Source organism: Marinomonas sp. HM11-D, assembly GCF_057626615.1.
This window is the reverse complement of the sequence record NZ_JBMMKT010000002.1, coordinates 57,672-115,342: the sequence shown is the minus strand read 5'-3', so window position 1 is coordinate 115,342 and position 57,671 is coordinate 57,672. Positions and strand designations below refer to the sequence as shown.

General features: G+C 47.6%; 54 protein-coding genes and 1 other RNA gene (2 of these 55 cut by a window edge). 9 read left to right on the top strand and 46 right to left on the bottom strand.

From position 1 onward, the window contains the following. The 6 genes from pheT to thrS form a co-directional block, all read right to left on the bottom strand. Positions 1 to 1,831: the 5' portion of a phenylalanine--tRNA ligase subunit beta gene (pheT, locus tag ACOSVP_RS02925; protein WP_487346014.1), read on the bottom strand. It extends 554 nt beyond the left edge of the window; 1,831 of the gene's 2,385 nt are visible here — the first part of the coding sequence; it begins with the start codon at positions 1,829 to 1,831; its stop codon lies off the left edge, out of view. Positions 1,832 to 1,846: 15 nt separating this feature from the next. Further along, entirely contained in the window at positions 1,847 to 2,842 is a 996-nt protein-coding gene (pheS, locus tag ACOSVP_RS02920; protein ID WP_487346013.1) for a phenylalanine--tRNA ligase subunit alpha, read from the bottom strand. A gap of 110 nt (positions 2,843 to 2,952) precedes the next feature. After that, complete coding sequence (gene rplT, locus ACOSVP_RS02915) at positions 2,953 to 3,309, bottom strand: 50S ribosomal protein L20 (protein ID WP_115898707.1); 357 nt, start codon at positions 3,307 to 3,309, stop codon at positions 2,953 to 2,955. 41 nt (positions 3,310 to 3,350) lie between these two features. Further along, complete coding sequence (gene rpmI / locus ACOSVP_RS02910; protein WP_487346012.1) at positions 3,351 to 3,545, bottom strand: 50S ribosomal protein L35; 195 nt, start codon at positions 3,543 to 3,545, stop codon at positions 3,351 to 3,353. Between the two features lie 67 nt (positions 3,546 to 3,612). Next, entirely contained in the window at positions 3,613 to 4,149 is a 537-nt protein-coding gene (gene infC / locus ACOSVP_RS02905; RefSeq protein WP_487346011.1) for a translation initiation factor IF-3, read from the bottom strand. Between the two features lie 29 nt (positions 4,150 to 4,178). After that, positions 4,179 to 6,095: a threonine--tRNA ligase gene (gene thrS / locus ACOSVP_RS02900; protein ID WP_487346010.1), complete on the bottom strand. Its 1,917-nt coding sequence runs from the start codon at positions 6,093 to 6,095 to the stop codon at positions 4,179 to 4,181. Positions 6,096 to 6,340: 245 nt separating this feature from the next. On the opposite strand from thrS, the gene ACOSVP_RS02895 reads away from it, so the two are divergent. Both ACOSVP_RS02895 and ACOSVP_RS02890 read left to right on the top strand, forming a co-directional pair. Further along, entirely contained in the window at positions 6,341 to 6,967 is a 627-nt protein-coding gene (locus ACOSVP_RS02895) for an O-methyltransferase (protein WP_487346009.1), read from the top strand. A gap of 96 nt (positions 6,968 to 7,063) precedes the next feature. Further along, positions 7,064 to 7,822: a GIY-YIG nuclease family protein gene (locus ACOSVP_RS02890; RefSeq protein WP_487346008.1), complete on the top strand. Its 759-nt coding sequence runs from the start codon at positions 7,064 to 7,066 to the stop codon at positions 7,820 to 7,822. Positions 7,823 to 7,899: 77 nt separating this feature from the next. Here ACOSVP_RS02890 and ACOSVP_RS02885 read toward each other — a convergent pair whose 3' ends face one another. From ACOSVP_RS02885 to ppiC, 4 genes are all read right to left on the bottom strand, one after another. After that, entirely contained in the window at positions 7,900 to 9,249 is a 1,350-nt protein-coding gene (locus tag ACOSVP_RS02885; RefSeq protein ID WP_487346007.1) for a class II 3-deoxy-7-phosphoheptulonate synthase, read from the bottom strand. A gap of 32 nt (positions 9,250 to 9,281) precedes the next feature. Continuing rightward, on the bottom strand, positions 9,282 to 9,893 hold the full coding sequence (locus ACOSVP_RS02880) for a helix-turn-helix domain-containing protein (protein WP_487346304.1): 612 nt from the start codon (positions 9,891 to 9,893) through the stop codon (positions 9,282 to 9,284). A 132-nt stretch (positions 9,894 to 10,025) separates the two neighbouring features. Next, on the bottom strand, positions 10,026 to 10,451 hold the full coding sequence (locus ACOSVP_RS02875) for a protein tyrosine phosphatase family protein (RefSeq protein WP_487346006.1): 426 nt from the start codon (positions 10,449 to 10,451) through the stop codon (positions 10,026 to 10,028). Positions 10,452 to 10,466: 15 nt separating this feature from the next. Then, entirely contained in the window at positions 10,467 to 10,745 is a 279-nt protein-coding gene (gene ppiC / locus ACOSVP_RS02870) for a peptidylprolyl isomerase PpiC (protein ID WP_487346005.1), read from the bottom strand. Between the two features lie 92 nt (positions 10,746 to 10,837). On the opposite strand from ppiC, the gene ACOSVP_RS02865 reads away from it, so the two are divergent. Then, positions 10,838 to 11,635 (top strand): response regulator transcription factor, encoded by a 798-nt coding sequence (locus ACOSVP_RS02865; protein ID WP_487346004.1) that lies wholly within the window; start codon positions 10,838 to 10,840, stop codon positions 11,633 to 11,635. A gap of 46 nt (positions 11,636 to 11,681) precedes the next feature. Here the strand turns inward: ACOSVP_RS02865 and mutT are convergent, their stop codons facing one another. From mutT to ACOSVP_RS02740, 25 genes are all read right to left on the bottom strand, one after another. Next, a complete protein-coding gene (gene mutT / locus ACOSVP_RS02860) occupies positions 11,682 to 12,065 on the bottom strand; it encodes an 8-oxo-dGTP diphosphatase MutT (protein WP_487346003.1) in 384 nt (127 codons plus the stop codon). Then, positions 12,065 to 13,285, bottom strand: coding sequence for a bifunctional glutamate N-acetyltransferase/amino-acid acetyltransferase ArgJ (gene argJ / locus ACOSVP_RS02855; protein ID WP_487346002.1), 1,221 nt, complete (start codon positions 13,283 to 13,285; stop codon positions 12,065 to 12,067). Before argJ ends, mutT begins: the two co-directional genes overlap by 1 nt. Positions 13,286 to 13,312: 27 nt before the next feature. Further along, the gene (gene secA / locus ACOSVP_RS02850; protein ID WP_487346001.1) at positions 13,313 to 16,003 is read right to left on the bottom strand and encodes a preprotein translocase subunit SecA; all 2,691 of its coding nucleotides are present in this window, start codon (positions 16,001 to 16,003) and stop codon (positions 13,313 to 13,315) included. Between the two features lie 131 nt (positions 16,004 to 16,134). Continuing rightward, entirely contained in the window at positions 16,135 to 17,049 is a 915-nt protein-coding gene (lpxC, locus tag ACOSVP_RS02845) for a UDP-3-O-acyl-N-acetylglucosamine deacetylase (RefSeq protein ID WP_055464277.1), read from the bottom strand. A gap of 111 nt (positions 17,050 to 17,160) precedes the next feature. Then, complete coding sequence (gene ftsZ, locus ACOSVP_RS02840; RefSeq protein WP_487346303.1) at positions 17,161 to 18,393, bottom strand: cell division protein FtsZ; 1,233 nt, start codon at positions 18,391 to 18,393, stop codon at positions 17,161 to 17,163. Positions 18,394 to 18,437: 44 nt separating this feature from the next. Next, positions 18,438 to 19,712, bottom strand: coding sequence for a cell division protein FtsA (gene ftsA, locus ACOSVP_RS02835; protein ID WP_487346000.1), 1,275 nt, complete (start codon positions 19,710 to 19,712; stop codon positions 18,438 to 18,440). Between the two features lie 63 nt (positions 19,713 to 19,775). After that, positions 19,776 to 20,468 carry a cell division protein FtsQ/DivIB gene (locus ACOSVP_RS02830; RefSeq protein ID WP_487345999.1) on the bottom strand — a complete coding sequence of 231 codons (693 nt, stop codon included), beginning with the start codon at positions 20,466 to 20,468 and terminating at the stop codon, positions 19,776 to 19,778. 4 nt (positions 20,469 to 20,472) lie between these two features. Further along, a complete protein-coding gene (locus ACOSVP_RS02825) occupies positions 20,473 to 21,426 on the bottom strand; it encodes a D-alanine--D-alanine ligase (RefSeq protein ID WP_487345998.1) in 954 nt (317 codons plus the stop codon). Position 21,427: 1 nt separating this feature from the next. Beyond that, complete coding sequence (murC, locus tag ACOSVP_RS02820) at positions 21,428 to 22,849, bottom strand: UDP-N-acetylmuramate--L-alanine ligase (RefSeq protein ID WP_487345997.1); 1,422 nt, start codon at positions 22,847 to 22,849, stop codon at positions 21,428 to 21,430. Continuing rightward, positions 22,846 to 23,919 (bottom strand): undecaprenyldiphospho-muramoylpentapeptide beta-N-acetylglucosaminyltransferase, encoded by a 1,074-nt coding sequence (gene murG, locus ACOSVP_RS02815; protein ID WP_487345996.1) that lies wholly within the window; start codon positions 23,917 to 23,919, stop codon positions 22,846 to 22,848. Before murG ends, murC begins: the two co-directional genes overlap by 4 nt. Position 23,920: 1 nt before the next feature. After that, complete coding sequence (gene ftsW / locus ACOSVP_RS02810) at positions 23,921 to 25,138, bottom strand: putative lipid II flippase FtsW (RefSeq protein WP_487345995.1); 1,218 nt, start codon at positions 25,136 to 25,138, stop codon at positions 23,921 to 23,923. Beyond that, complete coding sequence (gene murD / locus ACOSVP_RS02805; protein ID WP_487345994.1) at positions 25,135 to 26,484, bottom strand: UDP-N-acetylmuramoyl-L-alanine--D-glutamate ligase; 1,350 nt, start codon at positions 26,482 to 26,484, stop codon at positions 25,135 to 25,137. Before murD ends, ftsW begins: the two co-directional genes overlap by 4 nt. Positions 26,485 to 26,490: 6 nt before the next feature. Beyond that, entirely contained in the window at positions 26,491 to 27,573 is a 1,083-nt protein-coding gene (mraY, locus tag ACOSVP_RS02800; RefSeq protein ID WP_487345993.1) for a phospho-N-acetylmuramoyl-pentapeptide-transferase, read from the bottom strand. A gap of 14 nt (positions 27,574 to 27,587) precedes the next feature. After that, the gene (locus ACOSVP_RS02795; RefSeq protein WP_487345992.1) at positions 27,588 to 28,949 is read right to left on the bottom strand and encodes a UDP-N-acetylmuramoyl-tripeptide--D-alanyl-D-alanine ligase; all 1,362 of its coding nucleotides are present in this window, start codon (positions 28,947 to 28,949) and stop codon (positions 27,588 to 27,590) included. Continuing rightward, positions 28,933 to 30,402, bottom strand: a complete 1,470-nt coding sequence (locus tag ACOSVP_RS02790) for a UDP-N-acetylmuramoyl-L-alanyl-D-glutamate--2,6-diaminopimelate ligase (protein ID WP_487345991.1) — start codon at positions 30,400 to 30,402, stop codon at positions 28,933 to 28,935. The genes ACOSVP_RS02795 and ACOSVP_RS02790 overlap by 17 nt, the downstream gene beginning before the upstream one ends. 1 nt (position 30,403) lies before the next feature. After that, complete coding sequence (locus ACOSVP_RS02785) at positions 30,404 to 32,191, bottom strand: peptidoglycan D,D-transpeptidase FtsI family protein (RefSeq protein WP_487345990.1); 1,788 nt, start codon at positions 32,189 to 32,191, stop codon at positions 30,404 to 30,406. Beyond that, on the bottom strand, positions 32,188 to 32,466 hold the full coding sequence (ftsL, locus tag ACOSVP_RS02780) for a cell division protein FtsL (protein ID WP_487345989.1): 279 nt from the start codon (positions 32,464 to 32,466) through the stop codon (positions 32,188 to 32,190). Before ftsL ends, ACOSVP_RS02785 begins: the two co-directional genes overlap by 4 nt. Then, the gene (gene rsmH / locus ACOSVP_RS02775; protein WP_487345988.1) at positions 32,459 to 33,397 is read right to left on the bottom strand and encodes a 16S rRNA (cytosine(1402)-N(4))-methyltransferase RsmH; all 939 of its coding nucleotides are present in this window, start codon (positions 33,395 to 33,397) and stop codon (positions 32,459 to 32,461) included. Before rsmH ends, ftsL begins: the two co-directional genes overlap by 8 nt. Further along, positions 33,394 to 33,849 (bottom strand): division/cell wall cluster transcriptional repressor MraZ, encoded by a 456-nt coding sequence (mraZ, locus tag ACOSVP_RS02770; protein WP_487345987.1) that lies wholly within the window; start codon positions 33,847 to 33,849, stop codon positions 33,394 to 33,396. Before mraZ ends, rsmH begins: the two co-directional genes overlap by 4 nt. Positions 33,850 to 34,012: 163 nt before the next feature. Next, an RNA gene (gene rnpB / locus ACOSVP_RS02765) (RNase P RNA component class A) lies at positions 34,013 to 34,364 on the bottom strand. 62 nt (positions 34,365 to 34,426) lie between these two features. Continuing rightward, the gene (locus ACOSVP_RS02760) at positions 34,427 to 35,749 is read right to left on the bottom strand and encodes a sensor histidine kinase (RefSeq protein ID WP_487345986.1); all 1,323 of its coding nucleotides are present in this window, start codon (positions 35,747 to 35,749) and stop codon (positions 34,427 to 34,429) included. 26 nt (positions 35,750 to 35,775) lie between these two features. After that, positions 35,776 to 36,471 (bottom strand): response regulator transcription factor, encoded by a 696-nt coding sequence (locus tag ACOSVP_RS02755; RefSeq protein WP_487345985.1) that lies wholly within the window; start codon positions 36,469 to 36,471, stop codon positions 35,776 to 35,778. Positions 36,472 to 36,651: 180 nt separating this feature from the next. Next, positions 36,652 to 38,169, bottom strand: coding sequence for a fumarate hydratase (locus tag ACOSVP_RS02750; RefSeq protein ID WP_487345984.1), 1,518 nt, complete (start codon positions 38,167 to 38,169; stop codon positions 36,652 to 36,654). Between the two features lie 183 nt (positions 38,170 to 38,352). After that, positions 38,353 to 40,092, bottom strand: coding sequence for a DUF2786 domain-containing protein (locus ACOSVP_RS02745; RefSeq protein WP_487345983.1), 1,740 nt, complete (start codon positions 40,090 to 40,092; stop codon positions 38,353 to 38,355). Between the two features lie 94 nt (positions 40,093 to 40,186). Next, positions 40,187 to 40,612, bottom strand: coding sequence for an HIT domain-containing protein (locus ACOSVP_RS02740; RefSeq protein ID WP_487345982.1), 426 nt, complete (start codon positions 40,610 to 40,612; stop codon positions 40,187 to 40,189). Between the two features lie 85 nt (positions 40,613 to 40,697). On the opposite strand from ACOSVP_RS02740, the gene ACOSVP_RS02735 reads away from it, so the two are divergent. The 5 genes from ACOSVP_RS02735 to ACOSVP_RS02715 all read left to right on the top strand — a co-directional run bounded on the left by ACOSVP_RS02735 (position 40,698) and on the right by ACOSVP_RS02715 (position 44,893). Continuing rightward, on the top strand, positions 40,698 to 41,567 hold the full coding sequence (locus ACOSVP_RS02735; protein ID WP_487345981.1) for an SMP-30/gluconolactonase/LRE family protein: 870 nt from the start codon (positions 40,698 to 40,700) through the stop codon (positions 41,565 to 41,567). 33 nt (positions 41,568 to 41,600) lie between these two features. Beyond that, positions 41,601 to 43,328, top strand: a complete 1,728-nt coding sequence (locus tag ACOSVP_RS02730; protein ID WP_487345980.1) for a proline--tRNA ligase — start codon at positions 41,601 to 41,603, stop codon at positions 43,326 to 43,328. 113 nt (positions 43,329 to 43,441) lie between these two features. Continuing rightward, positions 43,442 to 43,786, top strand: a complete 345-nt coding sequence (arsC, locus tag ACOSVP_RS02725) for an arsenate reductase (glutaredoxin) (protein ID WP_487345979.1) — start codon at positions 43,442 to 43,444, stop codon at positions 43,784 to 43,786. Continuing rightward, positions 43,786 to 44,388, top strand: a complete 603-nt coding sequence (wrbA, locus tag ACOSVP_RS02720; RefSeq protein WP_487345978.1) for an NAD(P)H:quinone oxidoreductase — start codon at positions 43,786 to 43,788, stop codon at positions 44,386 to 44,388. Before arsC ends, wrbA begins: the two co-directional genes overlap by 1 nt. A gap of 100 nt (positions 44,389 to 44,488) precedes the next feature. Further along, positions 44,489 to 44,893 carry a DUF2069 domain-containing protein gene (locus ACOSVP_RS02715; protein ID WP_487345977.1) on the top strand — a complete coding sequence of 135 codons (405 nt, stop codon included), beginning with the start codon at positions 44,489 to 44,491 and terminating at the stop codon, positions 44,891 to 44,893. 17 nt (positions 44,894 to 44,910) lie between these two features. Here the strand turns inward: ACOSVP_RS02715 and yegD are convergent, their stop codons facing one another. After that, positions 44,911 to 46,272, bottom strand: a complete 1,362-nt coding sequence (gene yegD, locus ACOSVP_RS02710; protein WP_487345976.1) for a molecular chaperone — start codon at positions 46,270 to 46,272, stop codon at positions 44,911 to 44,913. A gap of 165 nt (positions 46,273 to 46,437) precedes the next feature. Here yegD and ACOSVP_RS02705 point away from each other — a divergent pair, with 165 nt between their 5' ends. After that, positions 46,438 to 47,433, top strand: a complete 996-nt coding sequence (locus tag ACOSVP_RS02705) for a GGDEF domain-containing protein (protein WP_487345975.1) — start codon at positions 46,438 to 46,440, stop codon at positions 47,431 to 47,433. A gap of 94 nt (positions 47,434 to 47,527) precedes the next feature. On the opposite strand, the gene ACOSVP_RS02700 is transcribed toward ACOSVP_RS02705, so the two are convergent. From ACOSVP_RS02700 to ACOSVP_RS02655, 10 genes are all read right to left on the bottom strand, one after another. Further along, the gene (locus tag ACOSVP_RS02700; protein ID WP_487345974.1) at positions 47,528 to 48,826 is read right to left on the bottom strand and encodes an adenylosuccinate synthase; all 1,299 of its coding nucleotides are present in this window, start codon (positions 48,824 to 48,826) and stop codon (positions 47,528 to 47,530) included. A 40-nt stretch (positions 48,827 to 48,866) separates the two neighbouring features. Continuing rightward, positions 48,867 to 50,042, bottom strand: coding sequence for an ATP phosphoribosyltransferase regulatory subunit (locus ACOSVP_RS02695; protein WP_487345973.1), 1,176 nt, complete (start codon positions 50,040 to 50,042; stop codon positions 48,867 to 48,869). Positions 50,043 to 50,056: 14 nt separating this feature from the next. Then, a complete protein-coding gene (locus tag ACOSVP_RS02690; RefSeq protein ID WP_487345972.1) occupies positions 50,057 to 50,254 on the bottom strand; it encodes a DUF2065 domain-containing protein in 198 nt (65 codons plus the stop codon). Between the two features lie 119 nt (positions 50,255 to 50,373). Further along, on the bottom strand, positions 50,374 to 51,240 hold the full coding sequence (gene hflC, locus ACOSVP_RS02685; protein WP_487345971.1) for a protease modulator HflC: 867 nt from the start codon (positions 51,238 to 51,240) through the stop codon (positions 50,374 to 50,376). Further along, the gene (gene hflK, locus ACOSVP_RS02680) at positions 51,240 to 52,478 is read right to left on the bottom strand and encodes an FtsH protease activity modulator HflK (RefSeq protein ID WP_487345970.1); all 1,239 of its coding nucleotides are present in this window, start codon (positions 52,476 to 52,478) and stop codon (positions 51,240 to 51,242) included. The genes hflC and hflK overlap by 1 nt, the downstream gene beginning before the upstream one ends. 38 nt (positions 52,479 to 52,516) lie before the next feature. Then, entirely contained in the window at positions 52,517 to 53,806 is a 1,290-nt protein-coding gene (gene hflX, locus ACOSVP_RS02675) for a ribosome rescue GTPase HflX (protein ID WP_487345969.1), read from the bottom strand. A 36-nt stretch (positions 53,807 to 53,842) separates the two neighbouring features. Then, positions 53,843 to 54,088 (bottom strand): RNA chaperone Hfq, encoded by a 246-nt coding sequence (hfq, locus tag ACOSVP_RS02670; RefSeq protein WP_055464247.1) that lies wholly within the window; start codon positions 54,086 to 54,088, stop codon positions 53,843 to 53,845. Between the two features lie 88 nt (positions 54,089 to 54,176). Next, the gene (gene miaA, locus ACOSVP_RS02665) at positions 54,177 to 55,109 is read right to left on the bottom strand and encodes a tRNA (adenosine(37)-N6)-dimethylallyltransferase MiaA (protein ID WP_487345968.1); all 933 of its coding nucleotides are present in this window, start codon (positions 55,107 to 55,109) and stop codon (positions 54,177 to 54,179) included. Between the two features lie 3 nt (positions 55,110 to 55,112). Next, complete coding sequence (mutL, locus tag ACOSVP_RS02660) at positions 55,113 to 57,110, bottom strand: DNA mismatch repair endonuclease MutL (protein WP_487345967.1); 1,998 nt, start codon at positions 57,108 to 57,110, stop codon at positions 55,113 to 55,115. A 24-nt stretch (positions 57,111 to 57,134) separates the two neighbouring features. Further along, on the bottom strand, positions 57,135 to 57,671 hold the 3' portion of the coding sequence (locus ACOSVP_RS02655; protein ID WP_487345966.1) for an N-acetylmuramoyl-L-alanine amidase. Its footprint extends 795 nt past the window's final position; only the last 537 of its 1,332 coding nucleotides appear in the window; the start codon falls outside the window, past its right edge — the gene reads right to left on this strand; the stop codon is at positions 57,135 to 57,137.

The window sequence follows — 57,671 nt, the reverse complement described above, 5'->3', positions numbered from 1 at the left end:
TTTCATTGTTGTGGTACCAGCCTTCTGGGTAGCGAGAACCGGCTATCAGACCTGCTACTTGGTGCTTCTGATCAAGCTCATCCAGCTTGTTCACATCACCAATGAAGCGGCTACCCGTTTCGAAGATACGAACACGGGATTGCTGACGGTTTTGGTTGTGTAGGTACACCTTCACAAGACCTGGTAGCAAACTTGGACGCATCACACCCATATCACCAGAGATAGGGTTTTCTAGTGGTACTGGGTCAATCGCAGGGAAGAACTGCTTGCTCATCACAGGATCAATAAAGCTGTAAGTTACAGCTTCTTGGTAACCCTGAGAAACAAGCGTTGCACGTAGCGATTGAATAGGCGTTTTGCTTTCTGACGCCGGTGTAAAGTTCACCGCCGCGGTTGGCATAGAAGAAGGCAGGTTATCGTAACCGTAGATACGCGCTACTTCTTCGATCAAGTCCGCTTCGATCTCGATGTCAAAACGGTGTGACGGCGCAACCGTTACCCATTTTTCATCGGTCACTTCAACCATTTCTAGACCAAGACGAGACAAGATATCCGTTACTAGATCTTTGTCTAGCGAGGTCGCTAGGTATTGATCAAGCTTCTGACGACGCAGTGTCACCTGGTTCGCTTGTGGTAGATTGGCTTCGGTTACGGCTTCGTTTACTGGACCTGCTTGACCACCCGCAATCTCAAGGATCAGTTGCGTCGCACGCTCCATTGCCTTAGCAGCAAGCGTCGCGTCTACACCACGTTCAAAACGGTGTGAAGAATCCGTGTGCAAGCCGTATGAACGCGCTTTACCAGCAAGTGCCAATGGCGCAAAGAAAGCACTTTCTAAAAAGATGGTTTGCGTTTGGTCGTTCACACCTGAGTGCTCACCGCCCATCACACCAGCAATCGCTAGCGCTTTTTGCTCGTCCGCAATCACCATAGTATCAGAGCGCAATGCTACTTCTTGGCCGTCTAGTAGAAGGATTTTCTCGCCCTCTTCCGCCAAGCGCACAACGATTGAACCAGATAGATTGTTTAGGTCAAATGCGTGCATTGGTTGACCCAACTCGATCATCACGTAGTTGGTGATATCAACGATTGGATCAATTGAACGGATACCGCTACGACGTAGCTTTTCTACCATCCAAAGTGGTGATTCCGCTTTCACGTTAACACCCTTGATCACACGACCAAGGTAACGTGGACAGCCTTCTGTCGCGTCAACACGAATTGGGAAACGATCGTCGATGCTGACCGCTTGTGCTTCAATGGCAACAGGCGTCACATCCACCTTGTTGATCACACCTACTTCACGAGCAAGACCTGCAATACTTAAACAGTCAGCACGGTTGGGCGTTAGATCAACGTCGATAATGCTGTCATTTAAGTTTAGGTACTCACGGATATCTGCACCCACTGGCGCATCTGCCGCAAGCTCAAGAATACCGTCATTTTCATCGCTGATTTCTAGCTCAGACGCTGAGCACAACATACCAAACGACTCTACTTGACGTAGTTTCGCTTTTTTAATTTTGAAATCACCGCCAAGCACAGCGCCGATTTTTGCAAATGGAATCTTGATGCCAGGACGTGCGTTAGGCGCACCACAAACCACTTGAAACTGCTCAGCACCATCAGATACGGTACACACTTGCAGCTTGTCAGCATTTGGGTGCGGCTCTGCCGCTAGGATTTCACCGACCACTACGCCAGTAAATACGCCCGCAGCTGTTTCCACGTCGTCCACTTCTAGACCGGCCAATGTCACTTGAGCCACTAGCTCGTCTGTAGTGACTGCTGGATTGACCCACTCTCTTAGCCAATTTTCACTGAATTTCATAGTTAGCCTTGGTCCTTACTTGAATTGCGTTAGGAAACGAAGATCGTTTTCGAAGAACATACGTAGGTCGTCTACTTTGTAACGCAACATCGCGAAACGCTCGACACCCATACCAAAGGCAAAACCAGTGTATTTCTCTGGATCAATACCAGACATTTCCAACACTTTCGGGTGCACCATGCCACAACCCAATACTTCCAACCAAGACTCTTCGCCTTTGCTGTTAGTACGCATGATATCCACTTCAATGGATGGCTCAGTGAATGGGAAGTAACTTGGACGGAAACGCACTTTAAGGTCATCCTCAAAGAATACGTTTAGGAACTGTTGCAAAATACCCTTCAGATCCGCGAAAGAAATATTTTCGTCGATCAACAAACCTTCCACTTGGTGGAACATAGGTGTGTGGGTTTGGTCTGAGTCACTACGGTACACGCGACCAGGACAGATAATACGAATTGGCGGCTGATTGTTTTCCATCGTACGAACTTGCACTGGCGATGTGTGCGTACGTAGAACCGTATTCGGATTAAAGTAGAAAGTGTCTTGCATAGCACGCGCTGGGTGGTGCGCAGGAATGTTAAGCGCCTCGAAGTTATGGTAATCGTCTTCGATTTCAGGACCCGATGCTACGTCAAAACCAATACCACGGAAGAAGTTTTCAATTCGTTCCATAGTACGAGTAACAGGATGCAAACCACCGATTTCTTGGCCTTTACCAGACAAAGTGATATCGATCGTTTCGTTAGCAAGTTTTGCGTTCAATGCCGCCGCTGCCAAAGCAGTCTTACGCTCAGTCATTTTCTCTTGAACTTGTTCTTTTGCTTCGTTTACCAATTGACCGAATTTAGGGCGGTCTTCTGGCGCAACATTACCGAGTTGCTTTAGAAGCGACGTTAGAGCGCCTTTCTTACCAAGGTACTGAACGCGCACCTCATCAAGACCGGCCTCGTTTTCAGATGCAGCTACCGCAGCCAAGGCGTCAGCAAGAATCTGGTTTAGGTTCTCCATTTCATACTCCAAAAAATAAAATAGGGGAAGAGCGTTGGCTCTTCCCCTATCAAAGACTGCTTGAGTGACTACACATCAAATGTATTTTCACTCTAGGCACTACGTCTCAATTAAGCCAAGCTTGCTTTCGCTTTTTCAACGATCGCAGCAAAAACTTCTTTCTCGTAAACTGCCAAGTCAGCCAATACTTTACGGTCGATTTCAATCGCAGCTTTCTTAAGGCCAGCGATGAAGCGGCTGTAAGATAGACCGTTGATACGAGCCGCAGCGTTGATACGAGCAATCCATAGAGCACGGAATTGACGTTTACGTTGACGACGGTCACGGTAAGCGTATTGACCAGCTTTGATAACCGCTTGTTTCGCTACACGAAATACACGGCTACGAGCACCGTAGTAACCTTTAGCTTGCTTTAAAATCTTTTTGTGACGGCGACGAGCCTGAACACCACGTTTTACGCGAGGCATAATATAAACCCTTTAACTAGTTGTTGACTGAAAAATATCGATTAAACGTAAGGAAGCATGCGAACGATCAATGGCTTGTCGCAAGATTTAACTTGCTGCATTGAACGTAGTTGACGCTTACGCTTAGTAGACTTTTTAGTCAGGATGTGACTAGTGAAAGACTGCTTATGCTTAAAACCGTTAGCGGTACGTTTGAAGCGCTTAAGAGCACTACTATTAGATTTAATTTTTGGCATGGTAAAACCACTCTCGCATTCGTTAATGTTAAATGTAATAACAAGTTCTAATAATTAGACGCTTTTATTACTTCTTCTTTTTAGGGGCCAGCACCATAGTCAATTGGCGACCTTCCATTTTCGCAGCTTGTTCTACTACACCGTATTCCTCTAAGTCTTGAGCGACTCGATTCATAAGTTGCATGCCAAGCTCCTGATGGGCCATTTCACGGCCGCGGTAACGTAAAGAAACCTTAGCCTTATCCCCTCCTTCAAGGAAACGTATCAGGTTGCGGAGTTTTACCTGATAATCCCCTTCCTCCGTCCCTGGACGGAATTTCATTTCTTTTACTTGGATTTGCTTCGCATTCTTCTTCTGAGCAGCTTTAGCTTTCTTCTGCTCAAAGATATGCTTACCGTAGTCCATGATTTTGCAAACAATCGGATCTGAATCAGCAATCTGCACTAGGTCTAGGCTAGCTTCTTCAGCTGCTGCTAGTGCTTCTTCAATCGAAACAACACCAATTTGATCACCCTCAGCACCGATTAGGCGCACTTCGGTAGCTCGAATGTTTTCGTTGATTAGAGGACGCTGCTTACCAGCAGTTGTACGTCCACGATTCATATTACCTTTTATAGCTCTATCTCCATTTGTTATTTACGACTACGGCGTGAGATTTCATTTTGAAGCAATTCCTCAAATTCTGGAATACTCATCACACCAAGATCATCGCCGGTACGAGTACGTACAGCAACTTGCTGGTTTTCAACTTCTTTATCACCGACAACGATCAAATATGGCACTCGTTGCAGAGTATGCTCGCGGATTTTAAACCCGATCTTCTCGTTTCTCAAGTCAAGTTTTGCACGGAAGCCCTTAGAATTTAGAGATTTCTCTAAATTCGCACAGTATTCTGCTTGGCGATCGGTAATATTCATCACTACCACCTGCTCTGGCGCTAACCAAACAGGGAACGCACCTTCCGTTTCTTCGATCAAAATACCTAAGAAGCGCTCTAGGGAACCAACGATCGCACGGTGCAACATAACAGGTGTTTGACGTGAACCGTCTTCTGATACGTATTGCGCACCCAAACGTGTTGGCATAGAGAAGTCAACTTGAATAGTACCACACTGCCATACACGGCCAATGGCATCTTTCAAAGAAAACTCTACTTTAGGACCGTAGAAAGCACCTTCACCTGGAAGTTCTTCCCAATCCAACTTAGCATTGTCTAATGCATCAGACAGCGCTTTCTCAGCTTTATCCCAGACTTCATCAGCCCCTACACGTTGCTCTGGACGAGTCGATAGACGGTAGATGATCTGATCGAAACCAAAATCCGCATACACTTCGTGTAACAAGTCGATGAATGCCGACACTTCTGACTGAATCTGATCTTCCGTCACAAAAATGTGACCATCGTCCTGCACGAAATTACGCACACGCATGATACCGTGCAATGCACCAGAAGGCTCATTACGGTGACAAGAACCGAACTCAGCCATACGGAATGGCAGGTCACGGTAACTCTTAAGTCCTTGGTTGTACACTTGAATGTGACAAGGACAGTTCATTGGTTTCACAGCGTAGTCGCGGTTTTCTGAATGAGTAGTAAACATGTTTTCATGATACTTACCCCAGTGACCAGATTTCTCCCACAATACACGGTCAACGATCTGAGGTGTTTTCACCTCTTGGTAACCGTTTTCAAGTTGTTTCTGGCGCATGTACTGCTCAACTGTTTGGTACAGTTTCCAGCCTTTAGGATGCCAGAACACCATGCCTGGTGCTTCTTCTTGAACGTGGAACAAATCCAGCTTTTTGCCTAATTTACGGTGATCGCGCTTTTCAGCTTCTTCGATACGTGTTAGGTAAGCTTTTAGATCTTTCTTATCAGACCAAGCAGTACCGTAAATACGTTGTAGCTGTTCGTTACTAGAATCACCGCGCCAGTATGCACCGGCCAATTTCATCAATTTAAAGTGACGCATCACACGTGTGTTAGGAACGTGTGGACCACGACACATATCCATGTATTCTTCATGGTGGTACAAGCCGACTTCTGTCACAGACTCGTCCATGTCGTCGATCAACTGAACTTTGTAGTCTTCACCGCGCTCTACAAACTGAGCACGCGCTTGATCGACTGGCGTCATCTTTTTGATAACGTCGTAATCTTTTTTAATCAGCTCACCGATACGTGTTTCGATCGCTGCCATATCTTCTGGAGTAAATGGGCGTTCGTAAGCGATATCGTAGTAAAAGCCTTCATTAATCACTGGACCAATTGCCATTTTGGCAGTTGGGAACAGTTGTTTTACAGCGTGACCTACCAGGTGGGCAAATGAGTGGCGAATGATTTCAAGGCCTTCTTCATCACGTCCCGTTACCAAGCTCACATCAGAGTCTTCGGTGATTAGTTCACAGGCATCAACCAATTTTCCGTTGATTTTACCTGCAACGGTAGCTTTCGCTAGACCAGGACCAATGTCCTCGGCCACTTGCATTAGAGTAACGGGCTCAGCAAAAGAACGCTGGCTTCCATCTGGTAAAGTAATAACTGGCATTTGTTTCCCCTATCGGAGTCAGTGGTGCTCCATACGTAAGAGCACATGTAAATTTAAGCGCTATAACCTAACACTTCTTAGAGCATTTTGCGACCTTAGATGCAGATATTCACAGTTGCAACATAACACGCACCACACGACACAAAAATCAACCTTTTTTTGTGCTTTTCAGCCATAGACATTCCCCTGCAAGCAGGTAAAATGGCGCTCGTTTCACAACAACCCCTCCAAGATATTTAGGCCTTATGGATCACGAAGCAATTGACAACTACTGCGTTGAGACCACTCAAGCAGAGCCAGACCTTTTGTTGGAATTAGTCGAAAAGACTTACACCGACATGGGCTACCCGAACAAACTATCGGGTCGCACGATTGGTCGCACACTGAAGTTGTTAGCGAAAATCCACCAACCTAAAAACGCTTTAGAGATCGGTATGTTTACAGGTTATTCTGCACTATCTATTGCAGAAGGCATGCCTGAAGACGGCAAATTGATTTGCTGTGAAACCAACCCTCGTGCAATTGAGTTTGCGCAACAATTTTTTGATCGTAGCCCGTTCGGGAACAAGATCACCCCCATTTTCGGTCCTGCTTTGGATACCATCCAAACAATCGAAGGACCGCTTGATTTTGTCTTTATCGATGCCGATAAACGCAACTATCTCAACTATTATGAAGCGGTAGTACCCCTGGTTCGCAGTGGGGGCCTAATCATAATCGACAACTCTATCTGGCAAGGACGAGTACTCTCTCCCGTAGAGAACAGCGATATAGCAGTGGATGCAATGAACCAGCGTATCGCTCAAGATCCGAGAGTGGAGAACGTTCACCTCCACGTACGAGACGGATTAAATCTCGTTTTCAAACTTTAAAACTCATTAATTTTTGCAAGCGCCAGACATCGCCTCCCTATAGGCGAGGTTGGCTATGCTTTGCATCTGACTGTAAGAATTCAAGAGGCAGGGATTTTGGTTGTTTTTAAAATCATAAATAACGTCACTGGAAAGCACTACGTCGGCACTTCTTTTAACAGTGGTTTTCAGCGCTTTGAACAGTATGTCGAAGCCGCAAACGAAGACTTAGATTACCCACTGTACGAAGAAATTCGCACGCACGGCGTTGACGCATTCACAGTAGAAGAGCTATTCGAAACAAGCGACAAAGAAGAGCTTTACGAACTAGAGCAAGACTACATTGCGATCTACAATGCAGACAGTCTACGTGGCTACAAAATTGGTCAAACAACAGCAAAAGTAAAATCTTTTGATTTTGGCAAGAAGGCCATGTTTGACACTAACGGCAACTCAACAGCAGAACCCGTTAAAAAGCCATCCGCTCGAAAAGCTGCAGCGACCGCTAAGAAAGCCGCTGAAATGCCAAAAGTAGCCCTACCTAAAGATGCACCGAAACCAACGGCGGCCTCTTTCTTTGGTGAGCTAATTGGTGAAGATCGTCTAAATACACCTGCAACAGGTGAAATCGAAGATCCAACTAAGCCATCAACGGTAAAGCGCACGGCAGCACCAGCAGCAAAGCAAGCAACGACTCGCAGCTCAAGCAACATCCAAAAAATGCTACGCGAAGCTGAGAAGCAAGCAAAAGCTGAGCGTTCAGAAGAACTGCGCAAACAGCAAGCTGAACAAGCGGATGAGATGGCAATGATCATGGCTAAATTAGACATGACAGCAAAATCAGCAACCTCTGCCTTCCGTCGCCGTAAAGGCTAAGGCAAGTTAGCAACCAATACGAAAAAGCCCCTTGGCGATGTGCTCGCCAAGGGGCTTTTTTTATACAAACCTAAAGCTTAAGCACGTGCTTTCTTTAAAGTCTCAGCAATCATAAACGCCAACTCTAACGACTGATCCGCATTCAAACGTGGGTCACAATGAGTATGGTAACGATCAGCAAGATCTGCTTCCGTCACTTGGAACGCACCACCGACACATTCGGTTACGTTTTGACCTGTCATCTCAAAATGCACGCCACCCGGGTAAGTCCCTTCGGCTTTATGCACTTCAAAGAACTGCTGCACTTCACGTAGCACATCGTCCACTTTACGCGTTTTGTAACCCGTACTGGCTTTAACGGTATTACCGTGCATTGGATCACTACTCCAAACCACTTTTTTACCTTCGCGCTCAATTGCACGAATCAGGTTTGGCATTCCATCAGCTACTTTGTCAGCCCCCATACGCACAATGACATTCAAGCGCCCCTCTTCGTTATTCGGGTTCAAGATATCACACAGGCGCAACAGATCTTCAGGATCCATCGACGGACCCGCCTTCACGCCGATCGGGTTATGGACGCCACGCAAGAACTCAACGTGAGCACCATCGATTTGACGAGTACGATCACCGATCCACAACATATGAGCAGAACAGTCGTACCATTTACCCGTCAAACTATCCTGACGCGTCAAGGCTTGTTCATATGGTAGCAATAAGGCTTCGTGGGAAGTGTAAAAAGAAGTTTCACGGAACTGCGAAGTCCCTGCCCCTAGGCCACAAGCTTCCATAAACTGTAGCGCATCATCGATCTTATCCGCGATCGTTTGGTAACGTGCTCCTGCAGGGCTAGCACTAATGAAGTCCAAGTTCCATTGGTGCACTTGATGCAAATCGGCAAAGCCACCTTGCGAGAAAGCGCGCAACAAGTTCATGGTCGCTGCACTTTGATTGTACACCTTCACCAATCGCTCAGGATCCGGCACACGAGCGCCTTCATTAAACTCAATACCGTTAATAATATCGCCACGGTAGCTTGGCAATTCAATACCATCAATCGTTTCAGTACCAGCGGAACGAGGCTTAGCAAACTGCCCTGCCATACGACCAACCTTTACTACTGGGCACTTGCCCGCGTAGGTCATCACGACCGCCATTTGCAACAACACTTTAAAGGTGTCACGGATGTTATTTGCCGAAAACTCAGCAAAGCTTTCAGCACAATCACCGCCCTGTAGCAAAAACGCATTCCCTTTTGCCACTTGCGCTAGGTCAGCGCGCAATTGACGCGCCTCACCCGCAAACACCAATGGCGGCATGCTAGACAATGTTTGTTCTACACCAGCCAGTGCTTGTGCATCTGGGTATTCTGGTTGCTGTAAAGCCGTTTTTTGACGCCAGCTCTCTACGTCCCATGAGTTAGGCATAACACCCCTATAAAATTTGTTCTTAATCCAGATTAGCGGGCAACTACCCACAAAATTTGTGCGTCTTCCGGAGAGTTCGACACCACGATATGACCCATCGCCGCATCGTAATAGACACTATCACCCTCATTCAGCTCTACCGGTTCGTAGAACTCTGAATAAAATATCACGCTCCCTGATAAAACCAAGAGAAATTCTTCCCCATCGTGGCGTACCCACTCTTTAAATTCGGAAAAGCTGCGCGCCCGAACAATGGTCTTAAAAGGCACCATTTTTTTACGGCTAATCGAGTAATTGAGCAACTCATGCTCATAGGTTGCCGTAGGATGAGATTCGCCATGACCAGAGCGAGTAATATCGCGACGCCCAGCAATCGAATGCTCTTGTGTCTCGACGAATAATTGCGGCAGATCCATACCGAGACCACCAATCAGTTTCTGCACAATGGCAAAACTTGGCGACACTTGATCGTTTTCTATTTTGGACAAGGTAGAGCGAGCAATACCGGTACGCTTGCTTACTTCCTCTAAGGTCCAGCCTTTTGTCAGGCGAATTTCTTTTACACGCTTACCCAGCTCTAAGGGCTCGACGAAATGATCGGGGTCTGAAGCGGTAGCAGTTTCTAACGAGGGTCGACTTACCATCTGCATTTTTCTCCTTTACGCTCCACAAGTTTACTAAAATAAACTCGGTTGACCTATATGATAATCGACTAACTTGTTACTAATTGCCACAAAAAAGCCCGCAACAGCGGGCTTTTTAAAGAGAAAAAGAACTTAAGCTTTTTTCAAGCGCTCCATGGCAGGCAAACAACGCCCTAAATCGAAGCCTTTTTTCATCACTTCAGCCACCAAGGCAATAAACGACATCTCGTCTTTTTGGTTCGCCAACACCCACAATACAGAAGAGCGCGTACCGGTACGGCAATAAGCAAACACTTTTTCATCCGCTGCAATCAGCTCAGCTTGAGCTGCAACTTCCTTGTGCGACAATTTCTGCAGATCCACTGGATTGTATAGGTAAGCTAGACCTGCCTGCTCTGCCGCCGCTTGAATCTCGGCACTGCTTGGTTGATCTTCCGCTTCGCCATCTGGACGATTGTTAACGATCACCGTAAAGCCTTGCTCTTTTAAGGCCTCAATATCCGCGATTTCGATTTGAGGCGAGACAAAGTAGTGAGACGACAATTCAGTAATGTTCATACTGCGACTTCCTTATTAAGAACGGTAAAGCACTTTGATGAGATGGAAACCAAATTGGGTTTTAATGGGACCTTGAATCTTCAATAAAGGGCCGGTAAAAACCGCCTTATCAAAGGGCGCCACCATATCGCCTTTACGAAATTCCCCTAAGTCACCACCCTTTTTACCCGAAGGGCATGTTGAAAACTTCTTAGCTAGCTGATGAAAGTCCGCACCATTATCCAGCTTCGACTTTAACTGTTCTGCTTCTTGCTTGGTTTTCACCAAGATATGGCAGGCACTCGCTGTCGCCATTTAAAACCTCTTTTATTGACCTATTGTAAATACACACAGAAGAAGCTGTGTTACATTCGGATAGTATAACTTGTTTAGCAACAGAGGGTAGTATGGAACTAATGCCATCTTCGGAAGAGCTGTCGATTCTGCTAGTAGAACCGTCTTCCACGCAACAGAAGATCATTCAAAGAGCACTTGAAGAAACCGGGATACGCCACCTGGCGTTCGCCGACTCGATCAAATCCGCCATTTATGCCATCAAAGAAAATGAGCCCGATCTGGTGATTTCTTCCATGTACTTGCCTGATGGCACCGCAGAAACACTCATCACCCTCATCAAAAAACACCCAGAAACTGAGCATATCAACTTTATGCTGGTGTCCAGTGAGCGCAATCGTGAAATGCTGGAAACACTGCGCCAAGCAGGGGTAATTGCCATCCTACCAAAACCCTTTGCTCACAAAGATTTGCAGCGCGCTATTAACGCCACGCTCGATCTAAGCATGGAACAAGAAATCGATTTAGAATTGATTGACCCACATGAAATGCAGGTACTGATCGTCGACGATAGCCGTTTAGCGCAAAAGCATATTCGACGTGTACTGGAAAGTATGGGCATTGTTAATATCGACTTGGCCGCCAATGGCGCCGATGCCATCACCTTGATGAACGATGAAAACTACGACCTAGTCATCACAGATTACAACATGCCGGAAATGGATGGCATTGAGTTCTCTCATACGATTCGCATGACGGAGCATCTGTCTCATATCCCTATCCTGATGGTCGCCTCCAACGCGGACCAGCCACAGCTCGCCAACATCACCCAAGAGGGCGTGGATGCCATTTGCGATAAGGTGTTTGAACCAGAAACACTCAGAACACTACTACATAAAATCCTAGATTAAAAAAAAACGGCCATCAGGCCGTTTTTTTCGAACGCTATAAGCAACATTAAGCAGCCATCAGCGCCGCTACAATCGGTACATTGGCCTCTGGGAAAGTAAACTCACCTAACTGCTGCACTGGCACCCAAGCCACCTCTTGACCTTCTTTACCATGAGGTTCACCCTCAAAGTCAGTCACCTTAAAGAAGTGAAGTTCGACTGACTTATCCGAATAGTCATGGCGAATCAGCTGAAATGGCGCAGATTGCTTAACTTGAATACCACATTCTTCAGCCAGCTCACGAGCAAGGGCTGCACTTGGTGCTTCTCCTTGCTCGACCTTACCACCAGGAAACTCCCAGCAGCCGCCTTGATGCTTATCTTGCGAGCGCAGCGCAATGAACACTTGCTCATCACGCATAATAATGCCCGCCGCAACACTAATAACCATCAGGTACGGTACTCAGCGTTGATCGTAACGTATTCGTGAGAGAAGTCCGTTGTCCAGACGATATCCGACGCATCACCCGCACCAAGATCCACAACAATGTGGATTTCAGCAGGCTTCATCGCCGCTTGACCAGCTTCTTCGTTGTACTCCGGCGAACGACCACCCTCGCGAGCGATTTCACAGCCGTTGATCGACAAAGACACGGTATCAACATTTAGATTCTCAACACCGGCACGACCGACTACCGCCAAAATACGACCCCAGTTTGGATCTGATGCAAACAGCGCTGTTTTCACCAATGGTGAATGAGCGATTTCAAATGCTGTCTTAGTCGCATCTGATTGCACTTTCGCGCCTTTCACTTCAACAGTAACGAATTTCGTTGCACCCTCACCATCACGTACGATGGCGTGAGCTAACTCTTGCATCACTTCAAGGAAAGCTGCCGCGAATGCCGCACCATCACCTTGAGTCAAATCTGTGATCATAGGGTTTGCTGCCTGAGCGGTTGCCACTGCGATACAAGAATCGTTGGTTGAGGTATCACTGTCGATGGTAATACGGTTAAAGCTTTGATCAGTCGTTTGCTTCAACAAAGACTGCAGTGCAGCTTGATCAACCGCCGCATCGGTAAAGATGTAGCCCAGCATGGTCGCCATGTTTGGACGAATCATACCAGCACCTTTTGAAATACCGCCGATCGTCACCGTGACGCCTGACAACTCAACTTGACGGTAAGCACCTTTCGGTAGAGTGTCTGTGGTCATGATGCCACGACCCACATTTTCCCAACCTTCAGACGTCAAAGACGCCAATGCATCCGGCAGCACTTTAGTGATTTTTGCTACAGGTAGTGGCTCACCGATGACACCCGTAGAGAACGGCAAGATCTGCTCAAGTGCTACGCCAGTAAGATTCGCCAATGTTTCACAGGTAAGCAGAGCATTCTGCAGACCCGATTTACCTGTACCAGCGTTTGCATTACCGGTATTGATCACAAGATAGCGCGGCTTAGCTTTAGCAAGATGCTCTCGACAAACTCGAACAGGCGCTGCGCAAAACTGGTTTTGCGTGAAGACACCTGCCACTGCAGAACCTTCTGCCAACTCAAAGACAACCACGTCTTTTTTGTTTGCTTTTTTAACACCTGCTTCCATCGCGGCGAAACGTACGCCAGAAATTGAAGGAATTACAGGAAAAGAACCTAATCCAACTGCCATATTGGCCTCTCGCTTTAAACTAAATTACTAAACTAAACTACCGTGACACTGCTTGTATTTCTTACCAGAACCACATGGACAAGGCTCATTACGACCCACACGAGGCAGATCACCTGCTGGCGCTGCTGCGTTAGCCTGAGCATCACCCGAATCAGAAACATTCGTGGTCATGGTCGTTTTGGCTTCTTGTTCACGACGTGCTGCTTCAATCTTTTCTGCCTCGTCAGCGGATTGTACTTTCACGCGTGTGACAATCTGAATCACATCAAACTTAATTTGATCCAGAAGGTTTTGGAATAACTCAAACGCTTCACGCTTGTATTCCTGTTTTGGGTTCTTCTGCGCATAACCACGTAGATGAATGCCTTGACGCAGCATATCCATGGTTTGCAAATGCTCTTTCCAAAGGGTATCTAGCACCTGAAGCAATACTTGCTTCTCAAAGTTACGTAGACCTTCGGCACCCGCAATCGCTTCTTTCGCAGCATAGTCGTCGACAAAAGCCTGCAAGATTTTCTCACGCAGCGGCTCTTCGTAAAGTTTCTTGTCTTCCGCCACCCACTGCTGAATCGCAAGCTCAAGACCAAACTCATTACGGATACGCTCTTCTAGTCCTTCAAGATCCCATTGATCGATGATGCTTTGTGGTGGAATGTACTCATCAATTAGATTAGCAACCACTTCTTCACGCATCGACATGATCGCACCAGACAAGTCTTTCGACACCATCATGTCATAACGTTGACGGTAAATAACCTGACGCTGATCGTTTGCCACATCATCGTATTCTAGCAATTGCTTACGAATATCGAAGTTACGACCTTCCACTTTGCGCTGTGCTTTCTCGATGGCATTGGACACCATCTTATGCTCAATGGCTTCACCCTTCTCCATGCCTAACGCTTGCATCATCTTCTTGATACGGTCAGACATAAAGATACGCATTAGGTTATCTTCAAGAGACAAGTAGAAACGCGATGAACCTACATCACCTTGACGGCCGGCACGACCACGCAACTGGTTATCGATACGACGGGATTCATGACGCTCGGTACCAATAATGTGTAGACCACCTGCTGCCAATACCGCCTCATGACGCGCTTTCCAGTCTGCTTTTAAAGCATCTTTTTGCGCATCTGTTGCGCCTTCGGGCAACTTAGACAATTCAACCTGCAGGTTACCACCTAACACAATATCGGTACCACGACCGGCCATATTGGTAGCAATAGTCACCGCACCTGGACGACCTGCTTCCGCGACGATATCCGCTTCACGTTCGTGCTGCTTAGCGTTCAATACATTGTGTTTAACGCCTTTTTTGTCTAGGAAACTAGAGAGCAACTCGGAATATTCAATCGAAGCTGTACCCACCAAAACTGGGCGGCCACTCTGTACCGTTTCTTCGATGTCTTTAACAATCGCTTCAAACTTCTCTTCGGTACTCATAAAGATCAAGTCATTGAAGTCTTTACGCTGTACCGGGTTATTGGTTGGAATAACAATAACCGTCAAAGCATAGATCTGCTGGAATTCAAACGCTTCGGTATCCGCTGTACCTGTCATACCCGACAGCTTTTCATACAAACGGAAGTAATTTTGGAAGGTAGTCGAAGCAAGGGTCTGGCTTTCTGCTTGAATCTTAACACCCTCTTTGGCTTCTACTGCCTGGTGAATACCTTCTGACCAACGACGGCCAGGCATGGTACGACCGGTGTGTTCATCAACGATCACCACCTGATCGCCCTGCACAACGTAGTCGATGTTCTTCTTAAACACCACATGGGCACGCATACACGCATAAACGTGATGCAGAAGTTGCAAGTTAGACGCTGCGTAAAGGCTATCACCTTCTTCAAGCATGCCTTGCTCTACCAACCATGCTTCCACAAATTGGTGACCATCTTCAGTCAACTCAACGTTGCGCTGCGACTCGTCAAAGGTGTAGTGACCAACTTCTTCACCCTCTTCTTCTTGCTTAATAAGAAGTGGCGCTAATTGGTTAATCTTACGGTACTGCTCAGAACTGTCTTCCACCGCACCAGAGATAATCAAAGGTGTACGGGCTTCATCGATTAGGATCGAGTCCACCTCATCGACTACAGCAAAGGCTAAATCACGTTGCATACGATCTTCCATACGGAAAACCATGTTGTCACGTAAGTAATCAAAGCCAAATTCGTTGTTGGTACCGTAAGTAATGTCAGACTGGTAGGCGGCGCGCTTTTCGTCACGCTCTTGTCCGGCGTGAACCACACCCACACTCATGTCTAGGAATTCATACAGAGGACGCATCCAGTTCGCATCACGGCGTGCTAGGTAGTCGTTCACAGTCACAACATGGACACCTTTACCCGCTAGAGCATTTAGGTATACCGCCAATGTCGCCACCAGAGTTTTACCTTCACCCGTACGCATCTCGGCAATACGTCCTTCGTGAAGCACCATGCCACCGATCATCTGCACGTCAAAATGGCGCATACCCATGACACGACTACTGGCTTCACGAACGGTTGCAAAAGCCTCTGGCAAAAGAGAGTCTAGGGACTCACCCTTGGCCAGACGCTCCCGAAACTCATTAGACTTGGCCATCAAATCATCATCGGTTAATCCCTTAAAGGTCTCTTCTAACTTGTTGATCTGAGAGACGACTTTCTTGTAACGCTTTACTTCTCGGTCGTTTTTAGTACCGACAATTTTTTTAATGACTGTTCCGAACATATTTCAACACAACTTAGAATTAGAATAATTTAGAGTCTAACATGGTAAATAGCTCCGAAACATGAATTATCAAGCCCCTATAACGAAAAAAGCCAGACATAAGTCTGGCTTTTTAGAGAATCGTTCAATAACTAGGCAATTGCAGCTGATTCCGTAAATGAAATCGGATTCAATGCCTCATCTTCTTCGAAAGTTACGTATTCCCAAGCATCTTGGTTTTGTAACAGCTCTAGAAGAAGCTTATTATTCAAACCGTGACCCGATTTGAAGGCTTTATATTCACCAATTACGCTGTGACCTAGTAGGTATAAATCACCAATCGCATCCAATACTTTGTGACGAACAAGCTCATCACGGTAACGCAAACCTTCATCGTTCAAAACACGGTAGTCGTCAAGAACGACTGCGTTTTCCATGTTTGCACCACGAGCTAGGTTATTGTTTTTGAAGTATTCGATATCTTTCATGAAACCAAATGTACGTGCGCGAGAGATCTCTTTAACAAACGTCGTTGTTGAGAAATCTACTGACGTAAATTGAACTTCTTCATCGATCGCTGGATGCTGGAAGTCAATAGTGAAAGACAAACGGAAACCATTAAATGGCTCAAGCGATGCGTATTTATCGCCATCCTCAACACGGATTAGCTTTTTAATACGAATAAATTTCTTTGGAGCTTCTTGCTCTTCGATGCCAGCAGACTGAAGCAAGAACACGAACGGACTTGCGCTACCATCCATTAATGGCACTTCACTTGAACTTAACTCAACATAACAGTTATCAACACCCAAACCAGCCATGGCTGACAATAGGTGCTCTACTGTACTTACCGTTACTTCACCATCACGTAGAGCCGTTGCGAAATTGGTAGCGCCAACAGACTGAGCCGATCCAAGAATTTCTACAGGTGGCTCAAGATCCGTACGCACAAACACGATACCAGTATTAACCGGTGCCGGTTTAAGCGTTAGATAAACTTTCTCGCCGGAGTGTAAGCCCACTCCAGTAGCGCGAATAATGTTTTTAAGCGTGCGCTGACGTACCATTATATTCCTACAATATGATGACAGTTAAAATTTGCCGGAATAATACCAACAAGTGTCGTTTTATACAATTAAGAACCCTAAAGCTGCGCACTTTTTGCGCAAATCAACTCACTAGTCCGCTTGACGACGCAAAAATGCAGGAATATCCAAGTATGACAACTTGTCTTCCGAACTTTGAGCCGAATTCACAGAGGATTCATTCAGTTTTGATTCTGGTTTATTAAGCGTTGCTTCAACTACAGGCTTTGCCACTTCAGGCTGAGCAGCAACATTCACCTGCACCGGTTCAGCTACTGGCGCCGCAGTCACTGGCGCTGAAACTTGAGCAGTTGTTGAAACGGTTGAACCAACCGCAGACTGCATCTGCGCTGCACCGCCCTTACCTTCAAGACCTGTCGCAACCACCGTGACACGCATCTCTTCGCCAACACTTGGGTCGATGGCACAACCAATTACAACAGTGGCATCTTCAGACGCGTATTCTTCGATGATATTACCCACTTCGGTAAATTCAGACAGGCCTACTTCATCGTTGGCGGTGATGTTAACCAACACGCCACGAGCACCTTTAAGGTTAATGTCTTCTAGAAGTGGATTGTGAATCGCTGCTTCCGCTGCAACGCGAGCACGATCTTCGCCCGTCGCTGAGCCTGAGCCCATCATCGCCATACCCATTTCTTTCATTACTGTCTGCACGTCCGCAAAGTCGACGTTGATCAGGCCAGGACGCATAATCAAGTCAGTGATACCTTGCACCGCATTCAACAATACGTTGTTGGCCTCACCAAACGCTTTCAGTAGCGAAATGTTTTTACCAAGAACTGGTAGTAGACGCTCGTTCGGTACCGTGATCAAAGAATCCACGTTATCACGCAATTCTTTAATACCTTCTTCAGCGACCTTGGCACGACGACGACCTTCAAACGGGAATGGTTTAGTCACCACTGCAACCGTTAAAATACCTAGTTCACGAGCTACTTTCGCGATAACAGGTGCCGCACCCGTACCTGTACCACCACCCATACCCGCAGTGATGAATACCATGTCCGCACCAGTTAGCAATTCCGTAATTTTCTCTTGATCTTCAAGAGCGGAGTCACGACCAATACTAGGATTTGCACCCGCACCTAGACCTTTCGTTACGGTCGTACCAAGCTGCAGCGTGATACCAGAATCTAAGCCAATCAGTGCTTTTGAATCTGTGTTGGCACAGATAAACTCAACACCATCCAGGTTGCTTTCAAGCATGTGCTTAACAGCGTTACCACCGCCACCACCAACACCAACTACCTTGATGACAGCATTGTCTGATAAGTTTTCTTCGGCTAAATCAAATACGTTCATGGACATGGGCTTTAAGCTCCTATAATTCTTGCTGTCATTCCTGACTAAATATAACTCTGAAACCAGTCTTTTACCTTGTGCCACGCCTTCGCTGGACTGAAAGCAGGCTTGGCTTCACCGCTCGCCACTTCGGGCAGAAACTTTTTCCGAGGCGCTTTTTCCTGAGCATACGACTCCGTTACATCAGGAACCGGCACACCTGCACCGGCGTATTCTAACAAACCTACACTGGTTGAATAGCTTGGATTATCCACCATCTCAGCTACCCCACTAGCAAGGTAAGGAGACGCTATTCGAACTGGCATATCAAAGATGCGCTCAGCCAAGGCTTCAGCACCCTCCATTAAGGAAGTGCCTCCCGTAATGACGATGCCCGCTGGAATGCGTTCAGCATAACCACTACGATTCAACTCATCCAACACCATTTTGTAAATCTCTTCATAACGCGCCTCAACAACTTCGGCTAACGCATGGCGAGAAATTGCTCGCGGCTTACGATCACCAACGCTTGGTACTTCAATACGTTGATCCGCAGACGCTAAGCTGGACATTGCACAAGCATATTTGATCTTAATCTTTTCAGCGTGCAGAGTCGGCGTTCGTAACGCCATGGAAATATCATTGGTCACTTGATCACCGGCAACTGGCACCACCGCTGTGTGGTGCATAGCACCGTCCAGCCAGACAGCAATGTCAGACGTTCCTGCACCGATATCCACCAAGCAAACACCCAAATCTTTTTCATCTTCACTCAAACACACTTGGCTTGAAGCCAGTTGTGACAAAATCACACCATCTACTTCAAGGCCACAGCGACGAATACATTTTTCAACATTCATCACCGCATTGGCTGCGCCAGAAATCAAATGTACATTTGCTTCCAGACGGACACCCGACATCCCCAGTGGATCGCGAATACCCTCTTGGGAATCGATATTAAACTCCTGCGGTAACACATGCAGCAAACGTTGATCCGATGAAATCGGCACCGCTTGCGCAGCATCAATCACGCGCTCAATATCTTCAACTTGCACTTCGCCATCTTTGACTGCCACGATACCGTGGGAGTTCTGACTGCGAATATGACTACCTGCAACACTGACATAAACAGAATGAATGTTACAGCCAGCCATCAGCTCAGCTTCTTCTACTGCTCGCTGGATAGATTGCACAGTGGACTCGATATTGATGACGACACCACGCTTCATGCCTTTCGCAACATGAGTGCCTACACCAACCACTTCCATTACACCATCAACACCTTTTTCCCCGACTACGCAGGTAATTTTTGAAGTGCCAACGTCTAATCCAACAATCATAAAAATCCTAGCTATCCTACAACCAACATTCATTGCTCAAAAAAGCAACAATCAGACCAACTTTTACTGTTCTGGCTTCCATTTCACCGCTACCCCATGAGGATAGCGGGCATCGACCGAGGCAATTCGGTCTATTCTACCCGATAAATCACTTTTATACACTGCTACAAAGCGCTGTAATCGCTCTAAAACCTCATCACGACCGAGTTTAACACTCACGCCATTCGCAAATGAAATATTCCACGCGCCACGATCTTCCAACTCCAATCCCGCTATGCGCAATGTCGTGGTCGATAAAAACTGACTAATCAGAGTAAACTGATCCAGCACAGTTGCTTCGGTATCCGTCGGCCCATACAGCTGAGTAAGCGGCAGATCCGGCGCAGTCACAGGCGCAATAATTTTCCCACTAGCGGTAATAATCTTCCCATCGTTCCACAAAGCAACTGGCTTATGCTCACTGACTTCAATACGTAGCGTATGAGGCCAGACCCGCCGAATCTTTACAGATTCAACCCAAGCTGGCTGTTCACCGATATATTTTAGAGCTTCCATTGACTCATCAAATAGCCCACGCCCCAGCAGTTGATTGTATCTTTTTTGCAACACCTCTCGATCAGCGTATTGCAAATCACCCACAACCTCGACTTTGCGAATATCAAACATTGGCGCATCCGACGCCACTTGATCCGGATTTTCCTGAAATAAGGCAAACACAATAAGTAAAATGGCGCCCAGTAACGCTGCCGTGCGCATACTACTATTGGGCCTCTACGGCTTCTTGCCACGCTTTAACAAGGATCATATCGACTAAGTCGTCGTAATTGATACCCGCGTAAGCAGCTGCCATCGGTACCAAACTGTGGGACGTCATACCCGGTGAGGTATTCACTTCCAGTACCGTAAAATTACCTTCAGCAGTTTGCATGATATCCACTCGTCCCCAGCCACGACAGTTCAGCGAGCGGTAGGCATCGAGCGCCAACCCTTGAATCTCAAGCTCAAGATCCTCAGATAAACCACACGGCAACAGGTATTGCGTATCATCAGCCAAGTACTTGGCTTCGTAATCATACAAAGCATGATCTTTAGAAGGCTTTAAGCCAATCGGCGCATAGGCCACATCATCGATGATCGCCACCGTAAACTCAGGCCCTGAGACAAACTCTTCGACCAAAATATCGGAGTCATAGCGTTTGGCATCAAGCAACGCTTTTGCCAATTCCGACGCATCATTGACCTTACTGATACCAATGGTCGAACCTTCTCGAGAAGGTTTGATAATGAGTGGATAACTCATTTCATCATTAATTTGCGCCACATCAGGCTCACCACTGAAGCACAAGTAATTCGGCGTCGGCACACCAATACCTTGCCAAAAACGCTTAGTCAGCGCTTTATCCATAGCAAAACCCGATGCCAGTGGCAAACTGCCGGTATAGGGCTTTTCCAACATATCTAACAACGCCTGAACGCGGCCGTCTTCACCTTCACCACCATGCAAAGCAATGAAGGCCATATCAAAGTTCGCATCCATCAATTGCTTGACTGGATCTTGCTTAGCACCTTCGCCGTATAAATCCACTTTGACGACTTGATATCCTTTGTTCAGCAGCGCTTGGGCAACTCGAGTACCACTTTCTAGTGATACTTCACGCTCCGCAGAGCGGCCACCATAGATGACGGCAACCGTTTTTTCTTTCAATGAAGTCATGTTAGATACCCTCTGCCGCCAACTTTTTCGAAATCGCACCTATATCACCAGCTCCCTGAGTGATGAGCAAGTCGTTAGGGCGTAAAACATTTGCCAAGATCGAACGCAAATCATCCTCACTACTGACGTGTACTGGATCGACTGCGCCACGCTGACGGATACTGCCACACATGGATTTACTGTCAGCACCGTTAATTGGGGTTTCACCAGCGGAATACACATCTAACAGCAACAACACATCCACATCAGACAAAACTTTTACAAAGTCTTCATACAAATCACGGGTACGCGTGTAACGGTGCGGCTGATAGACCATCACCAAACGTTTTTCCGGCCAACCAGCACGGATCGATTTGATGGTGGCATTCACTTCACTTGGGTGATGACCATAGTCATCGATAAACATCACATTGCCACCTTCAGGTAGCTTCAAATCGCCTTGTTCTTGGAAACGACGACCTACCCCTTCAAAGCCCATTAGACCGGCTTTAATCGCACTGGCATCAACCCCCAAATCCGTCGCTACAGCAATGGTCGCCAGCGCATTAAGAATGTTATGACGACCCGGCATAGGTAGGCGAATACGCAGTGGTTCACCTTCAGGACGGTGCGCCAAAAACTCACAGAAGCGACCTTTTTGCGAAATTTCCGTGGCATAAAAGTCGGCCTCATTATCAATACCGTAAGTCAATACTGGTCGACTTAGCTCAGGCATAATCTCGCGCACGTTCTCGTCATCAACACACAGCACCGCCAAACCATAAAACGGCAGGTTATGGATAAACTCAATAAAGGTACGCTTCACTTGTTCAAAGTCACCGTTATAGGTATCCATATGATCTTCATCGATGTTGGTCACAATCACGGTTTGCGGCTGTAGATGAAGGAAGGAAGCATCACTTTCGTCCGCTTCTGCAACTAGGTACTTACTACTACCTAATTGTGCATTGGCCCCAGCACTGGTCAAGCGACCACCGATAACAAAAGTTGGCGATTCATCTGTGGCTGCCAAAATCGACGCCATCAAACTTGTCGTAGTGGTTTTACCGTGAGTACCCGCGACCGCGATACCATGACGGTAACGCATTAACTCCGCCAACATTTCGGCGCGACGCACGATCGGAATACGATGCTCCTTACCCCATTTAATTTCAGGGTTACTTTTATCAATCGCGCTCGACACCACAATTACATGGGCGTTTTTAACATTTTCTTCTTGGTGACCGATAAAAATCTCTACGCCAAGTTGCGCCAGGCGCTCAGTCGTTGAGGAAGCCTTCATATCAGAACCACTGACGTTGTAACCTTGGTTACACAACACCTCAGCAATACCCGACATGCCCACACCACCCACACCGATAAAGTGGATGTTTTGAATACGACGCATCGTAGGAATATCGTAACGAAATTTAGCTTCCATCATTTCTTCATTAACCTTATACACTGAGAAACCACCGTCTGGGTGGCATCAGGATGAGCAACCAGTTTCGCTTGCTCAGCCATGGTTCGTAATTTATTGGTATCGTCTGTCAATTCGACCAGACAGCTTTCTAAGCTGGCTAAATTGAACTCTGGTTGCGGCATTAAATAAGCCGCACCCACTTGAGATAAAGAGCGCGCATTGGCCGTTTGGTGGTCATCAATAGCATGAGGATACGGCACTAAAATCGATGGCAAACCAGCAATTGCCAATTCACTGACGGTCATGGCTCCGGCGCGACATAACACCACATCCGCCCAATAATAAGCCTGACTCATATCATCAATGTAAGCATCGACTCGTGCTGATACACCTAACTTATCGTAGTCGGCCTGCACCGCTTGGTGATTCTTCGCCCCCGTTTGATGCCAAACATCTAAACGCGTGTCGTGTTGCCAATTCGCTAATAATTGTGGCACCACATCATTAATGGCTTTCGCCCCTAAACTGCCACCCACCACTAACAAGCGCAGTGGTCGTGCAGACTCTTCGCGCACAGCACGCGCTTTTTGCGACAAGATCGCACCACGAACAGGATTGCCTACGGTCAATCCGCCAGGCAGCGCCCCTTCAAAGGCTTGTAGCTTTAGTTTGGCAATCTTGGACAACAATTTATTGGTTGTACCCGCAACCGCATTCTGCTCATGAATCGCCAACGGCACAGCGAGCAGCTTGGCTGCCACACCACCAGGTCCCGCAACAAAGCCCCCCATTCCCAATACCAAGTCCGGTTTTTCGCGACGCATAATCGCCACCGCCTGACCAATGGAATGCGCAATACGCCAAGGCGCTAGCAACAACCCAAGCGCACCTTTACCGCGCACACCTTTGATGGAGACAGTGTGCAGGGGAATGTCATACTTCGGCACCAGCGTTTCTTCCATACCACCAGCAGATCCCATCCAGCACACCTCCATTCCCAATGATGAGAACTTCTCGGCACAAGCCAGCGCTGGATAAATATGACCACCGGTTCCACCAGCCATGAGCATTACTTTTTTAGGTTTAGACACCTTACACTTCCCCTACTTCTGTCATGGCTTTTGCACTGCGCCCTGTAGCAGGCTTTTCTTGTTTCTCTTCAACAGGTTCTTGGCGACGGTTTTCAATATCGACTCGCCCAACCACAAATAAACTGCCTAAAGTAATGATCAAGCTACTACCACCGTAGCTGATCAAAGGCAGGGTTAACCCTTTGGTTGGCAAAAATCCGGTATTCACACCGACGTTAATAATCACCTGAGCCAAAATCAAAATGGCAAAACCAAAACACATGTACCCCTGGAACAATCGGCCCAAACGCATGGCGGTTTGACCAATTTTAAAGACACGGGAAAGCATCACACCGAACACCCCGAGCAACAGCAAGCCGCCAAACATGCCCGTTTCCTCGACCCAAATCGAAAATACAAAGTCCGTATGCGCCTCAGGCAAGTAGGCCAGTTTCTGCACACTATTACCAAGCCCTAAACCGAACCACTCACCACGACCATAGGCAATCAAGGCTTGCGATAACTGGTAACCTTCGTTGTACGGGTCCGCCCAAGGATCAACAAAGTTCATCAAGCGCTTCACACGGTAACTTTCCGAAATCGCCACCACACCTAATGCGCCGATAACCGCAAACACCAAGCCAATGAACTGGTAGATAGGGGCACCGGCTATAAATAGCAAGGCAATCACAGTACCGATTAATACGACTGAGGCACCAAAGTCTGGCTCTAATAGCAAACAGATTAAAAACAAAAAGGACACCACCATCGGCATCCCCGAACCAATCAACTGCTGACGCACACGATCCGCTCGCCGCACCAGATAACCAGAGACATAGACCACCATACAGACTTTGGCGACCTCCGAGGCCTGCAGGTTAAACACCACTAAATTGATCCAGCGCCGACTACCATTTACCGTTTTACCGATGCCCGGCACCAACACCAATATTAATAGCAGCAATGAGAACATCATTAACGGCACCCCCCACTTATGCAGGGTTTCGGTTGGGATCGACATCATGAAGTAGCCGAACCCCAGACCAATCATCAAATAAATGATTTGTCGCACCATAAAGTAAAATGGATGGTCATATCTGGTCTCCGATAAAAAAATCGAAGCACTGGACACCATTACGATCCCAAGCACTAATACACACGCCACAGACGCCATAAACATAGGGTCAATTTGACGCAGTTCTTTGTACGAAATAGGCTCAAGAATCGCACGGATAGTCATAGCTGGTTCACCAATTCAACAAAGTGATCGCCACGGGCCTCGAAGTTTTTATATTGATCAAAACTTGCACAAGCGGGTGAAAACAAAACGATATCACCTTGTTTTACTTCGGATTTTACTGCATCCATAACCCCTGCAAGATCTAGGTGCTCGGAGTATGCCGTGCCTTCCGGTACGATGTCGATGATATTGCTGGCATCTTTACCAAATACATAAAGATGTTTGACGAATTTTGCTAAGGCTGGTGCTAACGGTGAAAAATCAGCACCTTTGCCGACACCACCCGCTAACAAATGAATGGTTTTCGCCTGCTTATTACCAAGACCTTCCAACGCTGCAAGCGTGGCGCCCACATTCGTGCCTTTTGAGTCATTGATGTAAGCGACGCCCTCTAGTTCACGCACGGTTTCACAACGATGTGCAAGACCAGCAAAGGTCGCGAGCACTTGCGCCACTTCTGGCGTATCAATTGGTAATCCCAAGACATCTAGAATCGCTAAGCAAGCCAACACATTGGCGTAGTTATGCTCACCTTTTAATTTGATATCATTGGTGTTGTATAAGCGTTTCACCCCATGAGACAACCACACCCCGTCTTGGTCTTTTAATAAACCAAATTCCTTAAGGTCTGGACTACCCTTGGTAAACGCGCGTACGGGAGTATTTTGCGCCAATAAGGGTGCGGTCAGAATATCTTGCTTATTACAAACCGCCGCTTTACAGCCACGGTAAATGCGTTGCTTGGCACGTTGATAACTGTACAGATCGTCGTAACGATCCATATGATCTTCAGAGACGTTCAGTAAACAGGCCACATCCGCTTTCAGTGCATGTGTTGTTTCCAACTGGAAGCTAGAAAGCTCAAGCACGTAGAAGTCAATCTCATCACCAATGCAATCCAACGCAGGTAAACCAAGGTTACCGCCAGCAATGGAGCGTTTGCCTAATGCCAATAACAATTCATTGACCAAGGTGGTCACGGTGCTTTTTGCATTAGAACCGGTAATGGCAATGAAGGGGGCGTTAGCGTAATCACAGAACAGATCAATATCACCACGCATCTGCACACCCGATTGCGCTAACTCTTGTAGCACTGGGGTTGCCAAGGCAATACCTGGGCTGACAAACAGTTCCGTCACACCTAAGGTTTTAAGATGATCTAAGCTACCTGTGAAAATGCGCTCTGCTGGGCAAATCTGTTTTACTTGATCCAATCCTGGCGGGTTGTCTCGGGAGTCCACCACATAAAAATCTAAGCCCTGCTTGGCCAGAAACTTGGCCGTAGAAACACCACTCACGCCCAAGCCCACTACCGCACGAACACGATCCGAAGAAATCAAAGACATGATCGATTACCTTACCTTAAGCGTCGCCAAGCCAATCAATACCAAGCACACAGTGATAATCCAAAAACGTACAATCACTTTTGGCTCAGCCCAACCTTTCAATTCAAAGTGGTGATGGATCGGCGCCATACGGAAGATTCGGCGCTTGGTTAACTTGTAAGAGGCCACCTGCAAGATAACCGATACGGTTTCCATGACAAACACACCGCCCATAATGAACAACACCAATTCCTGACGCACGATTACAGCAATCACACCCAGCGCCGCACCCAACGCTAAGGCACCGACATCACCCATAAATACTTGGGCTGGGTAAGTGTTAAACCACAAGAAACCCAAGCCAGCACCCACCAATGCGGAACAGAAGATAATCAGTTCACCAGTACCATGCACATAAGGAATCAATAGGTAATCAGCGAACTTAACGTTACCCGTCAGGTAAGCAAATAAGCCCAAAGCACCACCCACCAATACCGTTGGCAAAATCGCCAAGCCGTCCAAACCATCGGTTAGGTTAACCGCATTACTGGTGCCGACGATAACAAAGTAGGTAAACACGACGAAGAAGATCCCCAATGGAATCACTGCGTCTTTAAACAATGGAATTAACAAAGAGGTTTCCGCTGGCGTTGAGGCAATCGAGTACAGGTAGATCGCCGCCGATAGACCGAACACACTCTGCCAGAAGTATTTCCATTTCGCCGGTAGACCACGGGAATTTTTCTCCACCACCTTGCGATAGTCATCTACCCAACCCACTGCTCCAAAGGCCAGCATAGTTAACAAGGTCACCCATACATATGGGTTGCTCAGGTCACCCCACAGCAATGTACTGATGGCAATGGAAAAAATAATCATCACGCCCCCCATGGTTGGGGTACCCGCCTTGCTTAAGTGGGATTGCGGACCATCATCACGCACCGCCTGGCCAATTTGCAGACGCTGTAGCAAACGAATCACCTTGCCACCGATTAACAGAGAAATAAACAGTGCCGTCAATACCCCTAAAATTGCACGTAACGACAGGTAGTTGAACACCGTAAAGAAAGTAAAATATTTGCTAAGGTAAGCTGTTAAAAGCAGTAGCATGGTTAGGTAAATTCCTAATTTTTCAGAGCGTTAACAATATCTTCCATTTTGGCTGAGCGAGACCCTTTCACCAAAATGACATGTTCTGAATCGAGCGTGGCAAGTAATGCCAACGCTTCGTCCTTGGTCTGGCAAGAGTGCACCTGCTGCACAGACGATTTTGTTTGTATAAATCCTTCGCTGGCATGAGCGGCAATCGGACCTACGGTAATCAGATGCTCAATTTGTGCTTGAGCAGCGTATTGCCCCAAGCCGTAATGAATCGCTGTTTCTTGATCACCCAGTTCGCCCAACGCCCCGAGCACCATCCACCTTGTATGATCGGCATATAAAGCCAACACATCCATGGCCGCCTCAACGGATTTAGGGCTAGCATTGTAGCAATCATTAATGACGACGGCTTCACTTTTTGAGGTCAACAACTCCATTCGACCTGGCACTTGTTCTGGGTGCTTTAATTGTGCCACCACATCAATCAGTGCAAAGCCCAAAGCCGTCATTGCCAGCGCCACCGCCATGGCATTAGCAATATGATGCTTGCCGGGGCGATCTAAAATCAGCTGATAGGTTTGACCTTGATATACCAAGGTAGTAGTAGAGCCAGAGACTGACTCCTGAATATCACTGGCATATAAGCTTGCGCTAGCATCACTAAAAGAAAACGAACGCACCTCTCGATCACCAACATGGCTCAACCAGTACTCATAAGACGCATCATCGGCATTGAGTACCACTGTGGCATCGGGCTTTGCTGTTTCAAACAACATGCCTTTTTCAACGGCGATACCTTGAATAGAACCAAAGCCGAGCAAGTGACTACCACTAGCATTGGTGAGCACCACCACGTCCGCTTCAATCGTTTGACCTAGCTTTTCAATTTCACCTGGAAAACTGGTGCCCGCTTCAATCACGGCATATTGATCCGCAGCAGACAAATTCAGTAAGGTTTTTGGTACACCAATTTGATTATTCAAGTTACTTTGTGTTTTCAGCACTTGGCCATGTTCGGACAAAGCGCGTGCCAACCAATCTTTAACACTGGTTTTACCATTACTGCCGGTGATCGCTACCACTGGTCTTGTGAACATGCGACGCATCATACGCCCGATTAGGGCATAGGCTTGTGTCGTGTCCACCACTTCGATACGCGGTTCTGTGGCAACGGACTCACTCACCAAGACAGCAGCGGCGCCCTGCTGCATGACTTGATCGGTAAATTGATGGCCATTAAAACGTTCGCCAACCAGCGCCACAAATAGCTTTTGCTCAAGCGCCTCACGGGAATCGGTGGAGATATCCGTCACCACAACATCTTGCCCAACCAGTCGACCACCAACTTCATTAGCAATTTCAGACAATTTAAGCTTGTGCAACATACGCCTTCAACGCCGCTTGGGCTTCCTCTCGATCATCAAAATGGTGTCGAACACCGTTTATTTCTTGGTAGGTTTCATGGCCTTTACCGGCAATCAGAATAATGTCCTCAGGACTTGCCGTCGCTATCGCTTGCGCGATAGCACGATGGCGATCCGCCTCAACGGTCACCTCAGCCAAGGACTTATCCAAGGCAGTCAAGGCATCTTCAATAATGGCTTGCGCAGCTTCAGTCCGTGGATTATCCGAGGTCAACCAAACAGCATCTGCTTGCCGCTGCGCCACTGACAACATCATAGGACGCTTACCCTTATCACGATCACCGCCACACCCAAAGACACAGATCACTCGACCGGAGGCATGGGCATGAATCGCTTTTAGCGCCACATCAAGCGCATCCGAGGTATGAGCATAATCCACCAATACCAAAGGCGCTCCATCTTGTTTACAAGACTGCATACGCCCTGGAGCACCTTGCAAACTGGTCAATGCTGCAATGGCTTGTTCTGGCGCATCTAGCGCAGACAATACCGCTGCCAATGCCGCCAAGGCATTCTGTACGTTAAAGTCACCTAGCAAAGGTAAAAACACGGAGTATTCTTTATTTAACACCTGAACACTCAAGCGCACGCCCGTTTGTTCAAACGACTTTTCTAATACACAAAATTGTGCTGTTTCACTGGCAGCGGCCGAGTAACGCCACACCGGCGCTGCAGAGGTCGCTACCATAAACTCCGCATAATCAGAATCCGCACAGACGATGGCACGCTGTAACGACGCAAATTCAAATAGACGTCGTTTGGCGCAGGCATAATTCTCCATTGAGCCGTGATAATCAAGATGATCGCGAGTAAGGTTTGAGAAAACAGCGGTTGACACAGGCACACCAGCAAGACGCTGTTGATCCAAGGCATGAGACGAGGCTTCAAATGCCACCAGATCAACACCTTGGCTAGCAAAAGAAGACAAAAGCTTATGTAAAGTCAGCAGATCCGGTGTGGTTTGCTTCGCTTCCTGTAAATCCCCCAAAAGACCAATACCAAAAGTACCAATCATGGCGCTCTTAAGACCGAGCGCTTGAGCAAGCTGGGCGATGTAATAGCAGATACTGGATTTACCGTTGGTACCAGTCACCGCCACAATATGCTGCGGAATAGGTCCGTAGACATGACGGGCAAGCTGAGCCAACACCTGTTCGATAGACTCCACTTCAAGCAAAACCATGGTTTCAGAGGTAAGCCCCAACCCCTTTGGAATAAGTGCAACAGTACATCCCTTTGCTGCCACCTGATCGAGATAATCCCAACCATTGCTAGACACGCCAGGTAGCGCAATAAACACCGTTTCAGGGGTCACTAAACGAGAATCGGTCTCTAAAGACCGATACTCATGCTGCTCAATTTTCCAACGATTCTCGAGGTGAAGCCAAGTTAAAAGCTGCTCGAAGGTAAACATATCAGTTTCCTTGTACGATTCGATAAGGAGCCTTCTCCGTCTCTTCTAGGCGCACTTCACGCAAACCTTCCGGACGATCTGGTGGAATATTTAACGCAGTCAAAGCGCCCTCCATCACACGTGAAAATACTGGCGCGGAGACTTCACCACCGTAGTATTTTCGACCTTTAGGGTCATTAACCACTACCACCATGGCCAAACGTGGATTAGTGGCTGGGGCAATGCCAGCGAACAGAGAAATATATTGATCGTATTCGTAACCGCTTTCACCAACTTTATGCACGGTACCTGTCTTACCCGCTACATTGTAGCCAGGAATCTGCGCTTTCTTACCCGAACCCTTGGTAATTACGGCTTCAAGCATATGCACCACATCTTGGGCAATGTCTGCCGGAATAACCTGATCACCTTGCGGTGGAATATCCTGCTTAAAGATCGTCACTGGCACCTTGTAACCATGATTCGCAAGAATCATATATGCCTGTGCCAACTGTAAGGTCGACACCGCTAGACCATAACCGTAAGACAAGGTCGCAATTTCAGAGGGATGCCATTTCGGGTGCATAGGAAGTTTACCAGTGGTTTCACCAGGAAATCCTAAACCAACAGGAGAACCAATCCCCAACTCATAGAACATATTCCAGATGGTATCCTGCGGTAGCGAGAGCGCAATGTGTGACGTACCCACGTTACTCGATTTTACCAACACGGTTTCCAAATCGATTTTGCCGTAGTTTCTAAAGTCGCGAATCGTGTAGCGACCAAATTTCATATAGCCTGGGCTGGTATCAATGATGGATTCGGTATTGTATTGACCAGAGCGAAGTGCCGCTGTTACCGAAAAAGGTTTCATGGTTGAACCCGGCTCAAACAAGTCGATAACCGCACGGTTACGCAACTCTTCAGGTTCAAGATCTGAGCGATCATTTGGGTTAAAGGATGGTTGGTTGACCATCGCCAAGATCTCACCCGTGCGCACATCTAAGATCACCGCTGACGCTGAGCTGGCACGCTGCTCAGTAACCACCGCTTTAAGTTCGCGGTAAGCAAGATATTGCAGACGCATATCGATACTTAGCTCGATATTTTCACCAGCCTGCTCAGGCACCTCTTCGCCCAGAGTGCGAATAATGTTGCCTTTTAGGTCTTTCATGTAAGAGAACTTACCAGGCTTGCCTTGCAAAGCCTGATCGTAAGCGAGCTCAAGGCCTTCTTGGCCTCTATCATCAATGTTGGTAAAGCCGACCACTTGCGCAGTGACTTCACCCGCAGGATAAAAGCGTTTGTATTCTTTAATCTTGCTGACGCCCACCACTTGAGCGTCTAAGATCGCTTCCGCTTCATGCGGCGGAATTTGACGCTTCAGATACATGAATCCTTTGTTGCGATTGACTTCAAAACGCTCTTTCAAAAGCGCCGAACCGACACCCATAGCCTCTGCAAGACGAGCAATTTCTTGCTCAGGTGATTTTCGCTCGCCTAACGGCTTAGCCAAGTTTTCTGGATCCGTCGCTAGGGCCCAAAGATCTTTAGGGTTGGCAATCACCGTCCAAGTCGGCGTACTGACCGCCAAGGGTTCGCCGTTACGATCCAAGATCATCCCTCGAGTCGCCGGAATCGACTCAGTGCGAACCGCTCGCATCTCGCCTTGGTTCTGCAGGAATTCTTTATCAAGAACGGTTAAATAAAACAGGCGCCCTGCTGCAACAGAGAACAGTAATAAGGCGATGCCGTACACCAAATGTAGGCGCCAACGGCTGGGTGAGAAACTACGTTCGTTCGTGTTCATGGTTTCACAATGACCAATTCTTCCGGGGTCGGAGCATGCATTTTCAAATCCCTTATTGCTGCTTGTTCCAATCGACTTGGTTGGGTCAGGGCGCTTTGTTCCAACAATAGCTGCCCCCAAACCACCTCATAGTTCACTTCGTCTTTTTTTAGCTTTTGCAGGTACGCAAAGTCCCTACGAAAGTCATACACCTGAATAACCAAGACAATCGCCATCACTCCTAACAACAACAGAGTTGTTAGAAAAGACACCAATTTTGCCGTCTGGCTACTCACTGATTCGCTCCATTACACGCAACACCGCACTGCGTGAGCGAACGTTATCATTCACTTCCCCTTTCGAAGGCTTAATCGCCTTACCCACGGTTTTGAAATGAATATCCAGATGGGTATTAGGAATCGGCAAATGGCGTGGCAAATCTGGCCCTTTGCACATCTTTTTCATAAATTGCTTAACAATGCGGTCTTCCAACGAGTGAAAGCTAATCACCACTAAACGGCCACCTACTTTCAAGGCTTGCGCCGCGGCTTCAAGACCCGTTTCTAGATCGCCAAGCTCGTTATTGATATGGATACGTATCCCTTGGAAAGCACGCGTGGCTGGGTTCTTACCCTTTTCCCAAGCGGGATGAGCTTCAGCAACAATTTTGGCAAGCTGCTTGGTGGTTGTAATTGGCGTATGTGCACGGTATTCCACAATGGCACGGGCAATACGGCGGGAATAACGCTCTTCACCGTATTGATACATAACATCGGCAATTTCTTTTTCCGCAGCGACTGCGATCCATTCAGCTGCACTCATACCCGCATTCGGGTTCATGCGCATATCTAACGGGCCGTCATTCATAAAGCTAAAACCACGGCTAGCATCATCAAGTTGTGGCGATGACACCCCTAGGTCCATCATCACACCGTCAACTTTGTCTGTGCCAAACACTTCTGGAATGTGCTCTGCCATGCTGGCAAAGCTGTCTTGTACGATGGTAAAACGCGAGTCTTCAGCCTCAAGCGCCTTGCCATGACCGATGGCCACTGGGTCTTTATCAAAGCCCAGCATTTTGCCGGTCGTTAAGCGTGACAACACCAAACGTGTATGCCCACCGCGACCAAACGTTCCATCGACGTATGTCCCAGCCGGATCAGTCACCAGCATGTCGACCGATTCGTTCAGCATGACACTGATGTGTTCTGGTGTTGTATCTGTCATAGAGAGATATCCATTAATGTATCGAGTTCTAAATTTTCTAGGCTGACTTCGGACAGGTACTCCTCACGCTGAGCTTCCCACTCTTCCAAGCCCCAAATTTCCAGTTTCTTACCTTGACCTAACAAGGTGGTTTTACGATCGATCTTGGCAAACTCTCGTAATGGCGCAGGCAACAACAACCTTCCCGCACTATCAAGCTCCAAATCGGTCGCATGCCCCACTAGCAAACGCTGTAATCGTCTTGCTTGCGGTTGAAAGGATGGCAATCGATCCAGCTTCTCTTGGATCTGTTCCCATTCAGATAACGGGTAAAGCAATAAACAACGGGACATTGGATCAATGGTGACCACCACTCCCGCATCGTCGTATTGCGCAAATTCATCACGCAGGCGCGCCGGCAAGGACAAGCGCCCTTTTGCGTCCACACTGACCTGATGAATTCCTCTGAACATGCCCATATCCCACTTATCGACACTTTACCCCACAATTTAACACCAAATTTCCGAATAGGTAAAAAAAAACCAAAAAAAATTCGCCATTTGGCGAACTATTTTGGATTTATCTGCGGTTTGCTTTCGAGAAATTTAACTTTGGAGGTAAAACAGAGGGAGAGAATGAGCAAGTTGGCCGATAAGCCGGGTTCTGTCGTGGACAGTCATTCATCTAGGCTGTACATCACTGCACAGCTCAAGCAACCTACCCGAACTCAGTGCGGGTCACACCAATGAGTTCCTATTTGGTCTTGCTTCAAGTGGGGTTTACCTTGCCACACACTGTTACCAGGTGCGCGGTGCGCTCTTACCGCACCATTTCAACCTTACCGGCAGTAAACTGCTTAGGCGGTGTATTTTCTGCTGCACTTTCCGTAGGCTCACGCCCCCCAGGCATTACCTGGCACTTCACCCTGCGAAGCCCGGACTTTCCTCCCCTTTGACAAAGTCAAAGCGGCGACTGTCTGGCCAACTTGCGGTGGGGCATACTACAGGGTGAAGCGCCAAATGCAAGGAAAAAAGCGTTTTTCGCTTAAATTTATGCAATAGGCAAGCAAAAACGCACTTCTAAGCCACCTTCAGGGCGATTGAACGCTTGAATTTCGCCATTGTGAGCCTGCACGATTCGCTTAGCAATGGTTAAGCCCACACCAAATCCACCGCTGTTGGACTCACGTGCAGAAGACGAACGAAAGAAGGCATGAAAGATCTTCTCAAGCATTTCATCCGCCACACCCGGCCCATTGTCTTTAATAGAAATAATGGCCTGTTTGTCCACTTCAGAAGAGCTGACTTCCACCATACCACCCTCACCAGAGTAAAAGCAGGCATTACGCAAAACGTTTTCCACCGCATGGCGTAACTGGACCGGATCACCGTGCAAGGACTTGGGCTGCTCCCCCGTTTTAGTGATGGTAATCCCTCTTAACTGCGACTCAAATTGCACATCATCGACGATATCGGTCAACCAAGATTGCAGTTCAATCGGTCCCTTTTGCATTGAAGCCGCCTCGAGGCGAGACAAGGTCAATACTTGTCCGATCAACTCATCGAGCTCATGCAATTCATTACGAATCCGATCCAGATAATTCTGCTGCGCTGGTTGCCCATGCTTATCCTCAGCAATGGTTAGCGCCACCTCAATACGTGCCAAAGGTGTACGCAGCTCATGAGATACATCACGCAACAAACGCTCCTTAGAGGTCAGCAGCGTCTCGATACGGCTCGCCATTTCGTTAAACTCACGTGCCAAGTTACCAATCGCATCCTTACGTTTGACCAAACGACTGTCGACACGAGCGGTCATCTCGCCCTGACCGAACGATCGAGTAATCTTTTGCAATTTCAGTAAAGGCCCCATTAACCAATAGGCCAAGATACCACTGGAAACAAACAAGCCCAGCAACGACAACATCGCAATCGCCCAAGGGCTAATGCTGTCATTATTATCCTGCGGCCTAAACACCAACAAATACTGGGTGTTACTGGCACCAATTACTTGAATAAACTGGCTGCGACGGGCATCAGCAAGCGCCTGTACCTCTTCGGACCCTACAGCATCATCTAGCGTAGGCGGCTCGCGAAAATTACGTGGCAATGGGCGCAACAAGGGACGCCCATTTTCTTGATAGATAAAAATACTTCCATGCAGCTGCTTTTCAAAGCGACGCGCCTGCTCTTGCAATGCGCTAGTGCCATCTTTCTCATAGGTGGAAACCAAGCTGACACCAATATCGCCCAGCACATCGGCCGAGACCTGGTCTCGGTCTTCTAGAAAGTCAACCACCCCTAGACCGATTGCCACCACAACCATGTTTGAAAACAATACAACTAAGAAAACGCGTAAAAAGGTATTTTTCATACAATCAGGCAACCAGCGCTATTGGCTTAGTTTTCTGCTCCATCTACAAAGATGTAGCCCACACCACGAACCGTTTTAATACGCGGCTCACCGTTTTCAAAGTTCCCCACTTTCTTACGCAGGTTACTGATATGCATATCCAAACTGCGATCGTACATAGTCAGCTTACGACCCAAGGCTTTTTCAGACAGCTCTTGTTTCGTCATTACCTGACCCGGCACCATCATCATGCACTCCAATAGAGAATACTCTGATGTAGTCAGCTCAATTGGCTCATTGTGTAAGTAAACGGTGCGATCACGGCGACGCAATAACACATCAGATAGATTCAAATCTGACATAGGATCGTCTTCACGCTCTTGTGAAGAACGACGCAAGATAGCTTTAATACGCGCCAACAGTTCACGTGGGTTGAACGGTTTAGACAGGTAATCGTCGGCCCCCATTTCCAACCCTAAAATACGATCAATATCATCGCCTTTCGCCGTTAGCATGATCACAGGAATCGCACTCTTATTACGAATCTGCTTCAAGGTTTCAAAGCCATCCAACACAGGCATCATGACATCAAGAATGACAATATCAGGGCGATCTTGCTCCATGTAATCCAAAGCTTCTTGACCATTCCAAGCATGAGTCACCTCATAACCTTCACCGTCGAAGTATTCCTTTACCAAATCTGATAGACGAGCATCATCGTCCGCTAAAAGCATCTTAACCATAATCAACCCTTAAAATGTAAAGTTGTTTGACAGATTCATAGTATGGTAGTAAGCGAACAAAAAAACCCCTCTTTTCAAAGAACTGACAATTTTTGCAATGGGCCTGACAATTTGGCCAATAAAAAACGCCCTGCTGACACTGCCAGCAGGGCGTTTTAGGAAAGAAAGCAGTCTTAAAACTTACTTCACTTCAATCACTTGCGCTTCGATTTTCGCTTTCCATTCAGCAGGACCTGTTAAGTGCACAGAAGTACCCGCAGCATCAACGGCAACCGTTACAGGCATATCAACCACGTCAAACTCATAGATCGCTTCCATACCTAGCTCAGGGAATGCCACCACTTCGGCTTTCTTGATAGCTTTAGACACTAGGTATGCTGCACCACCCACTGCCATTAGGTACACAGCACCAAACTCTTTGATTGCTTCGATCGCCACTGGGCCACGTTCCGCTTTACCGATCATGCCCAATAGACCTGTTTTCTCAAGCATGGTGTGAGTGAACTTATCCATACGAGTCGAAGTCGTTGGACCCGCTGGACCTACTGCTTCGTCTTTCACTGGATCCACTGGACCTACGTAGTAAATGAAGCGGCCTTTCAGATCCACTGGCAACTCTTCGCCATTGGCCATCATTTCCACCATCTTCTTATGTGCCGCATCACGGCCAGTCAGCATTTTGCCGTTAAGAAGAACGGTTTCACCCGGTTTCCACTCTTTCACCATTTCTGGTGTCACTTCATTCAGGTTCACGCGACGAACGTTTTCACCCACTTCCCAGGTAATATCTGGCCAATCATCTAGTGATGGCGGCACAAGATCCGCAGGACCAGAACCGTCTAGCACAAAGTGCGCATGACGCGTTGCCGCACAGTTAGGAATCATCGCCACTGGCAGAGACGCCGCGTGTGTTGGGTAGTCCATGATTTTCACATCAAGCACTGTGGTTAAACCACCAAGACCTTGTGCGCCGATACCTAGATTGTTAACCGCTTCAAAAATTTCTAGACGCAGTTCTTCTACGCGATTTTGTGGGCCACGCGCTTTCAGTTCATGAATATCGATTGGCTCCATCAGAGATTCTTTTGCCATCACCATGGCTTTCTCAGCAGTACCGCCGATACCGATGCCCAACATACCTGGCGGACACCAGCCAGCACCCATAGTTGGTACCGTTTTCTTTACCCACTCAACGATTGAGTCAGATGGGTTTAGCATAGCAAGCTTGGACTTGTTCTCAGAACCGCCACCTTTTGCTGCCACATGCACTTCAACCGTGTCACCAGGAACGATTTCCATGTGGATCACAGCAGGCGTGTTGTCTTTGGTGTTTTTACGTGCACCAGCAGGATCGTCAAGAATTGACGCACGCAATACGTTATCTGGGTGAAGGTAAGCACGACGGACACCTTCGTTAATCATGTCAGTCACGCTCATAGAGCTTTCCCACTGAACATTCATACCCACTTTAACGAATACCGTCACGATACCCGTGTCTTGACAGATTGGACGCTTACCTTCCGCACACATGCGTGAGTTGATAAGGATCTGAGCCATAGAATCTTTGGCAGCTTGGCTTTCTTCGCGCTCGTACGCTTCGTGCACCGCTTTAACAAAGTCTAGGGGATGGTAATAAGAGATGAACTGTAGGGCATCTGCCACACTAGTGATCAGATCGTCCTGTTTAATAATGCTCATGCGTCTCTCCTGCTGAGAATTATGCTTTTATGGGGAAGCAGAATGTTAAAAGATGCGCCGTGGCATTAAAAGGCAAAAGCAAAATTTTCAGTAAATATACTGCACATTCACAATATCAATGGAGAAAATCAAAATGAAAAAGCCCCATTCTTGCTGAATGAGGCTTTATATTTAAACCGCCGATTAGGCTTTTTGCGAAGAGCGGGGATTTCTGACCGAGTGCTGTACGTATTCTTCCAGAATAGACGTGGTGAACTTCTCACGCTCAGTAAGAGAGTGAATTTGCTCCGCCTCCCAGTTAATCAAACAAATAAACACCGAGTATTTATTGATACAACCATAATCTAGATCACGCACGCTGATTTGATGGTTCTCCATTAGCTGCAACACTTGCTCGATCACTTTCTGACTTTCAAAGTGACTGACCCCTTCGATGCTTTTTAGCAGACGCTCAACGCGCTCAATAGGGTTCTCGGATGCTCTAGCGGATTGCTCCTGACGACTCATCATCAGAAACTTATCTAGCATTTCTTCAGTGTATAGCTCACGTTGGTGCACATCGGCAATCTGCGCACTTTCGCGTTCAAGCAGACGAATAAACAAGCTCTTGTTGCGAATATCGGAGAATTCCAAATCGCGCAAACTCAAGCCACTGTCCTGCATAATCGTAATCACGGTTTCATAAGATTCGATAGCCTGTTCGTCGCCACGAGCCGCCAGCGCCAAATGGCGACGTAACTCATGCATGATCTTGGCGGCGCGGTAATCTTCTTTTAGCTGCAAGTGCTGAGCGTATTGCTCTTTACAGCCTTGCAGGCGATCAGACAATTCAGAGTAGCCTTGCTGCGCATCTTGCTCAGCGCGCATGGAATCGACGCGCATTTGCGCTCGTTTCGCCTCCCATGCTTCAAACGCACGGGCTCTTGCTTGAAACGCACGCTCCATGGCTTCTTCAAAACTCTGCTCAATTCGAGCACGTTCAGTACGTTCACGCAGCTCTTCCTGCTCTACTACCGCACGCTCGCTACGTTTGCTGCGCAAGGCCTGTTGCGCCTGTTCAAGCTGCCCTTCTAAGCCAGCCATTTCCACCAACACAGCGGACTCATCAAAATCGACCAACATGCCATGCACTTTAGTCCAGTATGAGTCTTGTTCAAACGGCACATCTGGATTACTAGAAGCGTACTGATTACGCAGGGTCTCTTTAAATTGTTCACCAGACGGGCGGAACGCATTAGCGGCATTAATCACATTATCGTGGCTGTAAAAGCGCTCTTCGGTTACCGGCTCTTTTTCTTCGGCTGCGTTCATTTCTGGCTCTGAGAAGGAATTGTCTTGAGATGCATAACTGTCAGCATCAGCAAGGGTATCAATGTTATCTTGTTGGGGTTCACTAGCCGTAATATCAGCCTCGGCTTCATCTAAGCTTGACTCCACCTCAGCTGCAAACACTTCGACATCAAGTGCATCGTCTGTTGCCGTGGTTTCGATATCTTCCGCTTCGTAAGCGCCAGTCTCAAATGAAGACATCACTTCCTCTTCGGGCTCGTCAACCTTATTGGCAGTAGCTTGCTCTGGGCTAACAACCTCGTCCAAATCATCGAGAATGGTTCGGGCGTTAGCGTATGCTCGGCTTGCCTCAGTCGGCTTTTCACTAAAACGACGCTGAGCGAAGGATTCTGTTGCAACAGCGGGGCGCTCAACCTTAGCGTAGCGCGGCGTACCGCTCCAGTTCACCTTGAACAGCATTGCTCGGTCACACAGCTGATACATGGGAATTTCACCCTGAGACAGACCATTTTGAAAGATGATTGCCTCTGCATGACGCAGCGCCATCGACGATTCACTTGAATTTGTAGACGTTGCAAGATTCAGAAGCTTAACAACTTTCCCAATCGCTTTTTTTCTTCGTCTGATACTCATTCTTATGGCGCCCTTTTATTATCTGTGTTCCCGTTGCATCCATGAATCACTTCTGTAGCTCAAGACTCAAACCACCGCCGAAGTGACCTGGCTACTATTTGTACGCTGTCACTAGATCATCTGCAAGCAGACCTGTTACTTTTTGCAAAATGCTGGCCAACTCTTCTTCGCTGTAGGCCTCTTGGGATATTTTCCCCCACACAGGCTCTGGCCAGCATTCATCTTGCTCAAAGCGGGCAACATGGTGCAGATGTAATTGACGTACCTTATTACCAATGGCGGCAACATTTAATTTATCCGGTGAAAAAATGTCCTGCACGGTTTCCGCTACGAGGCAACTTTCTGCCATCAGCTGCATTCTTTCCTCTGGATCGAGGTGATGAATCTCCTCAACCTCTTCACGTTTAGGGACCAAAATAAACCATGGAGCATTGCGATTATTAATGAGGCGCAACTGACAAAGCGGAAAATCGCCGATCCACACCGAATCTCTCTCTAAAACTGCATCTAATTCAAACATGTAACTGACTTCCTATTTACTTTGTGGCCTTACATAAGCACTATAGCATTCTATTTTTAATTCTACCCTACGACTTGGAGTTCCCATGACGGAAATGCGTTGTGTCCTAGACGCAAAAGCCAAACTCGCAGAGTGCCCTCGCTGGGATGAAAAAGCTCAGACTCTTTACTTTGTTGACATCGATTCATTCGAATTGCACGCCTATAACACCGTTTCTGGTGATCACACCGTGCGCCGCTTCGATGAAGAAATCGGTTGTTTTTCCCTAGCTGAAAATGGCGGCTTTATCGCAGCCTTTCGCTCTGGTGTCTACACATTTTCAGACTTTAACGCTCCTTTAGTTGCTTACTGGCACGCCGATTACGATCAAAAAACCACGCGCTTCAACGATGGTCGTTGTGATCCTTCTGGACGTTTCTTGGCGGGCACCATGTATTCGCCAAAAGATGCTTTTCTAGGCGGCTTATACCAGTTTGAAAAGGGTCAACAGCGCTTGCTCGACCAAGCCGCATGGACCTCTAATGGTCTTGCCTTTTCGCCTGATCAGAAAACCATGTACTACTCTGATACGCCGAATCACATCGTCTACCAATTTGACTACGATGTGGCAACTGGCGCCGCAACTAACAAACGTACCTTTATTGAATTTCCGCGTGGCAACGGCCGCCCTGATGGCGCAGCAGTAGACAGCGAAGGCAATTATTGGTCGGCTCTATACCAAGGGCAACGCGTGGTAAAAATCAGCCCAGCGGGTGAAATCCTAGCGGAATACCCGCTGCCAGCGACCTACCCAACCATGGTGGCTTTTGGTGGCAAAGATATGAAGACGTTATTCGTATCCACTTGCCGAGCAGCACAAACAGACGCTGAACTTGAGCAATTTCCTCAAGCTGGCGGCATCTTTGCCTTAGATGTTGAAAATGAAGGCCAAATTGAATTCCGCTTTGCGGGTTAATTTCATCACTTATTTATAGAAAGACGACATATTATGCGCGCAAGCAACTATCTTTTTTCTACCCTACGTGACGCTCCTTCTGATGCCGTAGTAGCCAGTCACCAACTTATGATCCGTGCGGGTATGATCCGCCAAGTATCTAAAGGCTTGTACACCTGGCTACCAACGGGTGTAAAAGTTCTTAAGAAAGTAGAAAACATCGTTCGTGAAGAAATGCAAAAGGCAGGCGCTCTTGAAGTGATCATGCCTGGCGTTCAGCCAGCAGAACTTTGGGAAGAAACAGGCCGTTGGCAAAAATACGGTCCTGAGCTATTGCGCCTTAAAGACCGTCATGACCGCGACTACTGCCTTGGCCCAACCCACGAAGAAGTGATCACGGACATCGCCCGTAACGAGCTAAGCAGCTACAAACAATTGCCACTAAACGTATTCCAAATCCAAACCAAATTCCGTGACGAAGTTCGTCCACGTTTTGGTGTGATGCGTTCACGTGAGTTCTTGATGAAAGACGCCTACTCGTTTCACGCTAACAGTGAATCTCTGCAAGAAACTTACGATGTAATGCACGCGGCTTACTGCAAAGTATTCGATCGCATTGGCCTAGATTACCGTCCAGTACAGGCGGACACAGGCTCTATCGGTGGTGCTTACTCACACGAGTTCCATGTATTAGCGGATTCTGGCGAAGACGATATCGCGTTCAGTGATTCTTCTGATTTTGCTGCCAACGTAGAGCTGGCTGAAGCGGTTTGTCTAAAACAAGCAGCCGATGCACCAACCGAAGAACTAAAAGAAGTGTTCACACCAAACTGCAAAACAATTGCAGCTGTAGCGGAATTCTTAAATCTTCCAGTTGAGAAAACCATCAAGACCATGTTGATCAAAGGCGTGGACGAAGACGGCGAGCCAAACATCATCGCTCTAGTGCTTCGTGGTGACCACTCGATCAACGAAATCAAAGTTGAGAAAATCAAAGGCGCGGTAGCACCATTTGAATTCGCCTCTGAAACGGACATCATCGCTAAGATCGGCTGTCAGCCTGGTTCGATCGGTCCGCAAGGCCTAAAAGCAGCCGGTATTCGCGTGGTCGTTGACCGCTCTGCTGCCGTACTGTCTGACTTTTGTGCCGGTGCTAACAAAGACGATTACCACGTGACTGGTCTAAACTGGGCACGCGATTGCGACGAGTTTGAAATTGCTGACATCCGTAATGTGGTAGAAGGCGATCCTTCTCCAGACGGCCAAGGTAAGATCGTGATCAAACGAGGTATCGAAGTAGGTCACATCTTCCAGCTAGGTCAAACTTACTCTGAATCAATGAAAGCCACTGTGCTTGACGAAAACGGCAAAGCACAAGTGATGTTCATGGGCTGTTACGGCATTGGTGTTTCACGTGTGGTTGCAGCGGCTATCGAGCAGAATTTTGATGAGCAAGGCATCAAATGGCCGCAATCGATTGCACCATTTGAGCTAGCGATCGTCGGCATGAACTACGAGAAGTCAGAAGAAGTTCGCGAGGCCTGTGAAACACTGTACAACGAACTACAAGCAAAAGGCGTTGACGTGATCCTTGATGATCGTAAAGAACGCCCAGGCGTGAAGTTCTCTGACTGTGAGCTACTAGGCATCCCACACCGTATCGTGGTCGGTGACCGCGGCTTGAAAGAAGGCACGCTTGAATACAAGAGCCGTGCAACTGGCGAAGGCGAAGACATTGCCGTCACTGACGCCGTGGCTTTCTTACTAGAAAAACTAGCGTAAGCTAATCCCAAAAAAGCAGAATGAGCGGACCTCATTCTGCTTTTTTATTTGCGTCTTGGTTCGCATAAGACGCCATACTTTCAGCTATATTACATCCATTATTGAGGCCAAGTATGACGGTTATTTACCACAATCCTCGTTGCTCAAAATCCCGCGAAACACTGGCTCTACTTGAGCAAAACAACATTTCCCCTGAAGTGGTTTTATACCTGCAAACACCACCCACGGCCGATACCATCAAAACATTGTTAGCACAGCTAGGCATGACCTCTGCACGCGAACTGATGCGCATCAAAGAAGACATTTACAAAGAGCTCAACCTTAAAGACGAGCACAATGAAGATGCCTTGATCGAGGCCATGATTCACCACCCTAAGTTGATTGAGCGCCCAATTGTAATCCATAACGATCAAGCGAAAATCGGTCGACCACCAGAATCTATACTTGAGCTATTCTAATGAGCGCGACCAACATCCTAGTGGTGTTTTACTCACGCCACGGCTCCGTGGCCGCCATGGCCAAGCACATCGCCCGCGGTGCGCAGCGTGTCCCGAATACTAACGTTGTCGTGCGACAGCTTCCGGAAGCTTCGTTTAGCCACGAGCAAACCAGTGCTGCGATTCCAGATGACGGCTATCCCTACTGTGAGCTCGAAGACTTCGTTAACTGCGATGGTCTAGCAATTGGTTCACCATCCTATTTTGGTAGCATGGCCGCACCAGTGAAACTGATGTTGGATCAAACCAGTCCGATCTGGATGAGTGGTCAGTTGGCCGATAAGCCAGCTTGTGGCTTTGCCAGCGCCAGCACCATGCACGGCGGCCATGAAATGACCATTCAGTCGATGATGATCCCATTGCTACACCATGGCATGATTTGGGCAGGCCTTCCCTACAAAAACCGCGACCTGATCGCGACGGCGACGGGCGGCACTCCTTATGGCGTGACCCACTTTGCCCCGCATACGCAATACACAGGACTGAGTGATGAAGAGATCAACTTGTGTGAAGCACAAGGTCAACGTATTGCCGAACTTGCAGCCAAGCTAAAGAAACGCTAACGGCCTGCAGAGCAATGCGACCTAGATCAATGATGGGCGAACTATTAGCACGTATTATAGTTCGCTCTTTCATTCACAGAGCATGCAGCAGAACTCAGCCATGGCAAAACGTTTTTCCATCTCCGCAGCAGAGCAGCTGCACTACGACACCCTATGCCGTTCTTACCGCCCTATTCTTATCCTTAATCATCTGGGCTTAATGCTGGTCATCGCTTGGTGGCATCTGATGCTGTCAGACATCGAGCTACAGCACCCACTAGTATTGTTAAGCGCAATTTTACTGCCTCTTGCCCTATCCCTATGGGGCAGTGTAAACGGCAGCTACAAGGGGGCGATTGGCGTGTGCTTTATCAGCCTGTTTTACTTTACCTCAGGCGTCACCCACTGGTTCCATCCGACCCTTTGGCCAATCGGTATGAGTGAAGCACTACTGGGAGCCGGATTGTTTTGCTTAGCCATGCTGTACGCACGTTGGAAAGGATTAAGCGAATTACCCATCGCTTAATCCTAGAAGAGAAAGGTCTAGCGGAAAATGCGATCGGCCCAGACAGTTAGGCCACTGGCAACACTGCCAAAGTGGTCGCCATCGAGCAATGGAATATCACCAATGTGCTCACGCACGGCTGCCTGAATCACAGGTGACTTGGCAGAACCACCGGTCATGTAAATCACATCTGGGCGCTCACCCGCTTGATCAATGGCATCTTGCATCAAGGCAACCATTTTCTCGACCGGGTGAATAATGGCTTGCGCCAGCTGCTCACGTTCCAAATCCAGCTGTAGACCCGCCTCGATGTAGCTTAAATCCACGTGCATTTTCATCGCATCGGAGAGCTGAATCTTAGCTTCTTCAGCGTCTTTGACGATGTGGAAGTTATGCTTGTGTTCACGCAGTGTTTTAAAGCGATCCATTAGCATTGGCTGCACCATATCCAACCGTAAGTGATCCATTTGCAGCTTGGTTTCAAGGCTATTGAACGTGGCTTGCGCCGTCACATCGTTGGTCGTCACGGCATTCCAGTACAGCTGCGTTGGCATAGGCAAGCCGGTCTTAAGCTCAGCCCCCATACCAAACAACGGCATCATCTGACGCCCAGCCAGTTGAATATCCAAATCGTTACCACCCACTCGCTCACCCGTATAAGCCAAGAAGTCGTTACTACGGTCAAGGCGATCTCGGTAACTTGGTCCCATACGCACCATAGCGCAGTCACTGGTACCACCACCGATATCCACCACTAATACCGTTTGGTCTTGCTCTAGGTTTCGCTCAAAGTCCAAGCCTGCCGCAATCGGCTCGTATTGGAATTCCACGCTTTCAAAGCCAGCACGACGCGCTGCAACCGTTAAGATTTCCAGTGCTTGCTGGTTGCTCTCTTCGGCATTGATCCCCTGAAAATTAACCGGGCGACCAATCACTGTGTGCTTCATTTCCTGCTTAAGACTCGCTTCAGAACGGCGCTTAACGTTCATCATCATGGCCGCAACCACATCTTCAAAAAATTGAATGTGCTCAGCACGCAGTCCAGAGCCGCCTAAAAAGGATTTAGGGGATTTAACAAAGTAACCTTCATCAGGGAATTGGTAGTACTCAGAAAACGCTTCACGACCAAAAAACAACACCTGATCATCGGCCTCGTAGTCTTCTTCAACACGAAAACGTCGAGCACGACTTAAGATGCCTTTACGACTTTCAATAAAGTCCGCACGTAAGCTCTCTGATAAACCTTTGGCGACAGCTTCACTAATAAAATCGCGACTTAGTGCATACACTGTTGAGGGCAGATAACGGTGATTATTTTCCAGCTCAGCCAATACCGGCTTTCCGTCTTGCATAATACCTAAAGCACAGTTCGACGTACCGTAATCAAATCCACAATACACTTGGGCGACCTCTTAGAAATATGATTGGGGCGCGGACTCTATCACACTCTGGGCGCAATCATAAGATGAATCGCCTCGCTTAATTAGTTCTGTATCGCCATATCCATAAGGTTTATAATGCTTTAGTTCATAGTCAAACATATGTAGCCACCTAGGGGATTAGGTTTGAGCATTTCCAACAACATCCTGCACCATATCGAAAATTTTACTTCGCAACGCGACAAGGAATTGCTTGCTTTTAGCCTGCTTAAAAGTATCCGTGACATTTTAAGCCCAATCCGCACTTCGATTCTTACCTTAAACGGCCAGGATGAGCCGACTATGGAAATTTCACTGAGTAACAGTGAATCGTGCGAATACCGCTACCAAGATATCCGTGTCCCAGAAAGCACTCGGGCGTCTCTTGATTACATCAACACTTGGCATCTTGATGAGCTAATGAAGGCTCACGATGATCAGTACACTTCGTTTCATGTCTTGCAACAAAGTCGCCAGCAGAACCAATATTTGATCATTACCTTGGACAACAAACCAAGCCGGTCTGAAAGCTACATCATCAAGGGTATGCTGAGTATTTACAGCAATTTCAGCTCCTTGCTAGCGGAGTCGCAAACCGACGAACTGACTGGCTTAATGAACCGTAAAACGTTTGAAGAGTCGATTGTAAAACTTTACCAAGGCACCGCTTTTACCGATGACAATGACATGCGCTCTAATTGGATTGCCATCATTGATATCGATAACTTCAAGCTGATCAACGACAGTGCCGGCCACCTATATGGCGACGAGGTATTAATCCACGTATCACGCGTTCTGCAGCAAACTTTCCGCCAAGATGACATGCTGTTCCGCTTTGGTGGCGAGGAGTTTGTGGTGATGATGCGCAATCTTACCCGCGATGAATGTGCACAAATGTTAGAATCACTTCTTATCAACGTGCAATCGATTGTGATGAATAACCTTGATCCAATTACCTTAAGTGCTGGCGTGTGCGAATTCCAAAAAGACACTTTCCACGTCACCCTGATGGACCAAGCAGATCAAGCGCTCTACTACAGCAAGCAAAATGGCCGCAATCGCATTACCTTCTACGATGAAATCGTGGCAGCGGGATTAGCAAAATCGAATGATGTTGAGACGGGCGAAATCGATTTATTTTAGTCGTTAAGCAAATCGAACTCATAAGCCTAACAAGCTCTGTTCAGATACAAAAAAGCCGAGTCATTTGACTCGGCTTTTTTTATCAAGGCTCTTATTAAGCTTTGAATGGGTCACGAAGAACGATTGTTTCGTTACGATCTGGACCTGTAGAGATGATATCTACTGGCACGCCAATCTTCTCTTCGATGAACTTGATGTAAGCTTGAGCATTCGCTGGAAGTGCTTCAAAGCTCGGCGCACCGACAGTTGACTCAGACCAACCAGGCAGTTCAACGTAAACTGGTTTCGCTTGCTCGTAGCTTTCACTATCCACCATAGAACCAGACATTGGGTTGCCGTTTGCATCTTCGTAGCCAACACACACTTTGATCACTTCTGAACCGTCTAGTACGTCAAGTTTCGTTAGACAGATACCAGAGATTGAGTTGATCTGAACCGCGTGGCGAAGCACCATCGCATCAAACCAACCACAACGACGCTGACGACCAGTAGTTGCGCCGAACTCGTGGCCACGCTCACCTAGACGCTTACCATCTTCACAGAAAAGCTCTGTTGGGAAAGGGCCAGAACCTACACGAGTCGTGTACGCTTTGGTGATACCTAGTACGTAGTCAAGGTATAGAGGACCAAAACCTGTACCTGCAGGCGCACCACCAGCAGTCGTGTTGGAAGACGTTACGTATGGGTAAGTACCGTGGTCAACGTCTAGTAGAGAACCTTGCGCACCTTCGAACATGATGTTCTTGCCTGCTTTACGCAGATCGTGCAACAGGTTAATTGTGTCAGTTACCATTGGACGCAGGAATTCAGCCATTTTCAGACCTTCTTCGTAGACGTCATCAAAAGATACTGGCTCAACTTTGTAGAAGTTTTCTAACATGAAGTTGTAGTATGCCAGCACTTCTTTCAATTTCTCAGCAAAGCGCTCTTTGTCTAGAATGTCCGCAACACGGATCGCACGACGAGCCACTTTATCTTCGTAAGCAGGACCGATACCACGACCTGTTGTACCAATCTTCTTGTCGCCTTTCGCTGCTTCACGCGCTTGGTCCATGGCAATGTGGTATGACAGGATCAAAGGACACGCTGGGCTAACTTTTAGACGCTCAACGGCAGGAACGCCTTGCTCTTCAAGCTCAGCTACTTCTTTTTGCAATGCTGCAGGAGATAATACAACACCGTTACCGATGATACACTGAACACCGTCACGAAGGATGCCAGAAGGGATCAAGTGCAATACGGTTTTCTTACCGTCGATTACCAATGTGTGACCAGCGTTGTGACCACCTTGGAAACGCACTACCGCAGCTACGTCTTCTGTTAGAAGGTCAACGACCTTACCTTTACCTTCGTCACCCCATTGAGTGCCTAGAATAACAACGTTCTTACCCATTTTTATGGTCTCGCTTAAAATTTTGAAAACCGAAAATCGATTATTTAACTGAAACTAGTTCCCAGTTGTCGCCCTGAGCCACTAACTGGAAATCAAAATCTGATGCATTGGTACCGTCATCAAGCTGCTGAATGACACGGTAACCTTCTTGGCGCAAAGTTTTTACTTTCTGCCATAGCGCATCGTTATGTGTAGCTGGCGCTAGCACACTTGAACGCTCAGAAACCGTTACATCAGCTAAAAAAACCAATGTCTTAACATCTGTACTAAAGCCTGTTGCTGGACGAGAACGACCAAATACTTCACCAATGAAGTTATAACGTCCGCCTCGGGCAACCGCATTACCATGTCCTGGCACGTAAGCCGCAAACACTAGACCTGTGTGGTAGCTGTAAGACTCCATATCTGACAGGTCAAAATGCAGACCTACTGCAGCAAAGCGAGTCGCAACCACGTCAGCTACCGCACGAATTTGAGCTAGCGCATTGGAAACTGAGTCACTTACACCAGACAACGCCGCTTCCGCACGATCTAGCACTTCAACACCACCACATAGACGAGGCAGTACTGAAAGCCACTGTTTAGCACTTTCATCAAGATCTGTTGTCGCAAGGAAAGCTTCTAATTCAGGCAAGCCTTTAGCGCGGTATAGATCCGCAAGCTTCGCCTCTTGCTCACTTGTCAAACCAGATGCTGCCATGACACCACGGACGACATCAATATGACCAACGTCTAACACAACCTTAGACAAGCCGGCTTGTGTTAGGGTATCCAACATAAGTGACAGGATTTCCAAATCACTTTCGATACCACTATGGCCGTATAGCTCTGCGCCTAGTTGAATTGGGCTACGGGTACCATCAAGTCCTGCCGGAGTCGTGCGCAGCACACTACCACAGTAACTTAGGCGTTGTACGCCATCATTTTTTAGACAGTGGGCATCAATGCGCGCCACTTGAGATGTGAAGTCTGCTCGGATTCCCATTAATCGGCCGGACAATTGATCAATCACTTTAAAGGTTTCGATCTCTAGGTCAGAGCCTGCGCCGATTAGTAAAGAATCTAGGTACTCGATTAGAGGGGGAATGACCAATTGGTAACCCCAACTTTCGTGGAGATTAAGCAGCGTTCTTCTTAGATGTTCAATTTTTGCGGCCTGTTTCGGTAAGGCCTCATCAACACCATCTGGAAGCAACCAGCGATCTGCTAGCGTCATTAAACTGTATCCTCTTAGCTTCGGGTCAGTAATAGGAGCGTTAATCCAAGAAACATACTCACCGCCCCAAGCACTCGCAAGTTTTTATCCGAACTCGCGATCGCTCTTACCATCATTTCTCGCCATAAGTTTGGCTTCAAAAATGGTAAAACCCCTTCAGCAATCAGTAGCAAACTGAAGCCGACTAGAAGCGAATGCAACAATTCCTGCATAGACTCTCTATATTTTGACCATTAAAAAACCGGGCTTAACCCGGTTTTGCTGATTCTATCACGATTATACGACTGACTTACAGGCATATCCACCTACAAGTCAGCCAAAAACCGACTCTTTATTTGGTTTCTTTAAAGTACTTAAAGAATTCGCCTTCTGGATCCAAGACAAATACGTCGCCACTGTTCGCGAAGCTTTCTCGGTAAGCCTGTAGGCTACGGTAGAAATCAAAGAATTTTGGATCTTGCTGGTATGCTTCAGCGTAGATCGCAGCCGCTTGCGCATCACCGTCACCACGAATCATTTCCGCATCACGTTGCGCTTCTGCTTCAAGCACCACACGCTGGCGGTCAGCATCCGCACGAATACCCTCTGCAAGCTCTAGACCTTTAGAACGGTGCTCACGTGCTTCACGCTCACGTTCAGTACGCATACGTTGATAAACAGACTCACTCACATCAGGCGGTAGATCAATTCGCTTCACACGGATATCAACAATAGTAATACCTAGCTCTCTCTGCGCCACTTCATCGATTCGATCACGCAACTCCGTCATCAACTCTTCACGCTGCCCAGATACCACTTCGTGCATGGTACGCTCACCAAATTGGTTACGCAGACCCGTATCAACACGAGAAGAAAGCACTCGGTTGGCAACAAATTCGTCACCAGAGGTTGCTTGATAGAAACGCGCTACGTTAGCGATTTTCCACTTTACATATGAATCCACGATCACAGCCTTTTTCTCAAGCGTTAAATAACGCTGAGGGCGTGAATCCATGGTCAAAATTCGTGCATCGAACGTTTTTACATCGTTCATGATAGGTAGCTTGAAATGCAAGCCAGGCTGAACATCGTCACGAACAATCTCACCGAACTTCAATACCACCGCACGTTCAGTTTCTTTCACTACGAAGAGTGTTTGAGAAGCCACTAAAACCGCAGCCAATACGATAAACAAAATCGCAAAAGATAGGTTTTTCATTAGTTTCTCCCTTCTCGAACCGAACCAGCTGTTTGACGATTGCGAATTTCTGCAATCACTTGATCAGTTAACGAACTGATCGAAGAAGCGTTCAAACCACTCGCATTTGATGATGTTGGACGCTGCTTCATGATTTGATCAAGCGGCAGGTACATCATATTATTACCATTTTTCGTGTCAATAATGACCTTGTTGGCATCTTTGTAGATGGTTTCAAGCGTTTCTAGGTATAAACGCTGTTTCGTAACCGCCGGCGCTTTCACGTACTCTTGGTATAGGCGATCGAATCGATCCGCTTGACCTTGGGCACGAGCTACGATCTCAGAACGGTAGGCTTCAGCCTCTTCACGAATACGCTGAGCACGACCACGAGCTTCTGGAATGATACCGTTAGCGTAGGATTCAGCTTCGTTACGAACACGTTGCTCATCCTCTTTTGCCTTGATTACGTCGTCAAACGCCTCTTGCACTTGCGTTGGTGCTTGAGTGTTTTCTACGTTGACTTTAGAGATCAGAAGACCTGTACCGTAAACGTTGATGTAAGACTGCAAACGATCTTTCACATCTGCCGCCAATACTTCACGACCTTCAGTCAAGATCTGGTCCATCTCAGTGGTACCCACCACGTGACGCAACGAACTTTCTACCGCCTGCGCCAAAGAATCTTCTGGTGAACGCACGTTAATGACGAAATCACGTGGATTATCGATCGAGTACTGAACCGATACACCGACCTCAACAATGGCTTCATCAACCGTCAGCATTAGTGCTTTGTGATCGTGAGAACGAACCTTGGTCACGTTAACCTTGGTCACAGAGTCAATCATTGGTGGATTCCAATGCAAACCCGGCATCACTGTCTCATGGAATTTACCAAGACGTAGTACCACACCACGCTCTTGCTGGTCGACCTGGTAAATACCAGTAGCCGCCCAAAGCGCGAACAAACCAACGACAACCACGCCCAGTAAACCGCCACTAAATTTGCCGCCCATGCCTGAGCCGCCATTAGAGCCGGAACCACCATTGCCGCCGCGTTTTTTCTTCACGCCAAGCATGTCCATCAGCTTATTGAAGGCTTCATCTAGATCAGGTGGCGCTTGATCTTTACCACCGTTCTGACCTTGACGGCCCCAAGGGTCATTATTGGGCTCTTGGTCACGCCCCCCATTTTTATTACGGTTTTTATCCGTGTTCCATGGGTCGTTGTCGTTATTACCCGGTTCATTCCAGGCCATACTACATCTCCACTTTCTTGTAATGATAATCCGGTGACTTAGGCTGCCTGAATTTGATCTTCAGACACACCTACTCTAGCAAGAATCTGTAAATAATCCTTGCGAGGTAAGCATAATTCAAGCACAGATTGCCCTAACTCATTGTAAGTTTCCCCTTTGACAGCACCCTGCTCAAATAACATCGCACGAAAACGACCTAAATTCGCTGGCACCACAATGGTTTCTTTGACAATGTCTTCAGACAATAATTCCGCAATGGCTTGCTCTAGTAAATCAATACCAATCCCTTCTCGAGCAGACAACCAAACTCGCACAGGGTTCCCGTGCTCATCACGATCTATACGCGGCTCACCCGTTGGCAGAGCATCAATTTTGTTAAAGACTTTTAGTGTCGGCAGCTCATTAGCACCGATCTCTTCTAATACTTCTTCAACTGCCGCAATGTTGTCATCACGACTGATATCCGCCGCATCCACTACATGCAATAGCAAGTCGGATTCAGCCGACTCTTTCAGAGTCGCTTGGAAGGCCTTCACCAAACGGTGTGGCAGTTTACGAATGAAACCTACCGTATCCGCCAACACCACGGTACCAACCTGCTCGAGATCAAGACGACGTAAGGTTGGATCCAAGGTCGCGAACAACTGATCGGCCGCATACACATCGGCGCCAGTGGCACGGTTAAACAAGGTCGACTTACCGGCGTTGGTGTAACCGACAAGGGAAATTGTTGGCACATCCGAACGAGAACGGGCACGGCGACTTTGATCTCGCTGTGAGTTTACCTTCTCAAGACGTTTTTGGATGGCTTTAATGCGCTCACGCAGCAAACGACGGTCAGTTTCCAACTGAGTTTCACCTGGACCACGCATACCAATACCGCCTTTTTGGCGTTCAAGGTGGGTCCAGCCACGAATCAATCGTGTTGACATATGTTGCAACTGAGCAAGCTCGACCTGCAACTTACCCTCATGGGTACGCGCACGCTGAGCAAAGATATCCAGAATCAGGCCGGTACGATCCAGTACACGACATTTCAAGACACTTTCTAGATTTCGCTCTTGGGAAGGAGATAAGGCATGATCGAAAAGCACTACTTGAGCATCTTCTCGAATTACTATTTCTTTGATTTCTTCTAGTTTGCCGGTACCTACAAAGAACTTTGAATCAGCTCTTTGCCGAGACCCTGTTACGACTGCAACAGGATCTGCACCAGCAGAGATAGCGAGTTCTACGAACTCTTCTGGTCCATGATTGTCGTTTAGATCATGAAAATCGATGTGAACCAGGACAGCAATTTCACCACTTTCAGGGCGTTCGAAAAACAAGTTATATAACCTCTGTTTGTCCTAGTTAGAACAAACTTATTCTGCTGTATCTTCCGCCTGATCAGGGGACGGTAGACGGATAGTACGAGAAGGAACAACTGTCGAGATTGCGTGCTTGTAAACCATTTGGCTTACAGTGTTTTTCAACAAAATCACGAACTGATCAAATGACTCGATTTGTCCCTGCAATTTAATACCATTCACAAGAAAGATAGAAACAGGTACTCTTTCTTTACGAAGTACGTTTAGGTAAGGGTCTTGTAGTGACTGCCCTTTTGACATCGGAATCTCCTTAAGCAAGCAAACTTATAATTAAAATATTGGCAAAACAATACTATAGATAGTACACCAAATCTTTCTTGATTTCCCCTTATATAATCTTGCTTTCCAAGTATTTCAAGGTTTGTCCTAAAAGATCTTGATTTAAACTATCAAAAATAGCCAGATCGTCCCAGCCACGCAACCAAGTATGCTGACGTTTTGCTAATTGCCGCGTCGCGACGATGCCTTTAAAGACCGCTTCTTCCAGCGTATCTTCACCTTCTAAATATTGCCACAACTGACGGTAGCCAACACAGCGTACCGACGGCATATCAATGGTCAAATCACCGCGAGCATAGAGGGCTTCCACTTCCGCCAAAAAGCCCTGCTCCATCATGATGTGAAAACGCTCTTCTATGCGTTGATGTAGCACTGAACGCTCCTGCGGCATCACGGCAATATTCACCAAATCAAATGGCAACTCTTGCGCTTCTTGCTCCGCCCACCATTGAGTCATGGTCTTGCCAGTTAAACGGTACACTTCGATCGCCCGCTGCAAGCGTTGCGAGTCATTCGGATTAATACGTGCCGCCGCCACAGGATCGATTTGTTTCAATTGATCGTGCAAGCTAGCCAAACCAAATTGCGCTGCATGCTGTTCGAACTCCGCACGAATATCGGCGTCAGCTGGCGGCATCAGCGCCAAGCCCTTCTGCAACGCATTGAAGTACATCATGGTGCCGCCCACCAACAAAGGCGTTTTGCCTTGGGCAATAATATCCGCCACTTCACGCTGGGCATCTGCCATAAAATCGGCTGCAGAGTAGCTTTCACTCGGATCAATAATATCGATCAGACGATGAGGCGCCTTGGCTAGGGTTTCAGCATCAGGCTTTGCCGTACCAATATCCATTCCTTTGTAAATGAGCGCAGAATCGACACTGATGATGTCATAGCCATATTGGCTAGCCAGTTCGACTGCAAGGCCTGTTTTACCGGAAGCGGTTGGCCCCATCAAACAGACAACTTTAGGTTTGGACATATCTTAACGGCCCCGTAAAAACAATTTATCTAAATCGGACATCGACAACTGTGTCCAGGTCGGACGTCCATGGTTACATTGCCCACTGCGCTCGGTCACTTCCATATCACGCAGCAGGCTGTTCATCTCTGTAATCGACAGTTTGCGATTGGCGCGCACTGCACCATGGCAAGCCATGGTCGCCATCAGCTCATTCGCACGCGCTTGCAACAAATCTGTTGTGCCATTGACCACCAAATCACTGATGACATCACGCACTAGACTTTCAATATCACCATCAATCAGTATCACAGGCACTTCACGCACCATGACACTTTCCGGCCCTGAGCGCTCAATATTGAAGCCAAACTGTACAAAGACGTCGTGATTGTCTTCCACCAAGTCTGCTTCCGCCTGAGAAATAGACACATTGATCGGCACCAGCAACGGCTGTGATGGCACATCTTTCGAGTAAAACGCGGCCTTCATGCGCTCATACACAATCCGCTCATGGGCAGCATGCATATCAACGATAATCATGCCCTGCTCTGTTTCCGAGAGGATATAGATGCCATGCAGCTGCGCCACTGCATAGCCAAGTGGCGGTGTCGCACCGTCACGCGGCAGCGGCTCACGCACTCGCCCCGTCCCATAAGAAGTCTGAGGCACTACCGGACTTTGATAAGTACTGGGGGCCACCTGCGCAGGGACGATCTGCTTAATCTCTCCCGTTTCAGGATCAATCTCTTCACCGGCAAATTGGCGAGCAAAATCGTTCATTTGCGAGACCGCACTCAACTGCCCCGTTATCTGCGCACTCGTTGGTACATCTTTAGGAGAATAGCTACTAGCCCCCGAATAGCCGCCGTTCGCACCTGATTGAGGAGCTGAACCCGCCGTCATCCAAGACACATCCCTTGCCTGACTAGGATGCCCCAGGCCAAGCGTTTCTTGCTCTTGAATTTGTGGTTCTTGGCGCTGAATCGGATTTTCGGCACTGCCAGACATACCCGTTTCAGGACGTACGTCCGCAATCACCTTATGGATTCGACTAAACAAGAAGTCATGCACTAAACGCCCATCACGAAAACGCACTTCGTGCTTGGTCGGGTGAACGTTAACATCCACCGTCCCTGGATCGAGTTCCAGATACAGCACAAAGGTTGGATGACGACCGTTATACAAGACATCGCGGTAGGCTTGGCGTACGGCATGAGCGACCAGTTTGTCGCGCACCACACGACCATTAACAAAAAAGTATTGCAAATCGGCTTGTGAACGAGAGAAGGTCGGCAAACCAATCCAACCCCAAAGACGCAAGCCCGCTGCTTCCACATCAATGGTTAACGCATTTTCAATAAACTTTCTGCCGAGCAAGGTGGCTAAACGATGCTCCGCATGCAATTGATCCTGCACTGGACGCAAATCATAGACTTGCTTGCCATTGTGATTTAAACGAAAACCCACATCGTAGCGGCTTAACGCCAGACGCTTTACCACCTCTTCAAGGTGGCTAAATTCAGTTTTTTCAGTACGTAGGAATTTACGACGGGCAGGCGTATTAAAAAACAGATCACGGGCTTCAATGGTGGTGCCCTGAGGGTGCGAAGCAGGGCGCACAGAAGTCGCCATGTCTTTCCCCTCAGCTTCAACGCGCCACGCCTCAGTCTCACCTTCAGCACAGGAAGTCAGATGCAAACGGGAAACAGAGCTAATACTCGCCAACGCTTCACCGCGAAAGCCTAGCGTCGCAACTGCCTCTAAGTCATCTAGGGTGATGATTTTACTGGTCGCATGTCGACTTAGCGCCAAAGATAAATCGTCTTTGACAATCCCACGACCGTTATCACGAATCTTAATACCGCGCACACCACCCTGCTCAACATCAATATCAAGCTGAGTTGCGCCTGCATCCAAACTGTTTTCAAGAAGCTCTTTAACGACCGATGCCGGACGCTCTACTACCTCACCCGCGGCAATCTGGTTGGCTAGGCGCGGGGATAGCAAATGTATTCTAGACATGAGATTCCTATAATGAAGCGGCTATTAACCTGCGGGAATGGAAAGCTTTTGCCCTATCCATATCACATCATTGCGCAGCGTATTCGCTGAGCGTAGTGAATCCAATGAGACACCATTTTTACGGGCGATTTCAGACAGAGTATCACCTTTAGAAACGGTGTAAGTGTAACTGCCACCTTTCTGATTTTTACGCCACGCGATGTAGGTGCCATCCGGCGGATTGGAGAAGAAGAAATCCTCAACACCCTCAGCAATCGACGCCGCTAATTTACGACGGTAGGTACCGCTGGATAAGTTTTTCGCTTCGGTTTTATTGGAAACAAACCCTGTTTCAATCAAGATCGAAGGTATATCTGGCGACTTCAGCACCACAAAGCCTGCTTGCTGCACAGAGTTTTTATGCAACACAGCGACGCTCTTCATTTCTCGTAGCACCTTATCACCAATATCCAAACTCATTTGAATGGTGGAGTTCATCGACATATCGAGCAACACTTCGGCTAGCAACTGATCTTTATCATCCAAAGAAATGCCGCCCACTAAATCTGCCGCTTGTTCTTG

Excerpts from the sequence above, each read along its gene's own strand:
- mutL (WP_487345967.1), bottom strand. The coding sequence starts at position 57,110 with ATGTCTAGAATACATTTGCTATCCCCGCGCCTAGCCAACCAGATTGCC.
- ACOSVP_RS02795 (WP_487345992.1), bottom strand. The coding sequence starts at position 28,949 with ATGTTGCACAAGCTTAAATTGTCTGAAATTGCTAATGAAGTTGGTGGT.
- ACOSVP_RS02875 (WP_487346006.1), bottom strand. The coding sequence starts at position 10,451 with ATGAACATTACTGAATTGTCGTCTCACTACTTTGTCTCGCCTCAAATC.
- ACOSVP_RS02880 (WP_487346304.1), bottom strand. The coding sequence starts at position 9,893 with ATGGTAAGTCGACCCTCGTTAGAAACTGCTACCGCTTCAGACCCCGAT.
- ACOSVP_RS02690 (WP_487345972.1), bottom strand. The coding sequence starts at position 50,254 with ATGCAGGAATTGTTGCATTCGCTTCTAGTCGGCTTCAGTTTGCTACTG.
- murD (WP_487345994.1), bottom strand. The coding sequence starts at position 26,484 with ATGTCTTTGATTTCTTCGGATCGTGTTCGTGCGGTAGTGGGCTTGGGC.
- ACOSVP_RS02700 (WP_487345974.1), bottom strand. The coding sequence starts at position 48,826 with ATGGGTAAGAACGTTGTTATTCTAGGCACTCAATGGGGTGACGAAGGT.
- rsmH (WP_487345988.1), bottom strand. The coding sequence starts at position 33,397 with ATGACAGATACAACACCAGAACACATCAGTGTCATGCTGAACGAATCG.
- infC (WP_487346011.1), bottom strand. The coding sequence starts at position 4,149 with ATGAATCGTGGACGTACAACTGCTGGTAAGCAGCGTCCTCTAATCAAC.
- rplT (WP_115898707.1), bottom strand. The coding sequence starts at position 3,309 with ATGCCTCGCGTAAAACGTGGTGTTCAGGCTCGTCGCCGTCACAAAAAG.
- ACOSVP_RS02865 (WP_487346004.1), top strand. The coding sequence starts at position 10,838 with ATGGAACTAATGCCATCTTCGGAAGAGCTGTCGATTCTGCTAGTAGAA.
- ACOSVP_RS02750 (WP_487345984.1), bottom strand. The coding sequence starts at position 38,169 with ATGAGCATTATTAAACAGGACGATCTGATCACTAGTGTGGCAGATGCC.
- ACOSVP_RS02755 (WP_487345985.1), bottom strand. The coding sequence starts at position 36,471 with ATGGTTAAGATGCTTTTAGCGGACGATGATGCTCGTCTATCAGATTTG.
- ACOSVP_RS02785 (WP_487345990.1), bottom strand. The coding sequence starts at position 32,191 with ATGAACACGAACGAACGTAGTTTCTCACCCAGCCGTTGGCGCCTACAT.
- ACOSVP_RS02735 (WP_487345981.1), top strand. The coding sequence starts at position 40,698 with ATGACGGAAATGCGTTGTGTCCTAGACGCAAAAGCCAAACTCGCAGAG.
- ACOSVP_RS02830 (WP_487345999.1), bottom strand. The coding sequence starts at position 20,468 with ATGCGCACGGCAGCGTTACTGGGCGCCATTTTACTTATTGTGTTTGCC.
- miaA (WP_487345968.1), bottom strand. The coding sequence starts at position 55,109 with ATGTCCAAACCTAAAGTTGTCTGTTTGATGGGGCCAACCGCTTCCGGT.
- lpxC (WP_055464277.1), bottom strand. The coding sequence starts at position 17,049 with ATGGTACGTCAGCGCACGCTTAAAAACATTATTCGCGCTACTGGAGTG.
- ftsZ (WP_487346303.1), bottom strand. The coding sequence starts at position 18,393 with ATGAACGTATTTGATTTAGCCGAAGAAAACTTATCAGACAATGCTGTC.
- hflC (WP_487345971.1), bottom strand. The coding sequence starts at position 51,240 with ATGAAAAACCTATCTTTTGCGATTTTGTTTATCGTATTGGCTGCGGTT.
- rpmI (WP_487346012.1), bottom strand. The coding sequence starts at position 3,545 with ATGCCAAAAATTAAATCTAATAGTAGTGCTCTTAAGCGCTTCAAACGT.
- ACOSVP_RS02745 (WP_487345983.1), bottom strand. The coding sequence starts at position 40,092 with ATGAGTATCAGACGAAGAAAAAAAGCGATTGGGAAAGTTGTTAAGCTT.
- thrS (WP_487346010.1), bottom strand. The coding sequence starts at position 6,095 with ATGCCAGTTATTACTTTACCAGATGGAAGCCAGCGTTCTTTTGCTGAG.
- mraZ (WP_487345987.1), bottom strand. The coding sequence starts at position 33,849 with ATGTTCAGAGGAATTCATCAGGTCAGTGTGGACGCAAAAGGGCGCTTG.
- ppiC (WP_487346005.1), bottom strand. The coding sequence starts at position 10,745 with ATGGCGACAGCGAGTGCCTGCCATATCTTGGTGAAAACCAAGCAAGAA.
- ACOSVP_RS02730 (WP_487345980.1), top strand. The coding sequence starts at position 41,601 with ATGCGCGCAAGCAACTATCTTTTTTCTACCCTACGTGACGCTCCTTCT.
- ACOSVP_RS02790 (WP_487345991.1), bottom strand. The coding sequence starts at position 30,402 with ATGTTTACCTTCGAGCAGCTTTTAACTTGGCTTCACCTCGAGAATCGT.
- ACOSVP_RS02740 (WP_487345982.1), bottom strand. The coding sequence starts at position 40,612 with ATGTTTGAATTAGATGCAGTTTTAGAGAGAGATTCGGTGTGGATCGGC.
- murC (WP_487345997.1), bottom strand. The coding sequence starts at position 22,849 with ATGATGGAAGCTAAATTTCGTTACGATATTCCTACGATGCGTCGTATT.
- ACOSVP_RS02760 (WP_487345986.1), bottom strand. The coding sequence starts at position 35,749 with ATGAAAAATACCTTTTTACGCGTTTTCTTAGTTGTATTGTTTTCAAAC.
- arsC (WP_487345979.1), top strand. The coding sequence starts at position 43,442 with ATGACGGTTATTTACCACAATCCTCGTTGCTCAAAATCCCGCGAAACA.
- ACOSVP_RS02695 (WP_487345973.1), bottom strand. The coding sequence starts at position 50,042 with ATGACGCTAGCAGATCGCTGGTTGCTTCCAGATGGTGTTGATGAGGCC.
- mutT (WP_487346003.1), bottom strand. The coding sequence starts at position 12,065 with ATGGTTATTAGTGTTGCGGCGGGCATTATTATGCGTGATGAGCAAGTG.
- ACOSVP_RS02885 (WP_487346007.1), bottom strand. The coding sequence starts at position 9,249 with ATGCCTAACTCATGGGACGTAGAGAGCTGGCGTCAAAAAACGGCTTTA.
- ACOSVP_RS02895 (WP_487346009.1), top strand. The coding sequence starts at position 6,341 with ATGGATCACGAAGCAATTGACAACTACTGCGTTGAGACCACTCAAGCA.
- pheS (WP_487346013.1), bottom strand. The coding sequence starts at position 2,842 with ATGGAGAACCTAAACCAGATTCTTGCTGACGCCTTGGCTGCGGTAGCT.
- secA (WP_487346001.1), bottom strand. The coding sequence starts at position 16,003 with ATGTTCGGAACAGTCATTAAAAAAATTGTCGGTACTAAAAACGACCGA.
- wrbA (WP_487345978.1), top strand. The coding sequence starts at position 43,786 with ATGAGCGCGACCAACATCCTAGTGGTGTTTTACTCACGCCACGGCTCC.
- ACOSVP_RS02715 (WP_487345977.1), top strand. The coding sequence starts at position 44,489 with ATGGCAAAACGTTTTTCCATCTCCGCAGCAGAGCAGCTGCACTACGAC.
- ftsA (WP_487346000.1), bottom strand. The coding sequence starts at position 19,712 with ATGATTGTTGGATTAGACGTTGGCACTTCAAAAATTACCTGCGTAGTC.
- argJ (WP_487346002.1), bottom strand. The coding sequence starts at position 13,285 with ATGGCAGTTGGATTAGGTTCTTTTCCTGTAATTCCTTCAATTTCTGGC.
- ACOSVP_RS02825 (WP_487345998.1), bottom strand. The coding sequence starts at position 21,426 with ATGACTTCATTGAAAGAAAAAACGGTTGCCGTCATCTATGGTGGCCGC.
- ftsW (WP_487345995.1), bottom strand. The coding sequence starts at position 25,138 with ATGACTATCCGTGCGATTCTTGAGCCTATTTCGTACAAAGAACTGCGT.
- mraY (WP_487345993.1), bottom strand. The coding sequence starts at position 27,573 with ATGCTACTGCTTTTAACAGCTTACCTTAGCAAATATTTTACTTTCTTT.
- hfq (WP_055464247.1), bottom strand. The coding sequence starts at position 54,088 with ATGTCAAAAGGGCAGTCACTACAAGACCCTTACCTAAACGTACTTCGT.
- hflK (WP_487345970.1), bottom strand. The coding sequence starts at position 52,478 with ATGGCCTGGAATGAACCGGGTAATAACGACAACGACCCATGGAACACG.